Genomic DNA, 57,671 nt, shown 5'->3' on the forward strand with positions numbered 1-57,671 from the left:
TTTTTGAGCAACAGCTTGCCTGAGATTCAAAGGTGGCTACTTCTAGCTGTGCTCATTTTTTAGTCTAAACTACAGTCATACAACTTGGCTCGGTTGGATGGAAAATCCGCTTTGGATTGGAATACTAAGCAAGTCAAATTTAACAAGATAGGCGTTACTGCCAGTTCTCTGATTTGCTGATTTTTTTGCAGTGTCAGCTTCTCTACAAATTGAGATGCTAAAGCTTTCCCTGCCTCCAGATTCTGGGAAAAAGCCACAAACCAATTGAGCGCAAAGGCAGCGATTTGCTTATCATTAAAATCGGCTACCTCAACACAGGTAAAAGCTTCGTCGTGAAATCGGTACTTAGCAGCGGCAATTCTACAGGTAATAATAAACTGATTGTTGTAATACTTTCCGGCAAAATGACGAATCTGTCTGACGACTGCATCGCTATCTGATTCTGGCACTTCATCTAAGCCGTCCAATAAAATCAAACCTCTGCCTTGACTGAGTGCGAATTCAGTTTGCGATCGCCCTTCTACTCCGCAACTGGCAAATTCGTCGCTGATATATTCTAATAAATCAAAATTAGCGATTTCAGCAAAGGTTTTGAGAGGGATAAAAATCGGTATTTTGTTTGCTTCAAATTTTGCCCGATCGCACTGAATGGCAATGTGTTTCAAAAAAGTAGTTTTACCGGAGCCCGGTTTGCCGAGTACCATCAGTTTAGAGTGAGATTTCACCGCATCCAATCCTGGTACTCGTTTCTGGCGTACTTTACCCAATCCCAAGCGATTAAAATTATCCGCATCTGGGTTGAAGTCTCTCAATAAATCGCGAATTTCTCCCGGCTGCCAACTGGTAATTTCCTCCAAAATGTTGACTTCAACGTAGAGGTTGCTGACATCAACGGGCTGTGCAATATCCAACAGTTGCATTTTGCTGTAAAGCTGTTGGATTTTGCTGTGGCATTTTTGCCGTATCTCTTCCACTACCGAATCAATAGGCTGTTGGCAAAAATCTCTAACCCCCCCAACCCCCCCTTGGTAAGGGGAGGCTAAAGGAGGACGATCGACAATTTCTTCCCAATCCAACTGCAAAACCGTGCAGAAAGCCCTAAAAGCATGGGCTTTAATTGGTTCTCTTCCTGCTAAAAAACGCCTCCAAGTTGGCAGCGATAGGCCATCAGCATAGGGCCCGGCCTCTGTCCAAGCGCGATCGGGTTCTAATATTTGACTAGCTTCTACTAGCCATCTGGGGTCTTCTATCGTCGATCCCCTTTCTCTTCTAGCTTGCCTAATTTTTACTAATCCCTCGTCAGAGGCTTTGAGGGTCGTCATTATATAATTTACTTTTGTATTTGTCAATGTCAATTTTAGATCAGTTTAGCGATCGCAAACTGAGTTTGTCAATACCCGAGCAACCAAGAGAAAATGATAAGGACAACAACTGCACGGCATAGGAGACAAGTCAGGCATAAATCATGCAAAATTAATCCTTCAGAATGCAACTCTCTTGTGTCTCTAAAAATCACCTATTAAATGATGAGAAAGGATAGCAACATGAGAAATAATATTAATGAAATTCCGTCCCGTGGAATTGGCATAAAACTTATTAGCAAAATTGCCGACAAGCTAAGCTATACACGCACTTCTGACAATCGCAACTGTCTGTTAATTGTGAAAAACTTTCAGCCCGACATAATACCACCCCAGCAGACGAATCTATCTGGTTATTTGCAGGGGATAGTTAATTTTTTAAACAGCTTGAATTTTGGATTTAAAAAAGGACACAATCGCCACTTTTATCGAAGTTACAATCAGCCAACTAAAACAATTCACCTTCAACTAAACACTGACCTCAATAGTGTTGCACAAGTTTTATGGTGGGTCGAGCAGTTAGAGGATCTACCCATTCCCGAAGCAGTTTTGCAGCAGTGCAAACTTGCTACGATAGAAGGATTTACAAATGCTGTTCGCCACGCACACAAAAATCTGCCATTTCAAACTCCGATAGACCTTGAAATCACCGTATTTAACGAACGCCTAGAAGTCAAAATTTGGGATATGGGAGAGCCTTTTGACCTCCAAGCTAAGTTGCTTGAAGAATTGCCTGTTATTTGGAGCGAGCTGGGATTTATGCTTGACTAAATCTGTAATTTTCAACCTTTAACTAATAAGAAAAATATTTCTTTTGTGATGACTACTAATACTGCTCCCAAAATTCTAGTTGTGGATGATGATCCACCCATTCGCAATCTAGTTCATCGTTTTTTAAATCAGAAATATCAAGTAGATTCGGCAGCAGATGGCGAAATGGCTTTAACATTGTTTGAGAAATTCCAGCCACTGCTAGTAGTTCTCGATTGGAATTTACCGGATACTACAGGCTATCACCTCTGCCAGGAAATGCAGCGCCGTACTAATGTTTTTGTGATAATGCTCAGCAGCCGCACAGACGAAGCTGATAAAATTAAAGTCCTGTCCGCTGGTGCTGATGACTATATCTGCAAACCATTTGGTCTGGCGGAGTTAGCAATTCGTATAGAAGTGGTGTTGAGACGGATGAGGTGTGTTACTCCATCACGTATTGTATTCGATCGATTCGCGATCGATTCAGCGCGTCGAGAAGCAACACTCAACGACAAAATTATCAAGTTAACAACCTTGGAATTTAATATTTTGTATTTTTTGGCAAGTCATCCCGGTAAATCTTGGAGTCGCCAACAGCTAATCGAAAAAATCTGGGGTTGGAACTGCAACAGCACAGAAGAAGAGAAAGTTGTTAGCGTACATATCGGTCAGATTCGCAAAAAAATGATTCAAGTTGATGCTACAGGATCGCAGTTGATTAAAACGGTTCGGGGTTTCGGTTACAGGTTCGAGCCGCCCGTTAGCGAAGCCCTCGAAGAGGATCGCACTAAAATGGCTATTTACTAAGCTCATCGGCATTAACCACTTTATTTGGTAAAAAACCGATTTTCCCAACAGCCGTGGGGCAGCCAGATGCCTCCTAGGGAACGGACGCGATCGGGTACCATGCAGTATACCCAAGCCGTGCCTAGAGGTTTGAGGTGTTGATCGAAGATTTCGATTTCCTGCCGCTGATATTCGTTTTGTGTCGGTTCCCGCAGCGGATGATAGTCTTCCAATCGGTCTAAATCGTCCAAAATAGCCGAGTTTGCGAAACAGAGGAGAAAACCGCAGACTGTGCCATCTCCGGCCACCATGGCAGGATAGCCGATCGGCAGGGCAAAAAGTTGACCGCGGGCGATCGCGGGGCAAGCATCCACAACTTTTCCCTCGCAGTAGCGGAGGTAGTTGCACTCCCCCGGTTTGAGAGTGCCGTAGACAAAGACTTTCATCGGGTAGGGCCTAACCGCTAGTTTTTGCTAACATAGATGGCTAAGCTAATAGTTTAAGTCTCGCGGGCGATCGCGACGGCAATCTTGATAAATTTCGTTGTTTACCCTCTCTTATAATTCATGACTCTAACAGTTAGTTTTATTGCTTTTGGACTTCAGCCCTTGTACGTGAGCTCTTTTTTGCCAGACCTGCCCCTCGACAGCTTGTTTTCGACTCAAGGGATTATGGTGATGCTGCTGGCGGCCTATGCGGGGGCGATGTGGATGTTTCTCACCAGTGCTCCCAAAGTACACACGGTGATGGTATCGGATCTCGGACAAGCCAGAGAGTTTTATGAAGGTATGCTAAACCTCCCCGTCGCAGAAGTGCCGCTGCACTACTACTACAATTACGAGCAAACCTTGGGGACAACGGGTATCGACCCCCTGTATTTGTCGCCGAATGTCGGCAGGGGAACGAGCTCTCAAACGATGGGGAGTCCCGACGGTTTGTGGTATCAGTTGATGAAAAATACTCAACTGCACATTATTAGCGGGGCCAGTGTAGGGGAAAAAAATCGCGAACGTCATGTTTGTTTCGATCGCGATTGTTTGGATCAGCTATTGATGAGGGTACAAACTCGCGGCATTAGTTATAAGATTCGCCGGGAAAAGCCGCTGAATTTTTTGGTCAAGGATTATGACGGGCGCGTGATTGAAATGGCTGAGGTTAGTAATTAAGTAGGTCGTTCTAATTAAAAGTAAAACGATCTCGCGCGCTACCCCCGGCTTCTTTTGTTGGGTAATATCATTCCGGCACACCCGGAATGATATTAGTCGCGAACACGGCTCATCTCCAGAGAGATAGTCGCTCAATCAAAAAATGATAAGAATAGTTGAGATTTGTGAGAGCTCACTATATTTTGATTAAACTACCTTGATTGGTTTCGGGAGCTTTTTTTATATTCCCAGAATAATCAGTAACAGTCTTGTTAACTAAAGCCTGGAGATAAGTAGAAATGACAGAATTTGAAGCCATTGTGGAAAGTTTGTGGGAGCTGGATGATGATGTATTGGAAGCTCAGCTAGGCGCTCGTGCTCAAGCTATAGGAGATGATGTTGCTGGAGGTGTCGCAACAAGAGGGGTAGACCTAACTTCCTGGGAATCTATTGATGTGAACGTTGCGGCTAGAGCATCCATCGATCCAAGATTTTTAGATGCTGGTAGGCAGCTTTTCGATCGGGTCAACCCCTTAGTTTATCAACTTATGTGCAAACCCATCGGAGACGATGCAGAGACTCAGAAGATTTTAGATGAAACCATAAATCAGAACTATACCAAAGCGGCTGGGATGTTGGCTCCTGTTTTAGTCAGTGGAGTTGGGTTAGCTCCTGCTGTTGCTACTCTCCTGGCTACTCTAATTATCAAAAAGATTTCCAAGTACCTGGCTACTGGCATTTGCGAGACTTGGGACAAAAGTTTAGTAAAACCCGCAAGCTGAGCTTTATACAAAGATTAGTAATAAAAACTTTGTGAGGAGGCGATAGTGCTAGTATCGCTAAAGGCTGTTTTCAGCTCATGGATAACCTTACTGTTTTAGCGAGCGATGCCGATGACGACTGCTAGATTGCGATCGAAGTTCGTTATGTTACTATCCCACTGCATTTAGTAAATCATATCGTTTCCGGTAGCATCGGAATTATTAGCCAAAATTAGGACACGGCACTGCCGTGTCCCTACAATATTATTTTCGGTAGGGACACGGCAATGCCGTGTCCTCTATATCATGTATGAGTGCAACCGGAATTGATATCATTGAGCTAATTACCCATTGGCTGAAAATATGAATGCTTACCGATCGGCTGTTCGCGGACATAGTTTCTTATCATCTTTACTTACATTAGAGTTGGTTCTGATGTAATCTCCTGACCAGCTACAAGCTAACTCAAGTAAGTTATTCAAATTGAAATCCCAAAAGACAATGGTATTGTTATCACCAGTCGCAGCCAGTAAATTCCCGTCAGGACTGAAGCGCACCACGTACTGAAATGAATTGCCAATTTTGTCAGCGTGTCCTTTTAATGTTGCAATTTCGCTACCTGTGTCAATATTCCAAAGCTTGACAGTACGATGGCTACTTGCTGAGGCTAGTATTCTAATTTTTGGATCGGGATGAAAACTTAAACTGATAACGTAATTACTATGTCCTCTTAGAGTTTTTAGAGGAGAACCGTCCCTTGACCAAATTTTAATCGTGCCATCACGGCTTGCCGAAGCAAGAATATCTCCGGTCGGGCTAAAGCTAACTTCTTCAACCCAGTCACCATGCCCTATGAGGGTTTTAAGCAATGCGATCTTATTCTTCTCAATTTTTCCGATAACTACTGTACCGTGAGATGAAAGAGATGGATCCCAAGTTCCGATTGCTATCAACTGACTATCGGGACTGAAGTCAAGGTTGGAAACAGCATGACTTTGGGTGTCAAATATTTGAAAAACTTGTTTCCCATCACCGGCCAAAAGTTGGACTTTTCCGTCAAATCTTCCTAGAGCAATAAACTGATTATTCGGAATAAATTTAACACTTTTAAAAAAAAAAGCATTAATTTGATCTTGATTGGTATCTAAAGTTGTTAGTAAAGTTCCATCAACATTCCACAACTTAACTTCTCCAAGTCCATTAGCATATACTAAGATTTTTCCATTAGGACTAAAATTCACCTCGCTGAAATTATTACTTTCTCCTAGGTAGAGGGGAGGCTCAGGCTTAAGTAAATTAACAACTTCAACCGCGCCTAACGGTGTACTGTAAGCAATTAGTTGAGTATTAGTGGCAATGTTAGGGCTGAAGCTTGCTGCCACACCACTTGCATTAAGAAGCCTCTTAAAAGTTTTTTGATTATCACCCCAGAGCTTCACTGCGCCATCGTTTCCTGCTGAGGCAAGTGTTTTGCCATCAGAACTAAAACTCACATCCCACACATAAAAACTATCAGCTTTAAGTGTTTGCAAAAGCGTACCATCAATCTTCCAAATCCTGACAGTATGATCGGTACTCGCCGAGGCAATTTTTCCGTCCGAGCTAAAACTGACATTTCTCACACTATTGAAATGGCTAGTAGAACTATTAGGTGCTGTGAAAGTTTTCAGTAATGTTCCATCACGACTCCAAATTTTAATATTTTGATCTTCTCCTGCTGAAGCAATAACTTTTCCATCTCGACTAAAGCTGACATCCAAGACAATATATAGCAATCCGATCTGAGTCTCACAACACAACGCCCTCTTGTCTTCCTAGACTTCTTGTATAGCAAGACTTTCAGGTTTTACAGATATAGAAAATCACTTAGGATTGCTATAGCCATGTCGGAAGCTTTTGAGCAGCTTTCCTTCTGGGGTCCACAGTTTCACCATGCCATCATTGCCTGCTGAAGCAAGTAATAATCCATCAGGACTGAATTCGACACTTTGCACATAAGGAAGATGCGCTTTTTCAATTGTTTTAATTAAATTCCCCTCTGAAGTCCACAGTTTTATGGTGCCATCAGCACCTCCTGATGCGATAATTTTGCCATTAGGACTGAAGCTAACACTGGGAACAGACCCATTGTGTTTTCCTGTCGATAAGCTCAAATTTGTAATGTCAGCATTAATTCTCCTTTTCTCAGCCGTATTTGCAATCTTTGGAGCAAAAATATTCAATACCAACAGATATATAAGTATACCCGATGTAAGAGAGACATCATTTCTGCGTTTTGTGTATTTTTTATCGAAACTATCTGTAACAAATTTGGCTTCGTTGGAATTCAGCCAGAAATCATTGGATTGCGATTTCCAGAAATTATCTCCACACATCCATTTTAAAAAATTCAACCAAGTATCTTTGTAAGCTGAACCACACAACAATTTCATGGCTAGCGGTAAACGGGGATCATTATTCCACAGTAATCCCTGAAAACTAGCATTTTTACTGCTACTTGCCCACTGGTTAGCTGTTGGAGTCAGTTCTCGTTGAACTAACACATTCGTCAGCTCTTGTTTCTTCCATTCCAGTAGTTTCTGCCATCCTCGCACTAAAGCATCATGGGCTGGTTCTTGATAAGGCTGCCCTTCGCTATCATTGCCAAAAGTCAGGAGTCGTGCATCTTCAAAATGTTTGATGACAGTTTTAATTCGCCCGTTTTCTGGTTCTGGATATTCCAGTTCTGACAGCGGAACTCGCCTCTGCGCTAGTTCACCTCCCACAGCTACCATACGCAGCATTACATTCCGAATGGTTTGAGCGTATGTTGAATCTTGCTCGATCAGTGCCTCATATTCTCGATCGGCTCGTTGAGTGAGCGATCGCGTCACCCCTCCCAAATCCTCATAATCTGTCTGAGTAATAGCGCGATCAATAGTTTCTCTTCGGTTCTTAGCATCATCCTGCCGCTTCAAATATTTCAGATAAAGTTCGCTCAAGGCAAAGGACAATAGAGGCAATGCTCCAGGCATATTTGCCACTTCGTCAATTAACTGCTCTACTAACTCATGGGGGTCAAAATACATCACCCTTGCTGAGGCAGGTTCTTCAATCGCCTGTCGTAGTTCTTCCCGCGTCATCGCAGGGACGATAAATCGAGCAGCTAGCCAATTCTTCTCTAGAACCGTGTTGCGAAACTGCAGCTCAAAACCAGAACGCAGTGTCAGTATGAGATGTAGTTGATTGGGATGAGTGGCGATCGCCCCGGCCAACGCTTCTAAAAACTGTTGCCGTTCTTGGTCATTAAGGCAGAGTGTAATTAATTCCTCAAATTGATCGACAACCAGCAGTAGGTTTGCTTGAGGATGCTCCTTGAACCAATTTGCAAGGCTTCGTGCTGGGGTGAGTAAACCAGAAGATGCTGCTTCATTGGGAGTCGCGCTCGTAGGCAGATTGACAGATGCCAGTAGATTATTTAAAGCTTGGAAGGGATACTCCCCTGGTCGGAAAGGGGGCAGGATAAACCAAGGGTTGCCATCCTTACATTGTCGCAGTTTAGAGATAAGTCCGGCTTTTACCAAACTGGATTTACCGGAGCCAGATGCACCCAACACGACGGTTAGCGAATGAGACGTGACAAACTCGTAGAGCTTTTGCGTTAAGGCATTTCGGCCAAAGAACAGGTCGCTGTGTTTTTCCTCGAACGGTAACAAGCCACGATAGGGATTTTTGGAAGTATCCAACGGGGGAGCGGGAGGTAGATTCAGGGCGTGTCTTGGTGTCAGGAAAATGTACTCGCCTTTGTCGTGTTTCTGGAGGGGATAGATACCAGGTGTTTGGCGGATGGCACGAGCCTCTGTGGCAACTTCAACGCGATCGCGCAAATACACATAGAGATCAGTTGCTGTCATCACCCCATCCCCGGCTGGCTTACCTGGTTCGGCTGGTGGAAAGGCATCGGCTTTACCCTCAAGTGCTTCTATCAAAGCACAGGCAAACGGTGAGTGGCTTCCAAGGTGTCCGCGATCGTCTTTCAGATCAAAGGCATCCCATGCAGATTGATCGTAGGCAGCGGAGGTGACTACTTGCCATGCGGGGTCTTGAATGAAGCGCTCGTAGCCTTCTTTGTGGAGTGTACCCAGTTCAACAGCAATCGCTTTGCGTAGACTCGACCAGCGAAAAGCACCCGCAAAACAACAGTCGAGAATCCCCAAAAAATGACGGCAGGGAAGCTGAAGCAAGGCTTTGTTCACCTCTGACATGGACAGGTAAGTGCTAACATTGCCCAAGCGAGCATCTTGGGGAACCAGATAGCCTTCGGGGCCATCCTCGCCGTTGAGGGCAATCCCATGTCCAGCGAAGTAGAAGAGGAAGCGATCGCCCGCCTGAATTTGTTGTGGCAATTCTATCTCTAATACCTGCCGAAGTTGGCTGAGGTTAGCTTCTTGATTCGGAAGCAGATGAACCGTGTAATCATGCTCGGTTTCGAGAATGCGGGCGATTTCTGTCGCGTCAGGGACAGCAGTTTTTAGTCTAGAAATGCCGTTGTCGTAGTCGTTAATCCCAATGATTAGGGCGTGGCTGTGTTCAAAGTTGGGCATACAAAGCAACCTCCTATGATGATTTAAGAGCTATTCCAGAACTCAACATAGAACTCATGGAAAAAAGCAGTAATCTGTAGTCGGTAAGCGGAGTCGAACCGTTCTAATCTGGTGAATAGCCTTATAGCGTCAATCGATTTTAGATTTTAGATTTTAGATTTTAGATTGAAGCATTGACCCCACGGATGAATCCGGGGGCTTGTATCCTGGATGCTTTCGGTCAGTGGGCGTGTAGGGACTTCACAAAACACCTATCGCGTTAGTGTGATTTGAATCTCCTTAGTTGTCCACTCATCACTCGGATCGAAAATCGCTGTTGCACGATAACTGGGAATTTCTGGTTGAGTATCAACATCAGCACCAACCGCAGCCATAAGTTGTCCCAGCGGATTATCTCCACGAAGAAGTCTTGCTGATTTTGTGTCAATTTCTTGCTCAAGTGAGGGCAATTCCAGCCAACGAAAATCATTCGGTCTGACAGTGGCAAAAACTTTGAACGTTTCTGCTCCTTTGGAAAATTTCCAAGTAGCAGGTAGCTTGATTTGTAGCGGAATTAACATTTCTTGATTAGGATTGAATGGATAAAAAATAGCTTCGGGTATTTGGAGTTGAATGCGGGAAACCGCCCAATTTGGTTCAAGATCCAGCACAGCAACATTCAAAACTTGAGAGGAAGTATTTTTAATTCGTAAGAATGCGTACTCACCAGATTGAACAACTAAATTAGTCCTATCGGGAAATGGCTGTGGTTTTTTAGGAATCCCTGGTAGCCAGTTTTGTTGTGTGAGCAATTCCACCTCTAGTTTGCTCGTCAAATCAGAAAATTGATTGCTCAACTGTTGAATCGCCTGATATTTTACTAGGTGTTCTAATCGCTTCACTACTTTTTGTGGAGTATCAGAGTCATCAATCTTTAGCGCAGGTGTGAGGTTTTCAATCGGTGTACCAGTGCAAATTTCATACTCTCCTTTTAGATTAACCGCAACTTGATAATCTCCTTTCAGTTGTGTATCCGCCAACTTCAACCAGCCATTTCCTGCCAATGCTGCCTCGACTGCCTTCAATGCAGTATCTTCCTGATTCTTAATAGCTTGAGGCAGTTCATTGTCTCTCTCACCAACCTCTTTTTTGAAAAGACGTACTCCCCGTACCAACTCGACAGGGGCTGACAGCATCACTGCTTGAGAACCTTGGTCAATCTTGTCCTGACGCAGAACCTCAATCACATCGGCCCAAGCATCCGAAGCACCGACTCCTGCAATCTCAACGATCGCCACTTGCTTGTTTTTCTGGGTAAAATCTGTTGTGCCAAACGCATATATCGCGAAACGATAACCTGAACTGAGACCGTTTTCCATCCCCGCATCCAGCCGGACTTGCTTGGGGACTTTTTTCGTCGCTACTGAGTCTGCCTCAGTTACCTCTTCCTCAATCACCTCAAGCACATTCACAGAATATTGTAAGGAGCCATGCTCCACTCCAAAGACAAAGCGATCGCTCTCCCCCACCAACATTGGCATCTGAGGGAACTTGCTTTGAATTTTCGCACTGACGCGATCGTGTAATGTTTTGTATGTCAATCCTGAAGGGCTACTGGTTAACGTATCGATCATCCAGTACGTCAGCGCCCCATGCCGCTCCTTACCGCTCACCGCATACTCGTAGGCATACTCGCTAGGACGACAAGCAGCTAGCAACACGTAATCTCTAGATTGAGGAAGCCAGCGCCCTGGAGTATTACTTGCAGCCGTTCCATCAGTCAGAGCCTGCCAGTTTTCGATCAGCTCTTGTCGCGAAGCCACCAAGCTTTCCGAGTCTCGCCGTGCTGTATCGGTTTCTCCAATACCTCGAATTGCAACATCGTCGCCTCGAGTTGCTTCTCCAGAGTGGCAGCTATCCAAGACAAACGTCACAACCAAACCTTTGTCCGTCATCCGCTTCAACAGCGTCGCCAATTCCACATCCCGCAGGTAGCGCCCGGATTCATTGCCAATATCCATTGGCACAATTCCCTCATCGAGTTGGTCATTCCCTTTCACTTCTGGATAGATGGTTGTCGTCCGTCCTCCATGTCCAGAATAGTGAATGTAAACCTGCTCTCCTGCTTGCGCTAGTTCTGTAATGGCTTTAAACTGCGCCACAATGTTTGCATAAGTAGGTTCCGGGTCTTTGGTTGCGATCGTTTGAGTAACTTCAGGATTCGGAGAAGTCAGCCTGAAAATCCGTTCGGATGGAATTTTTAGCGTCTTCAGAAGGTAGTCCGCTACAAGATTGATGTCACGCACAGCTCCTTTAAGATTCTTGTACAACAGATTCGAGTTATAGGCATCAATGCCAATTAATAAGGCATAAATATTCGGTGTTTTCTCAGGTAAGTTGGCCATTATTATTCCTTACTCCGGTGTTTTTTTATAATTTCAATAGTTGCCGAGCGACAGAGTTTTGGAGCCGCAAGTTCAAGCTTTTCACAAAACTCTGCCTATTCAGCAACGTATCCTTCAGTTCAAGGTTGGGTTAATTCGATAGCGAACAGTTCAAGCCATTTGTTCGCGGGTTTTGACAGCGACAATTCCGTCTGGCTTCAAACCCTTCTTCTGCTGAAATTCCTTAACGGCTTTATCTGTTGCTGGCCCAAATTCCCCATCAACCCCAACTACAATCCCAGCCTTTTTCAAGCCTTCCTGAAGCTTGAGTACATCCGAACCTTCCATTCGGGGCACCGCCAAGCGCAACGTTCTGGGTTTGTCATTCCACGGTGCTTTAGGAAACCCTGGAGCAGGAGAGCGATTAAGTGCATTCTCGGTTTGAGGACCAAAACCGCCATCTTCGCTAATCTTTTGATTAGGATGATTCTGATTCCAAAGCTGCTGAAATGCGAGTATTGATTTGCTGCGAAGATCGATCGTGCCGCCGCCTTGGTAGTCAAAGTGAGGTGGATCGCCGGGTAATGGATTCCAGCCATACCGCATTAAATAAACTTCCCAGCCTGTTGCATCTTCAATGTCGAGCGCTAACCCAGTTTGGTGGTTGCTGGCTCCCGGTGGAGCTACAGGATTAGGATTGTTTTTGCGATCGTTGTATAGCAGCATTTGCTGAGCGATCGTGCGGTAGGCAGAGTTCACCTGCATAGTTTGACCTCGATCTTGAATCGCTCTCTGGAGTGCCTGTTTAGCAGGGGCTTGTACATAGGGAAAGGCTGCATCCAGCAAGTCTACATTGAGGTCATCAAAACTGACAAAGGCATTTGGCACAATCAGTTGGAGTTGATATATCAACTGCTGGGATAAGCCATTGACCACCGCCGTCGAAGACATGGGTGCATCTTTGAGCAATCCGGGAAAACTGCCTTTAATTTCCAACATATCCCGTTGGACAAATTCTTCACAGGCTTCGACAATTACAGGTTGATTAAAGAGAAGATCGCTTGAGTCAGTCATGGTTTTCTCCAATCTGTTTTAATTTGGTTACACAATCGATGTTATAGTCGCAATTCTTTTCGTGTTTGGGCACCTACAACACCATCCGCCGTTAGCCCTTTCTGCTGCTGAAACTGCCTCACTGCCTTGTCAGTATCATTACCAAATACTCCATCAGGTTCGAGATTGATTCCTGCTGCTTTCAAAGCTTTTTGCACTTGACGAACATCCTCACCTTGCATCATAGATTCGGTGAGTTTCAAAGTGCGAGGTGCTTCTGAGATTGTTTCACCTGTTACTTCTTGACCTGTTCCTTCATAGGTTAAGAATGACTGCCAGGGTTTTCCCAAAAACAGTGCTCGTTCAGCCAATCGTCGGCGTGTCAGCCCTAGCCAGGGTTCACCATTTACCTTATTCCACACAGGAAACTGATTAGCTGCTCCTTGATAATTTCTCTGGTTCAAAAGCTTCAGAAGAGTTGAATCTCCAAAACCTCCTGGCCCCACGTTGAAGCAGAAACAAACCAGTGCAGAAAACTGATTGTCATTGAGCTGAACTTCAACGGCATCCTCAACAAAGGATTCAAATTTTTCTAAATCTAGGCGCAGCAATTCTTCTGCTTGCGTTTGGCTAATCGTCAGTCCCGGAAAAACATCGCCGCCAGTGTGTCCGTAACCAATTGTCCAAACTCCACCGCCGTCATCATAAGCAGTCAGCTCGCATCCTTCAAACGTAGTGAGAAGCTTAAAGCCTTCTCCATTGATATGCTTTGAACCTCTGCGTTCTGCCACTTCAGGCGGTTGTTCGTCTGGAGGATTAATGTTGTATGTTTTAGCTACGCTGAACTTTAAAGCATCGATTAATGCTTTTACTTGCCCGTTTGTCTCCGTGACTTTAACGGCTAGGTCGTCTTTTATTTCGTACACGCGACCATCGCCGAAGATTTCAAGTGATCTTGGCATTTTAGTTTTTTCTTTTGAAAAGGTAGATGAACTCGAAAGACGCATCCTCAAGATCCCGATCGCCAAACTTTTGCCTGCCTCTCACAACCTGTGAAAAGAGTTTATCAATTGATACTTGTTATCAAAAGTCTTTGTTTGCTCGGTGATTTCACTGATTACGCCTGTCCCAAAGTAAGTTCCGGGATTTTCTGGAACCTTTACAAAAGTTTATTTTTGCCGATCGAGAGCGGTGTGCTGCTTGTTCTATTTAACGATCGCGCTCAACCAATTCCACCACTATCAAATTAGACCTCTTGCAAAAATAACTAGGACGGGCAAGATGCCCATCCCACAAGAGTTATTTTTTCTTGTGGGATGGGCATCTTGCCCGTCCAATAAATTTATGAAAAGGACTTTTGCAAGAGGTCTATTACACTTATGAGTCCTGGACGTATCAACTAAGCAACGAGCATAGTTGACAACTATATTCAGCACCCGCAACTGGCACTTACAGTGCTATTGCGGATAGAAGTGACTCAGGAGAGACCGTAGTTAGTAAAAATACTTAATAATTTATATCAGTAAGCATAACCATGTTGACAATGGGGCCCGAAACAGCTCTCGATTCCACTTCCCCCCAACAGTTTTTGCCCAATGAGTCAGAAGAGTGGATTTGCGGCTGTGGGAGTGGGGGCGTGAGCTTACTCGTGACGATATGACAAAGGCTTTAGTTTTGTGGAATTTAGCAGCAGGGCGGACAGTCACAGCCGCCGCCCCTGCGGAAACCCGGTTTTAGTTGGTCAATTAATCTTTGCTTCCGCGCTAGATTTTTCAGATGCCGCAGCTTCCTCGATCTCTGAAATCGCTTTCCGGCTGAAAATTTGGAAGTAGAGAGAAACAAAAAACTCTTTGACTGGAAAAACGATAAAAGTCAAAGGATTAATTGTCACGATGATATTGCGAACATCAGCTTTAGCTTGCTTGACAACTTGCTGCGCTACCCAGTCGGGAGACATGATGCCGATCGGGTTTAAGTTGCTTTTAAACGGCCCTAAAATCAGTTTGCGAACGATGCAGGGCGCGTCCAGCCGCCGCAGGGTGACTAAATCTCCCAGGGCGCGCTTGCTGAGTTCGTACAGGGGACTGACAGCGGGAATTACTTCTGCTTCTGAAGTGTTGATCCAGACTTCTTTGCAAGCGATGTTTTCGTTAGTGCGGACTGTTAAGAAAAAAAGTTCCATCAGCCGCCACGCGGAAAAAGTGTTAATTTCGTATGAGTTGGCGATCGCCTCTCCGGTTCTTTCTCCCTGTACGTTAATCCCGTGATTGATCACGAGAATATCGATTTTTTCTAACAATTGAGCTAAATCTGCCTCTGCGCCAGCGTGCCAAGTTACGGTTTTTACAGGCAAAATATCGCCGCCTATATTCAAAGTAATTTCCTCATTTCCAGAGGATAGGGCGATAACTTTTGCACCAGCTTTGTGCAGGTGTTTGAGAAGCAAACGCCCTAAAGTTCCCGATGCGCCGGTGACGGCTACAGTTTTGCCTTTAAGAGAAAGTGCTGTTCCCATAAGTTTATCTATTAAGGTGAAAGTACCGCAATAGTAAGCATTTTGATTGTCGAAGTGATGCCGCCAATGATAAGGTTTATTAACGAACCAGTTGCCGGGTAGAGTCTGGAATTCTCCCGGTTGGTGGGTGATGTCGGTTAATTCGTCTGCACCTTTGATGCCACACGCGCGGGCGATCGCACTCAACAAAAAGCCTAAAGTATAAATACAACCTGCTGCTGCGCCCCAGTGATATGCCGGCAGCCAAAAATAAGCTAAAACCCACAGCAACAAGCCCAAAACCATCATCGCCGCAGCTTCGGGCACATCGTGACGCCAGTGTGCTTGCTTGTAAATTGTCTCGCTGACAGCAGTCAAATTCGGGCGGAAAACGCGGTGATGCCAATTGTGCAGCTTTTGCAAAGGCGGCACATAATGAGACGCGACGTGATAAAAGTCTCGGATGATTTCTGCCCAAAACACAGAAGCTATTGCTACAGCGCCGACTATCCAGTAATTTACCATACTCGCAGAAGTTATAAATTTAAGATATTATATCATGTCTGGCCATAAAAAAGGTTCTGTCGCGGTCGTTATCGGCGGACATGATATTAGATATTGTCTGTTTTAAAACCAAGCTTAAAATTGCTTTTATTGCTAGTCGGGCAGTTGACTTAGGCGTTTTAAAAATCTGCAAAACGCGGTACAATTCATTGCCGGGATTGCGGATTACAAATTCTGGAGATAAGGCATACTGGGCTATTTCGCTTCTGACTAACTTGACAAAAGAGAAGTTAGCACCTGTGGAAATCATGCCAAAAGTAGGAGTTTCGGGATCGGGATCTGCCAGCATATATGTCAGGAGTTGTGCGAGTGCTTCGTCCGTTGAAAACGAAAGTTGTTTGGATTCAATTACTGTCACCCACAAGTTTGCTTTCATGATTAGGATATCTATTCTGCCTTCGATGATTCTGCCTTCGTCTTCCTCTTGAATGGATATCGATTTTTCGGCTTTGACTTGAAAAGGAGACTCAAACAGACCGGCAATAAACAAAATAGGGCTGACTATCGTGAGTTTGACTGCATTTTCCAACACGGGCGGGGTGTCTACCAAGTTGAAATATATGTCTTGAACGCGATCGAGTAATTGTTTTTCTGAGTCTGTTACTTCCGGCAAGTTTTCTTGCCATTCTGGGAAAAAATCAGCTTTGCGAACTCGCTGCAAGCCGAAGTTATCGATTAGATAGCGGAGGTTAATATCTCTTGCTTGAAGTTTTTGCATTATAATTTATCGAGTTTGAATTATTGGTAATAATTTTAGCATAAGTGTCATTGCAACCGCAGATCAAGGCAGATAAACGCAGGTGAACGCAGATGGGTAGAGTTGATTTTGTTGAGGTTTTTGTTTATTTGGGCTTGAGATCGCCATTTGGCTGTTTTTGGGCTGCTTGCATTTGCAGCAATTGCGGTATGGTGACAAAACGGTATCCCTGCTGTTTGAGTTTGGGAATAATTGCCGACACGGCCTCGACTGTTTGCTGGCGATCGCCCCCGCCGTCGTGCAACAATACGATCGCCCCCGATGTCGCTTGAGACAGCACAGTGCGGGTTATAGCAGCAGCCGGAGGTTGCAAAAAGTCTTTAGTGTCGATCGACCACATGACTACTACATGGTTTTTCTTTTTGGCGTAATCTGCAAAACCGTTATTTAAACGACCCCCTGGAGGGCGAAATAATAAACTTTTGGCACCAGTCGATCGATAAATGTGAATGCCTGTATAATCGATTTCATTTGAGGCTGTTTTCTCAGTGACATTATGATAAAAGTGATGCCATGTATGATTGCCGATCGCATTTCCGGCTTGCACAACTTTTTTAGCAATTTCTGGATATTCTCGCAGATTTCTACCCAAAAAAAAGAATGTAGCCACAGCGTTGTGTTTCTGCAAAACTTCTAATATTTTCAAAGTTTCAGGCGAAGGGCCGTCGTCAAATGTCAGGGCGATAACTTTGGAGTTGCTGATACTTGCTTTATAAACAATCTGGCTGCGAAATTGCGCCGGCGGTGCGAATATTAAAGGTTGTTCCGGGGGTTTGGGAGAGGGAGTTGCGGAGGGAGAAGGAGGTGTTATGAGTTTTGGAGGTTTCAGCAGATTTGGCGGGGAATTGTCAAAAGGTGGGATTTGGGCGAATGAATTTGAGCTAGCAGTTTGTGGGTTTTTAGGGAACAGGGAAAAAAGGGCGATCGCTCCAATCAGTATAATACTTTTAATCGCTAATTTTTTAGTAAATTTGGGATTCATTAACTGTACTATTTGCTGTTAACGATATAACGATAGCTTACAATTTTGTCTAAAATTAGATAAAATTCAAGATAGCAACGCATCATCACAGGAGAAAAGCCATGATTGCTCCGGCAAATCTCAGCCGCATCACGATTCCCCCTCTGGAAAATGGCGATTTGCTCAGCCGCGCAGAATTCGAGCGGCGCTATACAGCCATGCCCGCACTCAAAAAAGCAGAATTGATTGAAGGAATTGTTTATATGGCTTCACCCTTACGCTTTGAACCCCACGCCGAACCCCATGCTCGCCTAATTACTTGTCTTGGCTTCTATGTTGCTTTTACCGCGCATACTCGGAGCGGTGATAATCCCACCGTGCGTCTCGACGTGGATAACGAACCTCAACCCGATGCTGTACTGCTAATTGATGCTCAACAGGGCGGGCAAACTTGCCTTAGCGATGATGGCTATATTGAAGGTGCACCCGAATTTGTTGCCGAAATTTCTGCAAGTACCGCTACGATCGATCTGCGGGACAAAAAACGAGTTTACCGCCGCAATGGAGTCAAAGAATATCTCGTTTGGCAAGTCATGAATCGCCGGATAGATTGGTTTTCCTTGCAGGAAGAAGAATATATTTCTCTACTCCCCGATGCTGAAGGAATTATCCGCAGCCGAGTTTTTTCGGGGCTGTGGCTGGCTGTTTCAGCACTTATAGATGGGGATATGCCAAGTGCGATCGCCACTCTTCAAGCCGGATTAAACAGTGAGGCACATCAAGAGTTTGTCCAACAGTTAACTGCTTTCCCAAATCCCGTTTTGTAGAGACGCTACAAATAATCGCATCTCTACAACAACTAATCCCCCTACAATCGGCAAGTTTGCCGTGCCCTTTCATCCTCCGGTTCTTGCCACCCAAAAGCAAAATGACTCACCGCATTAATTTGCGGAGTCGCCGAGCGAATTGCTCGCATTTGAATCTCCAATGACGGCCGATTTTTCAGAGGTTTTCCCCAATCTCCAGCAATGGCAGGAATAATTTTTGCTCCTGCAGGCGCTAAACTTACTGTCCGCTGCACCTGTGGGACAATGCAGCTTACATCCCCGCAATTTCCGTAAGACATGGCGTGGAATTCCACAGCAGCCGGAAATGTGTCCCAAGGCTGCAATCTCGAATCATATCCCCCTTGATTTATCGCTTGATTTGCAGTGGGAAAAAACACTGCTCCTACAGGAATTCCTATCCTTTGAGCTGGTTGAATTGCTATTCCTAAAAAATCTAAAATCCCTTGGACTGCGTGAGCAACGCTTAGTTTCCACAGGTCTTTTTGCAGAATGCCAGTATCGGGAACCCGCAGTGTCGGTTTTGGTGTGGGAGTTGCAGGGTTTGGCTTGTTAGTGGCGGGAGTTGTTGAGGCTGTTCTTGATGCGGCATTCTCCCTTCTAGAAGGTGGAGTTGCTACTGACATCGCCTGCGGAATTCGGCCCTGCCAAAGAGGTTCTCGCTCAGTTGGATACTGTTTGACTACTGCTTGAACATCGTTAGTATTGATAAATCCTTTAGTCAAATATCGCTGAATTAAATCTCGCCCTTGCTGATTGCTAGCCCGCTGCAAAAGAACTTGCTGCGATGCTGGGCCGTAAATCCACAAGTCTTGAACTTTGGTAGCAACTGAAGCGGGTCCGACGCCCCGTAGATAGCGAATGTAGTCGAATAACATTCCTTGTGGCTTGCGCTTGACTATTTGATTTACTAACAAAGTATAGTCTTGCCGTGCTTGTGGGTTGTACGGATCGATAAAGGCTTGATTGCCGGGAACTTCTCCGAAGTCCTCGTTAATTGCTGCGCCTTCATTTACTGTTAAAGTTGTCTGATTTTTACCGTTGATAGCGAGGGTTTGTTGTCTGTCGGAACGCTGAGCATAGGTATAGCCAAAGTTCATGGTAAATAACCAGGCGTATACTTTTAAACCTCGTTGTTTGCCTTTGGCGATCGCCTTTTCCAACAAATCATATTTCTCGTAGCCACGATTTCTGACAACAGAAGGCCAAGCAGTCGGATTGTCTGCTGCTGGGAGTAGCACTTGACCATCGTAAAACACTTCGACGTAGACTTGATTGTAGCCTTTATTCACAACTTTGTCTAATACCCGATCGAGTTCTCCGGGCCTGACATCGCAGGGATACAAACGCAGCCAAACAGCTTGGGTTTCGGGCCAAGTTTTTTGGCGGCATTCTGCTATTTCCCGCGCGTGTTTGTTCAAAACAGCAAAATATGCTTGCTGAGATTCCCGTTTTCCTGACAACGCGGCGCGGCGCAAGTCTTCTTTTTGATTGACCTGTTCTTGGGATAATTGGCAATAGGCTGATGTTTCGGCAAAAGCTGGTTGAGTTTCGATAAACGGCCAAACAAGCTGGCTGATGAAGCTACTGGTTAAAACAGCAGTTACCGCACTTAAAAAGCGTCGCTGGTGTTGAAAATTCGCGATGCGAGTTGGTGCAATTTTCATGGGAGAATTGAATGGGGTTTTCTGGTTTAAATTGGGTGGCAATCGCATTTTTGCGATCGCGCTCAACAAGCAGCTACAAATTTTCTACTTTTTTCGGTTGACTTAGTTATGGCACAAGTCGATCGCACAATGCAAATTATATCTGGCGGCTATTTAAATTCAATAAGGGCGATCGGGTAAGATAAGACTGGGCGATAAAACCGCTGCTATGTTATACAAACTTTCCTCTGCCTAAGTGTTTGCGAGCAGGCACGCACCTTCGCGGACTCAAAAATAAAGGGGGTAAAAATCCCGGATTTGATATCATATCCAATTCAATTTTTCAGTATTTTTTCCCTAAATGCTGCATAAAAAAGCGCCTGGGTACAGTTGGCGCTAAAAGCAGTTGATATTTCTACTAAAAATTGTTAACACTCAAAGCTATCAAGGATGAAAGATGAATTCTTAAAATTTATCCTTGATCCTAAATTTTGAGATTAAGCTCCTCTGTTAAGAGCAGCTTCAATCTGCTGAAATTCTGACTCAAGACGCTTTTTCAATTTTTCAGGAACGGGACGGTTTGGATAGGAACTGTAATGTCCTGCCAAAGAGTTTAATGCCGTCCGCATTGTCGTGAAAGAGGCCAGCTTGGTAAGAGCAGGATCGCGGCGGTAGGCAGCAAAAAAATCGTTGATACTTGTGCGAGCAGCGGCTTGGGCGGCTGCTTTTTCCGGCGCGCCCTCTGGCAAAGTGAGCGCTGTTCTCAAGCTCTTCACTAATGCTAATGTGTCTTGGCCATAATCTCCACTCAGAGTGGCCGGAACATTGGTACAGCCCGCTACGCCGATGACAACAACTAATACCAGGGCTAACAGACGGGAAATGTAATGCTTCATAAGGTTTAGAAAAATGGAAGCGAAAGCGGCAATCAAAATTAACCTTTATCCTATCTCGAATTGAGCTAATAATGCCAATTTATCATTTTTTTGTAGCCTTACCATGAAACAGAAGATTTGTCAATCTAAAATCTAAAATCTAAAATCGATTGATTTGTCCAGCAACGACGGAGAGAATTTGGGTTTGTCGCAGCCACTGAGCATCAAAAGCGCCTAGGTGAGTTGTAGTAATCAGAGTTTGAAATCGTTCTTGAATTGTTTCTAAAAGTTGATTTTGACGGCTCAGATCGAGTTCTGCAAGTACGTCGTCGAGCAACAATAAAGGCGCTTCACCGACGATTTCTTCAATAAGCTGCAATTCGGCTAATTTTAATGCTAATACCAGAGTTCGCTGCTGGCCTTGGGATGCGTATTGACGAGCTGGGGTATTGTTAATTGTAAATGTAATGTCGTCGCGGTGGGGGCCGACTAAAGTGGTTCCTTGAAACTGTTCTGCGATCGCCCTTTTTTGAATTTTCTCTAAAAATGCTTGTCGCACTCCTTCAAGATTATCTTTAGCGATTAATTCCGGGCCTACTTCAATATTAGCATCGTATTTCACATCTAAAACTTCTGCTGAACCGCTAATTGAACGGTGCCAATTTCGAGCTAAAGGCATCAAACGCTCCAAAACTCGATCGCGCCTGCGGATGACGCGAGCCCCCGCTGTCGCCAACTGCGCGTCCCACAAAGCTAATTCTGAACTGGGAATGGGGGATTGGGCATTGGGCATCTTGCCCTGAGCGAAGTCGAAGGGTGGGCATTGGGCATTGGACATTGGGAATTCTGCGATATTTTGGTCTTCGGGAGTTTCAGATCCGATAAATCGCATTTTGTCAAAACTGTCGGAAAATTCGGCTTTCCTGGTTGCTTTAGAACGTTTCAATAGAGCGTTTCGCTGGCGCAAAATTTGGTTGTACTGCTGCAAAATGTGAGCGTAAATCGGTTCTAATTGGATGACTAAGCGATCGATCCAATTGCGCCTTCCTTCGGGCCCGCCGCGCACTAAGTCCAAATCCAAACAAGAAAATTGCACTACATTTAAGACGCTCAAAAAGTCTAAATGGCGGCGCAGCGGTTCACCGTTGAGCTTTAGTGTTCGACGCGCCTGGGATCGCAAAGTTAAAGATAGGTCGATCGCTCCGGTTTGACGTTCGAGTGTAGCATCTATTTGGGCGATCGGCTTTGAGTCGAGTATTAAATCACGATCGCGCGATACTCTGTGGCTTTTTAATGTGGAAAGCAACTCTACCGCTTCTAACAAGTTAGATTTTCCTTGAGCATTATTTCCTACTAAAATAGTTTTGGGAGCGTCAAACGCCACCTTTTGATCGAAGTAGTTCCGAAACTGCCGTAAGTACAGCGTTTTCAAATACATAATATAATGACTGTTGACTGTTGACTGTTGACTGTTGACTGTTGACTGTTGACGTGGGTTATTGATAATCACCCTGCCAGAAAAATCTTTATTTTTCTTTTTATTTTTAAAACATAGTTTTTTCAGTCCTCATAGCGAGGACTTTTGCTTTTAGGTAGGGGTTAAAAACCCCTGCGGGATATCTTGCGGATGTTTAGAAGAGGGCGGAATTAGAGCCATTTAATGAATAATGAAACAACGCTCATTATCCGTCAGCCGTTAACACTATTTTCGAGATTTGTAAAAGCGCACAAACAGTTTTTCCATCTCGATCCACACAAACATCAGAGCGCTGAAACCGAAGCAAACCAGCAATTCAAAAGCCGACAAATAGTGAGTACCGAAAAAAGCTCTCAGCGGCGGAACGTAAATCAGCATCAATTGTAAAGCAGTAGTAACAATCACAGCTCCCCAAACAAAAAGATTAGTGAAGGGGCTTAACTCGATAGTTAGCTGAGTGTTAGACCGAATTGCGATCGCGTGACCCATTTGTGCCAAACAAAGAGTTGTAAACACCATTGTTTTCCAAGCCTCGGGATCTCCAACATGGTTAGGGTTGGTGGTATATCCGTAAGCCCAGGACATCATTGCGATCGTCAAAATTGCAAAAATAATCCCGATGCGAATGATGTAAGAACCCAAACCCCGCGCAAAAATACTTTCTCGCGGACTGAAAGGAGGCTTTTTCATCACGTTCGGTTCCCCTGGTTCCACAGCCAAGGCCAAAGCGGGAACGCCGTCTGTTACTAAGTTCATCCACAAAATTTGGAGCGGCGTCAGTGGCACTCCTCCCAAACCCATTAAAGGTGCGGCCGCAATTGTCAAAACTTCGCCGATGTTACTGCCCAAAATGTATTTAATAAAGCGGCGAATATTGCTATAAACCACTCGCCCTTCTTCAGCGGCGGCGACAATAGTTGCGAAGTTGTCGTCGAGGAGCACCATATCGCTAGCTTCTTTGCTGACATCGGTGCCGGTAATTCCCATTGCGATGCCGATATCGGCTTGTTTCAAGGCGGGGGCGTCGTTAACTCCGTCGCCGGTCATTGCGACAAATTTGCCCCAACTTTGCAAAGCTTGGACAATCCGCAATTTGTGTTCGGGGGAAACGCGGGCGTAAACGCTAACTTGTTCGACTTGCTGTTTGAGTTCTTCTTGGCTGAGCTTTTCTAATTCTTGACCGGTGAGAACTCGATCGCCTTCTTTAGCAATACCTAAATCGTAGGCGATCGCTTTTGCTGTCAACTGGTGGTCTCCTGTAATCATCACCACCCGAATGCCCGCATCGCGGCACTTCACCACTGCTTCCCGCACTTCCGGGCGTGGGGCGTCGAGCATACTGACGAGTCCCAGCCAAATCATGTCTTGTTCGCTGGTTTCCTCAGAACCTTCGGATGGCAGGTTTTCCCAGATTTTGTACCCAAATCCGAGGACTCGCAAACCGGCGCTTGCCATGTTGTTGTTTTCGACGAGGATGCGATCGCGCATTTCCTGGGTTAAAGGTTGTACTCGATCGCCGACTATAATGCCTTGGCAGCGCTCCAAAGTCAACTCTGGAGAACCTTTGGTAAACATCAAATAATTCGACTGCTGTCCGTTTTCGCAGGGAAATCCCGAATGTGGAGATCGGCCGGGGACTTCGCAAATCACGCTCATCCGCTTGCGTTCGGAAGAAAAAGGAAATTCCGCCGTGCGTTGCAGCAATTGACACTGTTTTTCCTTATAAATGCCTGCTTTTCCCGCTAAAGACAGCAGAGCTCCTTCTGTGGGGTCGCCCAAAATCTTCCATTCTTGCTGTTCGTGCTGCAATACTGCGTCGTTGCAAACGGCACAGGCAATTAATAAAGATTCGAGTTCTGGATATTCCTCTAAATTATTAATTTTGGCCGATGTCAGGCGATCGGTAAAATCTCCGATCGGGGCATAACCGTCGCCTGCGACGGCGACTGTGCAGTCGCCCGTAGAGACTAGCTGAACTACCATTTTATTTTGAGTCAGAGTACCTGTTTTGTCAGAACAAATGGTAGTAACTGATCCCAAAGTTTCTACGGCCGGCAGTTTGCGAATCAGGGCGTTTCGCTTCACCATCCGCCTAGTTCCGAGTGCCAGAGTAACTGTCACGACTGCTGCGAGTCCTTCGGGAACCACAGCCACAGCCATGCTGAGAGAAACTTCTAACAACTCTTCAAACCTGCTGGTATCGAACCCGATGCCGCCGTTTTGGAAGGTAATCATGCCGCCGATGACGACAATTGCGACTAAGGCTAGGGCTCCGGAGACTAGAACATTTCCCAACTGGCTCATCCGCTGTTGCAGGGGAGTCGGTTCGGTTTCTACTGACTGAAGCATGGTGGCAATTTTGCCCAGTTCAGTTTTCATTCCGGTGTTGGTGACGATCGCCTTTGCTCGTCCCTGAACAACTTCTGTTCCCTGAAAAATCAGGTTGAGTCGATCGCCCAAGGAAGCATCTTCGGTCAGTTCTAGATCAGCTTGCTTTGTAGCTGCGATCGCTTCTCCCGTCAAAGCAGATTCTCTGACTTGCAGATTTGATGTTTCGATCAAGCGTGCGTCTGCTGCTATTTTTACCCCAGCCTCCAACAGCATTACATCTCCGGGTACGAGTTCCTTGGCTGCTATTTCCGAAGTTTTGCCGTCCCGCAGGACTCTGACTAGGGGGGAAGCGAGGTTTTTGAGGGCTGCGAGGGCTTTTTCAGCACTTTGCTCTTGGAAATAGCCGAGAATGCCGTTGAGTATGACGATCGCAAAAATGGCGATCGCATCTTTGGGAAAAGTATTCGACCGAATGTCCAAAAAACCCGAAATCACGGCCACACCCATCAGCATCAACAACATGATGTTGGTGAACTGATCGACAAAAATCGACCACGGACTGCGGCCTCCTGTTTCTTCGAGTTCGTTGGGGCCGTATTGCTGCAAGCGTTCTGACACCTGTTGGCTGCTCAAGCCAGCGTCTTTGTTGCTGCTTAGCTGCTTGAGAGTTTGGTCAATTGCTACGGTGTGCCAAGAAGAGGGAGAAGTTGAAGACATAAATTACGATCGAGCATGGGGCATAAAGGTGGTTGCGGCCGGACAGCTACAGCCGATCCATCTGGCTGATTACAGTGAGAGAGTTTTAAGTTTTGAGTTCTGAATAAAAAACTGTTTAACTTGGGACTGGTTTTGGGCGGTTCGATGCCGGGGAAGCAAAAAGCTTTTAACTTCAATGCGTCTGGTGGCTCGATCGCGCCGTTTGTAGACCTACCGCTGATAGCACTTATCCACCTTACTACTAAAAATTAGCAATTATTTCGGCTATTACACAGAAAAGAAGCTGAAAGCAAAAGTGACTTTAGTGCCCGGATGCAAGCGTGCGCGGCAGGTTAAAAGCTACCTTAAAAAAAAACATAATAAAACGCTCGTATCCGAACCCATCTATTCCCCATTTTTTAAAAAATGGCGCTGCGTTGACAGGTCTGGGCCTATGTTGGTTTTCTCACCCTCCACAATGCTCAGCTTCCCACACGCTTGCGTGGGACTAGCCTGTGGGAAGCAAAACATATATATATTAAGAAAGTTTTTTTGCAACCGCTGCAGGGGACAGAGTAGATGCTTGGTCTTGAGTCAAGTCCAAGGACTCCCCATGATACAAGAGAATTCCCGCGTTATGAAAGACCGGGCCCGGTCTTTCAACTTCCAAAGGCTGAGTTTTGTCGCTAAATGCTGATATTTCCGGCAAAAGCTGAGGCTGTGGCGAGGGGGTTCACAATCTTTTGGATTTTGCCCACACCCAATTCTGCCGCCATCCTGACATTGGGCAGAATTTTTGCTTTTTTCCCTATTCCCCCAGCCTTCTTTTACCAAAACTTTAATTTGCTTAACTATTCTTAACAATTCGCTTTTCCGTGGGAAAGCCAACACAGGCGATCGGGCCACGGGAATGTTCGGCTCGGTTCTACCGCCCCTGCAGGGGCTATTGAAGCAAAGTTTTATTTTTTGGGCAACCCCGCATCTACCGCAGGAAGGAGATTTGCCCGCACTTCTCCTCCCCGTTATTTACCTTCTTAGAGAAATAACTGTCTGTAATAATTTGTAATAAACAAAGACGGGCGAGCGTTGTATAAAGATTATCAGAGGGTTGAAACGACAGGCCAAAGTTAACAAAAACACTGATTGACAAGGTTTGTCGCATCTCATAAAAGATGTAAAAAATTCTAAGGTTTCTTAAATGTCCGTTACGATGTAACAATAGTGCAGGTAGCGGAAAGGGAAAACTCGATCGGACCAGCAGATTAGCTGGCATCAAATTTCAACCCTTGCAGGCACTCGTAGCCTGAACAAATTTAACTTAACGGTTTTATACCGCAACCAAACTCAATTAACTCAAGTAGGAGAGTTCTTTCATGTTTGACGCATTTACAAAAGTGGTTTCCCAATCTGACGCTCGGGGCGAATTTCTAGCTCAGGGTCAACTCGATGCTCTCAGCAGCATGGTTTCCGACGCCAACAAGCGGATTGACGCAGTAAACCGCATCACCGGCAACGCATCCAGCATCGTAGCCAATGCAGCTCGCACCCTGTTTGCCGAACAGCCACAACTGATCGCTCCTGGTGGCAACGCATACACCAACCGCCGCATGGCAGCTTGCTTGCGCGATATGGAAATCATCTTGCGCTATGTCACCTATGCAACATTTGCAGGCGACGCCAGCGTTTTGGACGATCGCTGCTTGAACGGTTTGCGCGAAACATACCAAGCTCTGGGAGTTCCCGGTGGCTCAGTTGCAGCCGGCGTGCAAAAAATGAAGGAAGCAGCAATCGCGATCGCTAACGACCCCAACGGCGTTACCCGTGGTGATTGCAACTCGCTAATGTCTGAAATCGGCAGCTACTTCGACCGCGCAGCTAGTGCAGTCGGCTAAAAATAGCCAAGCGAACCTTTCTTGTAAAGAAGCGAGCATCGCATTTTTGCAAACAATCATTTTTGTACAAAAACAACACAACATTAGGGAGAAACCAGAACAATGAAAACCCCTTTGACTGAAGCAGTAACAGCAGCCGATTCTCAAGGTCGTTTCCTGAGCAGCACTGAACTACAAGTTGCCTTCGGCCGTTTCCGCCAAGCAGCAGCAGGTTTGGAAGCAGCCAAGGCTTTGACCGCCAACTCTCAGCGCTTGATCGACGGTGCAGCTCAAGCTGTGTACAACAAATTCCCGTACACCCAACAAATGCAAGGCCCGAACTACGCTTCTACCCCAACAGGTAAAGCCAAGTGCTCTCGCGACATCGGCTACTACCTGCGGATGGTAACCTACTGCTTAGTTGCAGGCGGCACCGGTCCGATGGACGAGTACCTGATTGCAGGTGTTGACGAAATCAACCGGACATTTGAATTGTCTCCTAGCTGGTACGTTGAAGCTCTCAAGTACATCAAAGCCAACCACGGTCTGAGTGGCGACGCTGCAACTGAAGCGACTTCCTACATCGACTACGCAATCAACGCTCTGAGCTAGATTTGCGTGATGCCCGGGATTGTAAGCTGCTGTTAGCTTAAGTGTTAGCGGTTGTTTACAATTCCGGGCATCTGCGATCGAAGCCTAGTTTTGCAAATACTTTTTTAAGCAGTTTTCAATTTTTAAAGCAAAAAAGGGAGAAGCGAAAATGGCGGGATTAGGTGCAGCAGAACGCTTGGGAATAAAAGCATTTGAAGAAGCGGGACGGGTAGAACTGCGTCCACACTGGACGCAAGACGATGCGAAAGCAGTAATTCGCGCTGCTTACAGCCAAGTTTTCGGCAACGAGTATTTAATGTCGAGCGAACGACTTACCAGTGCTGAATCTCTGCTGCTGCAAGGGCAGATTTCAGTGAAAGATTTTGTGCGGTCAATTGCACATTCCGAAACTTATCGGAAAAAGTTTTTTTATCCGAACTCGCAAACGCGGTTAATTGAGCTTAATTACAAGCATTTGTTGGGCCGCGCTCCTTACGACGAGTCGGAAATTGCTTTCCACGTTGATTTGTACAATGCAGAAGGCTACGAAGCTGAAATCAATTCTTACATTGACTCAGTTGAGTATCAAGAAAATTTTGGCGAAAGTATAGTGCCTTACTATCGCGGTTTCGCGACTCAAAGAGGTCAAAAAACCGTCGGTTTTAACCGGATGTTTCAACTGTACCGGGGTTTTGCTTCTAGCGATCGATCGCAAAACCAAACCCAAGCCCGTCTGACTTGGGAAGTAGCGAGAAATATGGCTTCGCCGATATACACGGCCTCCATCGGAAAAGCCCTAGGCGGCACATCCGGCGGTTCTCGTGGTCAACTCTACCGAGTCACCGCAATGCAAGGGTCGGCTAATTTTTCGCCCCAAGTGCGGCGGACTACTACCGAATATCTTGTGCCTTACGAGCAACTTTCGAGCCGCTTGCAGCAAATCAACAAACGTGGCGGCAAAGTGGTAAGTATTACCACAGCTTAAAGTTTGTAAAGACGTTTTTTTGAAACGTCTTTAGCAAATTAGGACTAAGGCTAAAAAATTTTCAATTTTATGTGTATAGGTAAGGTGTGCAGTGCACACCCTACTTTGAGGCATATTATCCTTAGTCCTAAAAATTTCAAGTGCAACCAAGCATTAAACTTTTGTCATTAATAATTTAGGAGAAAATCTGGTGGCGATTACAACAGCAGCGTCCAGACTAGGAACATCCGCATTGAGCGATGCGCCGAAGGTAGAATTGCGCCCGAACTACACCAAAGACGACGTTGAAACGGTGATTCGTGCCGTTTACCGTCAGGTGCTGGGCAACGACTATTTAATGAAATCCGAGCGACTTACAAGTTCCGAGTCTTTGCTGCGGGACGGCAGTTTGAGTGTACGAGAATTTGTACGCGCTGTAGCTAAGTCAGAACTGTACAAAACCAAGTTTTTTTACAACAGTTTCCAAACTAGGACGATCGAACTAAACTACAAACACTTGCTCGGTCGCGCTCCCTACGACGAATCTGAAGTAGTTGAGCACTTAGATTTGTACCAAACACAAGGCTACGACGCTGATATTGATTCTTACATCGATTCAGTAGAGTATCAAGAAAACTTTGGCGATAGTACCGTCCCTTACTACCGCGGCTTTAACACCCAGCGTGGTCAAAAAACCGTTGGTTTTACCCGGATGTTCCGGTTGTATCGTGGCTATGCAAACAGCGATACATCTCAACTAGAAGGCAATAACTCTCGCTTAGCTGTCGAACTCGGCACTAACACCGCTACGGCTGTAGTTGGGCCTTCTGGCGGTAACGAAGGTTGGGCTTATCGGCCTTCTGCCAGAAACGTAACTCCCAGCAGCACTTTCGGCGGCGCTGCAGCTTACGGCAAAGAAGGACGGCTGGTGCGCGTGGAAGTTTCGGGCATTCGCACGGGCGGCTATCCCAGCGTGCGCCGCAGCAGCAAGGCTTTCATCGTACCTGTTGAGGAGTTGTCCTCGCAAATGCAGAAATTTCAACGCATGGGCGCGAAAATCGCCAGCATTACTCCAATTTAGTAAGTTGGCAGTTGGCAGTTGGCAGTTGGCAGTTGGCAGTTACTAGCTTTTAGTCAACAGTCAACAGTCAACAGTCAACAGTCAACAGTCAGAATTACCAATTACCAAGAAGCTTATGTTGGGTCAAATTGTAGCTGGAAAAAGTGGCAATACAGCTTCCGCAGGTCGCTGTTTTCGGTACGAAGTTGTTGGCTTGCGCCAAAGCGATGATACAGAAAATATTGATTATTCGATTCGATCGAGCGCGAGTACATTTATCACCGTGCCGTACAATCGGATGAATCAAGAAATGCAGCGGATTACTCGCATGGGCGGGAAAATTGTGAGCATTCAGCCTTTAAGTGCGATCGCAGAATCATCGCATGAATCATCGGGTGAACACGAATAGTTTGGTTGCAGGGGCGATGAAAATCGCTCCTACACAAACAAAGTTCGTTAAAACTCACATCTTGCACGATGCTCAATAAGCCTTTTATGAACAGGCAAGATGCCTGTTCCACAAGAAATTAATTCTTTGTGGAACAGGCATCTTGCCTGTTGCTGACAATGGTGCAAGATGTGAGTTAGAACGGGCGATTTCAATCGCCGAGTTTCCCCAACCCGCCTAAGAGCGGGTTTCGTCTGTGTAGTAGCGATTGAAATCGCCGAGTTTCCTAATAACTAATAACTAATGACTATGGATTATTACGAATCAGACTCACCGCCGGCGGGTGTAGCTGAGGGCGAGTCTTTAACAGTAGAACAGGCGATCGCAAATTTGCACTCCCAAGATTACAGTCTCCGCTATTATGCTGCTTGGTGGATTGGCAGATTTCGAGTTAAGGAACCGGCAGCTATTGCAGCTTTGATTGCCGCCTTGCAAGAAGAATCAGAACAAACAAAAATTGGCGATTATTCCCTATTACGAAATGCGGCGCGGGCTCTGGGTAAATTGGGCGACAAACAAGCCTTACCAGCGCTGACTCACTGTTTGGAATGCGCCGATTATTACGTGCGGGAAGCGGCGGCTCAAGCTCTCGAAATGCTGGGCGATCGCGATTCTATTGATCCGCTAATGAAAGTCTTAGATGGGGGCGTAGCTGCGGCGGTGCGAGTGCCTGGAAAAGCGCATCTAGTGCAGCCTTACGACTCGGTAATTGAAGCTTTGGGAACGCTGGAAGCGACAGAAGCAATACCGCTAATTTCACCTTTTTTAGAACATTCTGTGGAGCGGGTGCAGTACGCTGCGGCGCGGGCGATGTATCAGTTAACTGGTGAGCGGGTTTACGGAGAGCGGTTGGTAAGTGCTTTGAATGGGGATAATTTGCAGTTGAGGCGATCGGCTTTGATGGACTTGGGGGCGATCGGCTATTTGCCGTCAGCACCAGCTATTGCTGAAACTTTAGCAGAAAATAGCATGAAATTGATTGCCCTCAAAGGAGTTTTGGAGCATCACCTAAATCAACAAACATCTCTATCTTTGTCCGATGAAGCTATCCAAGTGATGAACTTAATGGATAGTTTACTTTAACAAAAATTAGTTCGCAACTGCAATAGGATTGCTTTAGCGATTCTCAATTGTCTGCCATATATTCAGGACACAGCAGATTCAGGAAACAGCACTGCTGTGTCCTTACCGCCTATCTGTATTTCAGGGAGTTGAGAACTGCTATTTTCTCGCTTTTCTCCGGGTGAACTGGTGGCTGATGATTTGATAAAATGAGGGATGAGGCTTTAAGTATTAATTTTCATGAGTTTTGAGTAAAAATATTGAGGGTAGTACCTGTTATGAAGCATCAAGATTTTTGTGAAGAATTTGCATTTCTCCTGGTTAAGTATAAAGCAACTCATAAAGCGAAGCAATATGGGGGAGTCCCTCTTTCTAGTATATGTTGTACGTTGAGAGGACTTCTGAATATGCGTACTGAAGGAGTGAACCTGACTTCAGAGGAACATCTTTTTCTAAAAGAATGGGGATGGACAATGGATCTTTCTCCCTCCAATCCTCTTTATCAAATCATTAAGAAATTTGACTCTGGTGAGAAACTGAGTGTAAAAGAAAGGATAGTTTTGGAACAAGAGCAACAACAAGTAAAGATTATTTGGGAACGAGAGCATCAACGAGAGGAACGAGAGCATCAACGAGAGGAACGAGAGCATCAACGAAAGCAACAAGAACAAATAAAACAAGAGAGGCATTTGTCTGAACTAGCGAGAAAATACCGAGTTAGTAGCTCGGATTTAACGATAAATTCTCTTTATGACCTTATTTGCAAAATTGACAGTGGAAATCCACTGAGTGATTCAGAGATGGAATGGATGAAATCGAGGCGGTTTTATGAACCGATAAAGATTTATCGGCAAATACAGCACTTTGCTTTACTAAAGGCTAAGTACCAAGCAACTGAATATCCAGATTGTTCGCTTGATAGCCCTTTGTATCAAATCCTCAAGCAACTCGATGCAGGAGAAATATTCAGTGATGTAGAGGCTAACTGGCTTGTCAACAACCAACTGATTGATACTTTAGAAATTTTTGGGCAACAAAAAGCTGGACGAGAAGCTGAATTTGCCCAACTCAAGGATAAGTATAAAGCTAGTGAATACGCAGAAACATCTGTCTCTAGTCCACTCTATAAAATCCTGAAAAACCTGGATGCAGATATACAGTTGAGTGAGTCAGAACTTAACTGGCTGGAAGAGCATCAACTTAGCGAAACGCTTAGCATTGTTTTGGAAATTGAACAGCAACGGCACTTTACTGAACTGAAAGTTAAGTATAAAGCTACTACTTATGAGGATTCATCCCTCTCTAGCCATCTGTATAAAGTTCTCAAAAAAATTGATTTAGAAAGTCAGCTAGGTGAGCAGGATATTAACTTTCTGAAAAAGCGTAAACTAACTGAGACAATTACTCTGGCGCTTGACAAATATGTTGCTACTCTGAAGTCTAAGATTCAATCGGGAGAGCAGTTGAGTGAGGCTGATATTGATTGGGTGAAACAGAATGGACGTGAGGATGTAATTACTTTTGCCCAAGAAAAGGAATTTGCTGCTCTGAAGGTCAAGTATCGGATTATAGATCGTGATTTTCCCTTCGATCCGTTTTACGCAATCATGGTCAAATTGGAGAAAGAAGAGCGTCTAGATCCTGTGTTAGTTGTTCAGTTAATACAACAGGGACTTTTAGCTAGTCATGGAAAGATTGCTATGGCTTACCACAGGCTTGAAGCGCTTTTCTACGATCGGGAATATGAGCGCACTGGAGATAAATGGAACTTGCCCAACGCCAGCAGTCATTGGCGCAAGGCAGATGAACCGGAAAGTGCATTGCAGGTGACAGAAAATCTGGACTTCGACCAAATCAAAGAAAATAAGCTCAAGTCAGCTTTGCTAACAACGAGGGGCGGTGCTTTCCGAGATATTGATAAATTAGGTGATGCTGAAAAGTGTGCGCTCAAAGCTATTGAGTATCAGCCTCAGAGTCATCACCCTTACACTTTGATGGGAGCTATTTGTTTTGAGCGGGGTCAATTTTCAGAGGGTGAACGTTGGTTTAACGAGGCAATTAAACGCGGTGCTGAATCAGAAGATATAGATTCCGAACTCAAGCGGGTTGTCAAAAATGCTAAAGATGAGAAGCGTCGGGAAGTTGTGGAATATCTGCTGCAAAAAAATCCGCAGCGCTATGCTTGGGCTAAGGCTTATAGGAAACGCCAAGAGGGTGAGGATGCACAGCGCAAGAATTCCTAGGGCGGGTATGGAGTAGAGTTTTTGGCGGATTCGACTCTTTAACCAAGACAGTCCTATTTTGAGTAGGGTAAGCTTTTTAAGTTAATCTCCGCGCCTCAGCCACACTGCAAAAAGTTCGATCGCGCGATCGACCCAACCTACAATTACAATGATCACGGTAGAGCTTACAAATCAATGGCATTAGAACTAATTCGCGCAGTCGAACAAGCAGATTCTTCCGAAGGCTTGTTAAACGCAGTCAAAGCACTGGCGGCGGCTGAGTCAAAAGAAGCAATTCCTACCTTAATTACAGTCCTCGGCTACAACAACCCAGGCGCCGCTGTGGCCGCCGTTGACGGGCTGATTCAACTCGGAGAACCCGCCGTGCTGCCGCTTCTCGAACAGCTTGACGGCTACAATTACGGAGCGAGAGCTTGGGCTGTTCGGGCTTTGGCGGGAATTGGCGACCCCAGGGGTTTAGAGATTTTGCTGGATGCGGCGGCGAATGACTTTGCTTTGAGCGTGCGGCGGGCGGCTGCTAGGGGTTTGGGGACGATTTGCTGGGAACTTATGCCGGCAGAACAAATTGCAGATGCTCAAATTCGCGCTGTGAAAACGCTGCTGCAAGCCTCCCGAGATCCTGAATGGGTGGTTCGCTACGCAGCAGCGGGGGGTTTGCAAGCTTTGGCGGGTGCTGCGACTGTGAAACCAGATTGGTTAGCGGAAGTTTCGGCCAGACTTGAGGAAATTGCCCAAAGCGATGAAACTTTAGCAGTTAGAGCTCGCGCAGTGCTTGCTAAGGAAAAATTGTCACCTGGCTAGGGTTTGGGCGATCATCTCTTCCAAGTCCCCTTGACTGAGAGTGGTTAATATAAAGACTTCTTGTACGGTTTTGCCCTGTCTGGCAATGATTTTAAATCCCCCGCGGATGGGTACTGACACTCTTAATGTCATGCGGGGGATGTGTCCTTTAACTTTGTTGATGACACCTGGGGTAACGGTGTGAATGCCCATTTTTAGGGTGAGGCGCTCTAAAATTGGTATCAAACCGGGAAGGTGGGTAGAGTGATTCCAAACTAGGCGGCCTTTGGGTTGTGGGTTCATTACTTTTTAACCAAATTCAACATACCCAGTCTAAGCCACCCTCTGGCCGAACCAATTTGAAATTCCCTCAATTTATGTATCAATAACCTTACTGTACGTGTCATTGCAAGCAAAGCGACGCAATCTCAAACCGAGATTTTTGATTCCAGGCGCGCAAGCTGAGATTTGATGGCGCAGAATTGTCCTGTACTTTTTGATGTTTTGGGTTGGTAACTGTCGGTTTTTCTAGTTGAGTTGCGATCGCCCCGAGCATTTCTCTGACGCTGCAAGGTTTCTTGAGATAGCCGTCTGCTTTGAGTTCCAGGGCTTTTTCCATTTCTGAACCTGTCATAAAAATAAACGGAATGCTGGCGGTGGCAGGGTATGATCGCAAAATCGCGAAAACTTCCAAACCGTTGAGTTCCGGCATCATCACATCAGACAAGATTAAATCGGGAATTTGGGCGATCGCGGTTTCGATACCGACTTGTCCGTTTTCCGCGCCTACAGCTTCAAAACCTCGTGATTCTAGAAGTTCTAATACAGTTTCTCGGATTAAGTTATTGTCTTCAATTACTAATATCTTTGGCATTTGTTTTAGTTGACTCTTGACTGTGTTTGTATTTCTATGTGATAATTTTGGCAGGTAACTTTTAATAAATTCAATAGGGTTATTGCAAAAAACCGCTTTTTACGCGTCAGCGTGCGATCGCCACTACGTGCAGTATCTCAGAAATCCGCCGCAAAGCTTGAGCGCGCAACTCCAAAAGTTACTATTCACAAATTTTGGGCGATCGGGTAAAATGCAGCTCAGTGTATCGCTATTAAGTTAGGAGAGACCTATGTCGGAATTTTTAGACTTTCTCAGACATCAGTTTGCTTACATTGCCATTGGCGAATTTAAACCAGGAAAATTCAAAGAAGCAGAAGAACTTTTTGCCAAAGCCGTGGCAACTTATGCTACAGGTTTTAAGGGAGCATACCTGCTGCAATTGCCCAATACAGACAAAGGTATTGCGATCATTTTTTGGGAAAGCGTGGAAGAAATGGCCGCCAATCAAAGCGAAGCTTATCAGGAAATATTGAAGCAGATGACGCCTTTATTTGCTAAAATTCCCGACACTGATGTTTATGAAATCGTCAGTGAAATTAAGCCGAAAAGTGAATGATTAAAAATTATGCAACCGGCGCGTCATTCCCATTCCCATCGGCGTTTTTCGCCCAACTCCGCTGTAAAGGGCAAAATCTGCTAAAGCATTAATTTGCTTGATAGTAACGGGATCAACATCTCCCATAATTCGGTAAGTAATATCGCCGACGCAGCCAATAAATTTACTGCGAGAATCCGTACTAACTTCTGTGCAGATATCGAAGAAACTAGGGAAAATAGATTCTATGAAATTAGGTTCGATCGCCCTATTGCTGTACTTGTTCCAGCGATTCGCCAAACTGCCAAAAATACTCTCTCTAGTTGGCATAGCACTGTCGTAAACACCTTGCCGAAAATTAGTAGGAGTGCAAAAACTAAAAGCAATTTGGCGCTGTGTTTCCGAAGCGCGATCGAACAATTCGGCGTAACTGCAAAAATTGACCCAAGGCTGGTTTGATTGCGGTTCGCTCAAAATATTGGTAATGTACAAGTCTGTAGGGCCCAGATGCCAATGGCGGTCAAAATTTAGTTGCTGCCAAAGTTCAGTTAGCCGATCGAACAAACCGTCATCCAGCAGAGAAATTCGCCACCAAATCGCTGTATTTTCGCGAATTGCTTGCTTTTGTTCCCACTGTAGCGCCGGGAAAGTTGGGAGCGCAACCGCAGGCAAAACTCTCTTTTGTGTCGGCGCAGTGCTGCTTTTGGCAACCTCTTTTCTGCTTACTTGGAAGGGGCTTAATGTGAAAGCTTTTTCATTCGATTGGTCGTGCAGGTACGCGCTCAAATCGCTGTCTACAGCACTCACAAGGTTGAGAAATAATGCGTGAAGATGCCGTCCCGTTAAAAATTGGGATGGAATGGGCGCAACGGGCAGCAAGTTTAAAACGAGGCTGTGGGGCATTTTAAAATTAGATATTTTGTCTGTATATCTGTTGGGTTACTATTAATATTACAGTTAAGTTGTAATTTATAATATTTCTAATGATTATTCCTACAATACATTTTTGGGCTTGTTGACAAGAGTTCTTGATCCGTGCTGGTGCGTCGCTATCAAATTGTCCATTTTTTGGCAAAAATTTATTGTAGGCGACACACCCTACGGCTGATATTAATGAATTAGGCGATCGTAATTTCGGACGACAAATAAACGTCTTGAATGGCGTGGAACAATTTTACACCTTCTTCAAAGGGACGCTGAAAAGTTTTGCGGCCGGAAATTAAGCCGCAGCCACCAGCGCGTTTGTTGATTACTGCGGTGCGAATGGCTTCGGCAAAATCGTTTTTTCCTGAAGCACCGCCAGAGTTGATTAAACCCATTCTTCCCGCATAACAGTTGAGCACTTGATAGCGTGTTAGATCGATCGCATGATCCGTTGTCAATTCCGAATACACACGGCTGTTGGTTTTGCCGTAACTCTCGCCGGCGGCTTTAGCAACTGCTCCGTAACCGTTGTTACATTCGGGCAATTTCTGCTTGATAATGTCAGCTTGAATTGTCACCCCCAAGTGATTTGCTTGACCTGTTAAATCCGCTGCTAAGTGATAATCTTTGTCTTGCTTGAAGATATCGTTGCGGAGATAGCACCACAGAATTGTTGCCATTCCGTATTCGTGAGCGTGGGCAAAAGCTTGACTAACTTCTTGGATTTGCCGCGTCGATTCCGGCGAACCAAAATAAATTGTGGCTCCGACTGCAACGGCTCCTAAATTCCAAGCTTGTTCGACTGATGCAAACATTATTTGGTCGTATTGATTGGGATAAGTCAGCAATTCGTTGTGATTGAGCTTGAGAATGAAAGGGATTTTGTGCGCGTATTTGCGAGAGACGCTTCCCAAAACTCCCAGGGTTGTCGCAACGGCGTTGCATCCTGCGGAGAGTGCTAGTCTGATGATGTTTTCGCTGTCAAAATAGATGGGATTTGGTGCAAAAGAAGCGCCCGCCGAGTGTTCGATTCCTTGGTCTACTGGTAGGATCGATAAATAGCCAGTATTTGCCAAGCGTCCGCTAGAATAAAGTTGCTGGAGCGATCGCAAGACTTGAGAAGAGCGATCGGTTTGAGCAAAAATGCGATCGACCCAATCCGGGCCTGGCAGGTGCAACAAATCTTTAGAAACTTTCGCTTGATGGGTGAGCAAGTCTTCGGCTTCGTCGCCCAGCAAAGATGCGATCGAACTGGGAACTGATAGTGTAGCTGTCATGCAGATTTCCCTCTCAATTTCAATTGCAGGCTGATGATTGCAGATATTAGCCTTGCTGATATTGTAGCAAATAATTCATATTTTCGATCCAGGCAATTATCAGCCAACTTTTTAATAAGATTAGAGACAACAGCAGCGGGACGCGCTACTCTAGAATAAGCTGGCAGTTCCGCAGCAGCGAAAACACCAGCGATCGCCTATCGACACACAACTCTGCCATCACAATGTCACACACTTACTTTGATTCTGAAAACGCTCACAAATCCTTCGAGATGCCCGGTGCCAGACCCCACTACAACCCCGATCGCCCCGGACAAGTAGAGCATATTTTCCTCGATTTAGTGCTGGATATTCCCAAACAAAGTTTTCGCGGCACTTGCAGCATCCGCATAAATCCAGTCCGCAGCGGTATTGACAAATTAACCTTAGATGCGGTAAATCTCAATATTAAATCGGTAAAAATTGGCGAAACCGAGCAAAATTTCGACAGCGACGGCGAAGTGCTGGAAATTCAACTGCACGAACCAACAGTAGCTTACGAACCAATTACAATTGCGATCGCATACTCGGTCGAAAAACCCCAGCGCGGCCTCTATTTCGTCGGCCCAGACAAACACTATCCCGACAAACCAACCCAAGTTTGGACTCAAGGCGAAGACGAAGATTCCCGCTTCTGGTTTCCCTGTTTCGACTATCCCGGACAACTTGCAACTTCCGAAATTAGAGTGCAAGTTCCGAAACAACTTTTTGCAATATCTAACGGCGAATTAATTAGCACAAAAAATGAGGGCGACGATAAGATTTATCACTGGTCGCAAACCCAGATCCACCCAACTTATTTAATGACCTTAGCCGTCGGAGATTTTGCCGAAATCAAAGACGAATGGAACGGCAAACCAGTTAATTATTACGTCGAAAAAGGCCGCGAAGCCGACGGTAAGCGCAGCATGGGCAAAACGCCCAAAATGATTGAATTTTTCTCTAAAGCATTTGGCTATCCTTACCCTTTTCCTAAATATGCTCAAGTCTGCGTCGATGATTTCATCTTCGGCGGCATGGAAAATACTTCGACAACTTTGCTAACAGATAGGTGCTTGATAGATGAACGCGCTAGCCTCGACAATCGCGCTACAGAAAGCTTAGTTGCTCACGAATTAGCTCACCAGTGGTTCGGTGATTTAGTAGTAATTAAACATTGGTCTCATGCTTGGCTGAAAGAAGGTATGGCTTCTTATTGCGAGGTGCTATGGACTAACGAAGAATACGGCAAAGAAGACGCGGCTTATTATATGTTAGGTGAAGCCCGCAATTATTTAGCTGAAGACAGTTCTCGCTACCGCCGCCCGATTGTTACTCACGTTTACCGCGAAGCCATTGAATTGTACGATCGCCATTTGTACGAAAAAGGCGCTTGCGTGTATCACATGATTCATGCCGAGTTAGGCGACGAGCTATTTTACAAAGCAATTCACACTTTTGTGCGGGATAACGCTCACAAAACTGTAGAAACGATCGATTTGCTAAGGGCGATCGAAAAGGCGACCGGCCGCAATTTAATGTTTTTGTTCGATCAGTACGTTTATCGCGGCGGTCATCCAGATTATAAGGTTGCTTATTCCTGGGACGGCGATAGCAAATTAGCCAAAGTGACTGTCACACAAACTCAGATCAAAGATAGCAAAAAGGACAACGGTAATAGCAAAGATGTCTTCGACCTAAAAATTCCGATCGGCTTCGGTTATAAGCCGGAAAAAGATGCAGACGAGGGAAGTGCTGCTAATATAAAAACTTTCACTGTTCGAGTGCACGAACGCGAGCAAAGTTTCTATTTTCCATTAGAAGAGAAGCCCGCTTTTATTAGTTTTGATGTCGGAAATAAATACTTAAAAACCGTTGTTTTAGAGTATGGAGTTGCCGAATTAAAAGCTCAGTTGCAGTTTGACCCTGACCCGGTTTCCCGGATTTATGCAGCCAAAGCTTTGGCGAAAAAGGGAGGACTGGAAGCTGTGAAAGCGCTGTCAGAAGTTCTCAAAAAAGATCGGTTTTGGGGGGTGCGGGCTGAAGTAGCTACTCAGTTAGTTGAAATTAAACTCGACCAAGCTTTTGAAGGTTTAGCAAGTGGTTTGAAAGATAAAGATGCTAGGGTTCGCCGCGCTGTGGTGAATGCGCTGGGCCAAATCAAGACTCACGAAACTTATAAGGCGCTGAGGTCGATCGTCGAAAAAGGCGACGACAGCTATTATGTAGAAGCGGCCGCAGCTAGTGCTATGGGCTCGATCGCAGGGGCGAATCCCGACGAAAAACCGACGGACGAACAGGTACTCAAAGAGTTAAAATTGGTTTTGAAAGAGCGTCAGGGCTGGAATGAGGTTGTGCGATCGGGGGCTATTTCCGGTTTGGCGCAAATGAAAACTTCGGAAGATGCGCTGAACCTGATTTTGAAATACACAGCCGTTGGTACTCCGCAAGCTTTGCGATTAGCTGCAATTCGTTCTTTGGGGACAATTTCTACAGGTCAAACTAAGCTTAATTTAGAACGAATTTTGCACCGATTGGCAGAATTATCTAAAGAGACGTTTTTCTTGACTCAAGTATCTGTGGTAGTGGCTTTAGGACAGATGGAAACTCGCAAAGCCATTCGGATTTTGCGTTCTTTAGCTGACCAAACTCCCGACGGCCGCGTCCGTATGATGGCTGATGAAGCTGTGCAAAGAGTGCAGAAAAATGTCGGTTCCGATGCAGCGGTGAAGCAGTTGCGGGAGGAGTTAGACCAGGTGAAGAAGGAGAATCAAGATTTGAGGAGTCGGATGGAAAATTTGGAGGCTAAGGCGAAGAAAGATTAGAGTAAAAACCGCATACCGGCGCAGATAGAGGCAGATTTGGGCGATCGGCTTTTATCTGCGCGCGAGTATTACAATATTATTTTCCAGCTGCAGTGCATCTACATTTGCTACTTTCAACAGAGGGAAAGCGAAATATGTCTGTTCTCTACTATGTTGTTGTCTCAAATGGTGAATTATCTAGAATCAGGCGTGCAGTTTTTATTGTTTAGTTGGCAACTATTGATCGGACTTATGCACGGGTGGCGAGAAACCGGGTTTTTTTACGAAAATCCTGCGCTGTAGCCCGGAGATTCGGCAAAAAACCCGGTTTCTTTAGTTAATCGGAGTTACGCACGGGTGGCGAGAAACCGGGTTTTTTTACGAAAATCCTGCGCTGTAGCCCGGAGATTCGGTAAATAATCCGGTTTCTTTAGTCCTATGCGTCAGTCCTATATTAATCTAGTTGCAGGAGCTTTTGCACCCAGAAATATTGCCAAAATTATGAGTATAACCGCTGTATTGATAGAACAATCGGGAGTAATTCCCTACCGCATTCAAGACGGAAAAATTGAAGTAATGGTGATTACTTCTTCAACCGGTAAGCGCTGGGTGATTCCCAAAGGGTTAATTGAACCTGACATGACTCCCCAAGATTCCGCCGCCAAGGAAGCTTGGGAAGAAGCAGGTTTGTTGGGTCAAGTGTTCCCGGATTTGCTGGGAACTTACGAATATCAAAAGTCTGGCTATACTTGTCAGGTAGAAGTATTTTTAATGCAAGTGCAAGCAGTTCTAGAAAATTGGCCGGAAGCTAGCAAGAGAAAGCGGCAGTGGGTAAGTATTCCTAAAGCAATTAAGCGGGTTAATGAACCGGAACTCAAACTCATTTTGGGTGATTTGCCGCATCGGTTCTGGTGAAGAGTCATGGGTAAGGGCGGGTTGACCAATACTTTGGTTTTCAACCATAAATTCGGGTGAACTCGCTAAAAGAACAACATGACTGAAGACTATATTCTGTAAGATTCTGGAGATGCGATGGCCATGCCATCTCCTAAGATGACCAACCTTAACCCGATTAAAATTCTTTCCCTCAATGACTTGCGCGACAACAAGCCCGAACGTCTAGGCTGGTCACTCACCTTCGGAGCCATCTGTGCAGATGCAGCCGCCGTTTGTCTCGACGATGGAGGACACTCTCATTGCTGATGAACTGCGTGACCTGCTTATAGAAGAAATTTACTCGCAGCGCCAAGCGATTGGAGCTTAATTTATTTAGGCGTTAGCGGAGAGGAAAGGAATGCTTTCGGCTAAGTTATCCTTAACTTCAATTCCCTGTTTTTTCGCCCAAAACTGACTCAAAAAGTGAATTTGCCGCAAACCGACAATTAAATTTAAACCTGGTACAAACATCCACCAAACAGTTAGCGGTTCTTTGATTCCCTCTTGGCGATACAATTCGTTAACTGTGTTGTAAAGTTTGAACTGCACGATGTAAATCCAAGCAATACCCACGAAGGAAAACCAACCAAACCATCCGGGAACGTCGGGATCGAATATCCGCAAAGCTTGGGGAATGGCTACTCCTAAAACAAAGGGCAATAAGCAAAGTGTCCCCGACCAACTCTTGCCGTTATAACTCCGCAATTCTTCTTGAATAATCCATTTGTACCAGCCGTAATATAGTAGCAAGCTGACTCCCGACCGCAAAATTACTTGCCACAAAGACCGGGGTTTTCCTAAAGGTTTGTCGGACATTTTTAGATGTAAGATATGAATGACTTTATTGATTATATTAATATTTGTTAATTATTGCAAAAGTGCTTCTCGGATCGATCGCGCGGTTGCAGGGGCCAGCAGCACACCGTTGCGATAGTGGCCGCTAGCGATCAGAACGTGGCTGTTACCGGGAAGCGCCTCGATAATTGGGGCGGGCCGCCCTTCCGGGCGCGGGCGCAATCCCGACCATTGCTTGATAATTTCAGCTTCTGCTAAGGCCGGACAAAGTGCGATCGCCCTTGCCATCACTTCATCCAACATATCAGCATTCGCCTGAACTTCCCCGCCATTTTCCGAAAACTCCACCGTCGCCCCCACCCAATATTCTTGATTTGCCAAAGGCACAATGTGAACGTCATCACAAGTAATTACTGGCGCAAAATCAGGGTTTCCTAGAGGATTTTTTGACCGCAAATGCAGCGCTTGTCCCAACACCGGGCGAATGTCAACCAACTGATTTAACGATGCAGTGACAGCAGCAGAACCCAAACCAGCCGACACAATTAGGCGATCGAACTCGCCACTAGCAGCAATCGCGGCCCCTTCAACTTCCACCCCAAACTCAAAAATCACTCCATTGCGTTCCGCAGCATCCACCAAAGCCAGAGTTAGCGCGATCGGATCGACTTGCCGGTCTTGAGGTGAATAAATTGCTGCAATAATCTGATCATTTAAATAAAGATGAGGGCAAAACTCGCGCACTCGTTCCACATCCCAAAGTTCCAATTTCCAACCTTGAGACTCGCGAATTGCGATCAACTTTTCCCACTTACTTAAATCCTCTCCCTCCGAACACAGCATTAAAATTCCCTGTTTGTTAAACGGAATTTTCCGCCCCGTAACTGCTTCCAATTCAGGAATCAAAGTTTCGTAGCGCTGAAGGCTGGTTTCCCTCAATTTCCAACTTCTGCCCTTAGTTTTGTGACTGATCACTCCCATCAAAACGCCGAGGGCTGCACCAGTAGAACCTTGTGCCGGCTGCTGTTTGTCGAATACAGTGACTTTTAGTTCGGGGGATTTACTTAGTTCAAAGGCGATGGAAGCCCCAATAATACCGCAACCAATAATTGCAACGCGAATCATTCAATTTTAGATTTTAGATTTTAGATTTTATAAAAGAAGAAGACCGGGCGGTTGAAACCACGTCTATACAAACAAAACCCGCCGACGCGGGTTGAAGAACGGGCAGTAAAAATTAAGTTTTACTTTATTTTCTTCAGTCCGCGAAGGCAGACTTCGTTTTTGTAGGTGCGGTTTCAACCGCCGTCTTATCTAAAGTGATTAAGCTTTAGGAATTAGCTGCAAGAAGGTATCGAAATCATTGACAGCTTTTTGATAGCTGGCCGTGACTTTTGCATAGTCAAGCCCTTTAGCAGCAAGATCAATGTTAACCAACTCGGTAAACAAACTCTTAGTTAAATCAACAGCTTGTTGTTGAGAACTAGGCAACAAACTCGCAGAGACGGTTTTCATGGTGTTCCGCAAGTCGCCTAGAGGCCCGTGAATGTAAGTTCTGGTATCAATCCAATTCCGTTTTTGAATTAGGGTTCCCAGTTTATCCATGCGCGATCGGAACTCTGTCAGGCTAGGAACATAGCGCTGAATTTGCTGGGTCTGGGCTGCTGTGTAAGTCGTTGGAACTTTTGCTTCGACACTGCTGCAACTAACCAGAAATGCCATCAAAAACGCCATCATCAAGGCAAAAAATGAACGGGGACGAGTCATATCGATTTTAGATTTTAGATTTTAGATTTCTCGTTCTCAGGAAGAGGCTGGGAATGCAGCTCGGCGAGGAGCTGGTTCACTGACCTAGCACCGAGGGTTATGTACAAAATATTATTTTACCTCCTGGCGGCGCAGAAAAGTGATCACAGCATTGCCAACTTTTTCTGACCAATGTTCTTGAGGATAATGCCCCGCTTGTTCCAGTGTGACTAACTCTGCATTTTGCAGGGAACCGACTAGCTTTTGAACTGGTTCAACACTCAGCCAAGGATCTGTCAAACCCCAGACAAATAAAGTTGGTCGAGTCCATCCTTTCAAGCCGGATTCAATTTCTGCCATTGACTGCGGCAATTGAATATTGCGGACTGTATTCATCAGCGATCGACCTGCATCCGAACTCTTCAAAAACGGGCGACGGTAAACATCTAAATCCTTGTCTGATATTGTCTGGCGGCTGCCACCTTCGAGAGTTCTGTCAACCAAAAGCGGGTCTTGCGTCATCATGTCGCCAATAAAAGGCAGCCCCAACTGCTGCATTTTCCAAGGCAACTTGATATCTGGTGAAACTGGTGTATTTATGATGGCTAGACGCTCAATTTTATCGGGATTGCGTAAAGCGTATTGAATGCCGGCTGAAGCTAAAAATCCTTGGACAACGAGGTAAAATCGGTCTAATTCTATAGCTTGAATAAAGCCAGCGAGGGCATCAACAAAAGCATCGGGAGTGTAGGCAAAGTCGCGCTTGTCTGGTTTTGTCGATCGCCCGTAGCCCACCCAATCCGGCGCGATCGATCTAAATCCCTGTGCCGCCAAATCCGGCATCATTACAGTCCAGGTAAAACTCTGGGACGGCAAACCGTGCAGCAGCAGTACGGGCGGTTTCTCAGTTTCGTTAACCGGATTTGTTTCCCGATAAAACCATTGCAGCGGGCCTACTTCAACTATTTTCTCATCAATTGACATTATTTTACTTATTATTTATTAAAGAATAAGGCGGGTATTCCCCGCCCTACTTACCTAATAGTTGGGTGTGCACAGAGCACACATTAGTATCAACTTAAGCCTCCAAACTTTTGTATCTCAGCTTTGTATCGAAGTCTCGATCCCCCTAAATCCCCCTTAAAAAGGGGGACTTTGATAAGACTCTTGTTCCCCCCTTCTTAAGGGGGGTTAGGGGGATCGAGGCCTAATCGTCAGACCGTAGTCTGGCACTACATAAGAGGTTAAGTTGATACTAATGACAGAGCACCTTACCCAACTAATCAAAGTCCCGCTTAGAAATTCATTTCAGCAGCTTGAACTTTTTCGACCTGTTTCTTCTTGAGAACCAGCATGATTTGAGCCAGCATGGTTATAGCCACGAAAGCCATCAATCCTTTAACTCTACCTGCACTTTGCAGCACAATTTCCACATCTTTTTGACCAAAGCCACCCACATTAGGATTGCTCGTCAAAAGTTCGCCGGCTGCAACGGTTTGTCCTTCGGTAACAATCAGTTCTGGGCCTGCTGGAATCGTATCAACAACCGCTGCACCTTCTGCCGGTTGAATTGTCACTTCATAACCGCCAGCTTCCGGTTGAGCAATCTTAGAAATGCTGCCAGCTACCGAAGCATTGTAAACAGTATTATTGCTCTTTTCGCCAGTAGGATAAACCTGACCGCGGCCGCGGTTGCCACCAACATAAATTTGGTATTTGCCGTAGTGAACCGACTTGTCAGTTTCCGGATTCGGCGACAAAACTGGGAATACCAATTCTTTGTACTGTTCTCCCGGTACTGGGCCCACTAAAACAATATTTTCTTGGGTTTCGCTGTAAGGTTGGAAGTAAAGATCGCCGACTTTTTCCTTCATTTCTTCAGGAATTCTGTCAGCGGGAGCAATCTTGAAACCTTCGGGCAACATCACAACTGCGCCGACATTCAAGCCGCCTTTGCTGCCGTCGCCGACAACTTGCTGCACGTTAGTATCGTAGGGAATCTTGACAATAGCTTCAAACACCGTATCTGGCAAAATAGATTGCGGTACTTCAACTTCAGTCACTTTTGCACCGAGGTGACAGTTAGCACAAACAATGCGACCTGTTGCTTCGCGGGGAGTAGCGGGTGCTGTTTGCTGGGCCCAGAAAGGGTAAGCAAATGCTGCTTGGGGAAGTGCGATGTCGCTGGTGAGGAAAAATCCTGCGGCTGCGATCGCAATTAAGGCTGTTTTCGCGATCGTCCTGGCACTGCGGCGAAATATCGCAGATAAATTAGTTTGTGGCATTAGAGTATTCAATCTCAAAGGTCAGACAATTTAGTCATTGGTCATTAGTCATTGGTCATTAGTTATTGGTCATTAGTCATTGGTCATTGGTCATTGATCATTAGTTATTGGTTATTGGTTATTTGTTATTGGTTATTGGTTATTTGTTATTGGAACTAACTACTAACTACTAACCACTAACGAGTAACGAGTAACGAGTAACGACTGGCTACTAACTACTGACTGCTGACTGCTGACTGCTGACTAATGACGAACAACTAAGACCACCAAGGTGCTTCGCCGGTGCGGAAATCTGTTTCTTTCCAAGTTGTAAAAGCGATCTTGTCATCTGCGACAGTGGCGTGGGCCAGGGCCAGAGACAAAGGCGCGGGGCCGCGTACCACTTTGCCCTCATTGTTGTATTGAGAACCGTGGCAAGGACAGATAAACTTGTTTTCGCTAACATTCCAAGGCACGACGCAACCCAAGTGAGTGCAAACTGCATTGATGCCGTAGTCGGCGAGAGATAAGTCTTCTTTCACCACAAGATAGGTGGGGTCGCCTTTGAGGCCTTGGGCTAAGGTACGATCGCCCGCAGGGTGCGAAGTCAAATATTCGCTAACGATGATGTCGTTACCCAAAGCATCTTTAGCTGTCACTCCGCCGCCAACTGCCCCACTCGACGGAGGAACAAAATATTGGACAACGGGATAGAGTGCGCCCAGTGCCACACCTGTGACTGTACCGAACGTCAGCAAATTCATAAATTGGCGACGCCCCATATCGGGAACATCGGGATTTCCAGCAGAAGATTGAGCCATGACCTGCCTTTACGGTTTTAAGTTACGTTTGTTTGTTAGCTGTTAGCGAACCTGTACGTGCAGACAACTGGGATAATTGCCGTTAATCTGCTAGCACAAATTTCAGGCCGCGAAAATTCCTTTTAAGAATGCGCCTTCCAGCCTTTATTAGAGTATTATTACATTTTTTGAACTTTGTCTTTTATTGTTTAATGGATTAACTCAGGAGCAACCATGACGGGCAAGGATTTACACCAGCTACTGCTAGAAAAATGGGGAAAGTCTTACGATATCAGATTGCGGCGAACGCGGGGCAAGATTTTTGTGCAAGTTATGTGGAAATATCTAGAACAGGTGTCTTTTCCGATGACGGAGGCTGATTATTTCGAGCATTTGGATGCGGTGGCCAATTACCTTAACGGCTGGGGCAGCACGGCACAGGTGAGAGAATTTATCGTAACTACTCGCGATCGCCCGCGCTTGGGTAAAGCTGTCAGCGTTCCCCTAGATTTGGGTGAAAGAGCCTCGGAGTGGTTGCTAGACGAGTTTTGAGTCCGTTGTCCGTTGTCAGTTGTCCGTTGATAGTTGTCCGTTGTCCGTTGCTCATCTCGTGGCGTGTAAAGTTTTATGTCTAACCGGGACTCAATTTTTCGGGTTCAAAGTCCCAAGCATCGTGATGCGAAGCTGTTAACAGAGATACAGGCGGTAAAAAATCAAGCTATCGCCCAACTAATTTCCGCAGTTTTTTTGATTCAAACTCTTGTATTGCAGGCTTTCCGGCGTACCATACCGTAGGATGGAAGTGCGACAACAACCTTTGGGGCTGCTTAATTTAGGGCGATCGGACTTCTAGCTTACCAAAATCATCGGAACCAATTTCTGTCAACAATTTCACATACAATGAGGTTCAGATATCTTGTGAAATTTAGGAGAATGTTGTAATGGGTGTTGCACTGGGAATGGTTGAAGTCTTAGGATTTCCCGCTGCAGTAGAAGTTGCGGACTCAATGGTGAAAGCAGCCAGTGTTACTTTAGTTCGCTATGAGAAAATAACCCGCGCCTACTGGACAATTATAGTGCGAGGAGATGTTTCTGAAGTGCAAGCAGCAGTGGCTGCTGGAATTGAATCAGTTAAAAAGGTCGATGGCGGAAAGTTGCTATCGTATCACATAATTGCTCGTCCCCACGAGAATCTCGATTACATTTTGCCGATCGGCTACACTCCTGAAGTCGAACAGTTCCGAATGTAGTCAAAGTTTTGACAAAACTTGGGTGTTGAATTTTAACTTTTAGTAATTATAGAGGCGCGGGCGATCGTGTCTCTATATTTTTGGGGCTAATTCATATTAAATCCGGTAGCATCGGATCGGCCCAGATCCCCCCTAGCCCCCCTTAAGAAGGGGGGGACAAGAGTCACATCAAAGTCAACCCCTACTCCCCTTCTTAAGGGGGATTTAGGGGGATCTGGACTCGAATAAAAGCGATATTCCTCATGGGTTTTAGGCGATTGTTGTCACCTATCGATCGATGCAGATAATCCAATCAACCAGTAATCAAATCACGGGCAGGAATGATAGAAGCACTCGAAACTCCCTTCAGAATCCCTATAGCGGTAGGGCTTCCAACCTGACGAATCTCCGTATCTAAACCATTATTAATCGACCCAAAAGTGATGTCTGCAAACGGAGCGCGAGAACGTACCAACAGTTTATCTTCACCTGGTTTGAAGTCAGCAATAGTATCTATTCCCACCACGGTTCTCCAAAGCCTAAACTTGTCAGCCCCCCTGCCACCAACGAGATAGTCATCGCCGCTGAAGCCAAACAATAAGTCGTCGCCCGCCCCCCCAATCAGCGTTTCGCTGCCCTCTCCACCAAGGAGAGTATCGTTATACCTAGAACCTATCGCTACTTCGATGCCGGAGAGGGAGTCTATGCCGCCCTGCCCGTCGGAAGCCCGACCTAACCCAGACCCGTCACCGACAGCCCCCAACTGGAGATAGACGCCAGTTCCTACAATACTGTAAGATACTGTGTCGATGCCATCGCCGCCATAGAGCAAGTCATTGCCATCCCCGCCATAGAGAAAGTCATTGCCAACCTGGGCATTGAGATTGTCATTGCCATCCCCACCATAGAGAAAGTCATTGCCAACTTGGCCATTGAGATTGTCATTGCCATCCCCGCCATAGAGATTGTCATTGCCAACCTCGCCATTGAGATTGTCATTGCCAACCCCCCCATCGAGAAAGTCATTGCCAACCCCGCCATAGAGATTGTCATTGCCAACCCCGCCATCGAGAAAGTCATTGCCAACCCCGCCATCGAGAACATTGTCATCGCCAACCCCGCCATAGAGAAAGTCATTGCCAACCTCGCCATAGAGAAAGTCATTGCCAACTCCGCCATAGAGAAAGTCATTGCCATCCCCGCTATAGAGGATGTCATCGCCAACTCCGCCATCGAGATTGTCATTGCCACCCCCGCTATAGATGAGGTCATCGCCAACTCCGCCATCCAGCCAGTCATTGCCATCCTCGCCATAAAGAGTATCATTGCCAACCCCGCCATAGAGACTGCCATTGCCAAATCCGCCATCCAGCCAGTCATTGCCATCCCCGCCATAAAGAGTATCATTGCCAACCCGGCCAAAGAGAAAGTCATTGCCAAGTCCGCCATCCAGCGAGTCATCCCCCTCCAAGCCATCCAGCCAGTCATCCCCCTCCAGACCAGAGATGGTGTCATTGATATCAGGGAAAGGGCCAGGGCCGTATAAGTAGTCAGGGCCCGAAGTGCCAGTTATTGTTGCCATATATTTAATTTCCGATTGAGATTAAGAAACTGAAACCGTCAAAAAGGTAAAAATCTACAGTGTGAATTTTTCAAATGAACTTACTAAAAAATCCACCCAAAAAACCAACAAGTCTCCTATCTTAGGCAGCCAGAAAACTCAAAAGATATAGCTAGACTTCAGTGAGCCAGGTTGACTCTCTTGCTGAATTTTTACGTTCTTGTTCAGTAATTTCACTGTGTGAGTATGTTATCTCTAAGTCGAATACTCAGGATCGGCTCGTGTCAAATCTTCATGTAAACCTTAAAAACTAAATCATTAATATAACTTATGATTGCCAGCCCAACGCCTAAAAAATAGTGTGAATTAAGGCTCAAAACCTTGACTCCAGACACCTAACACTAAACTTTGCTAATGTGAATTTTATATTCTATATTAAATACTTATCAAACAGACACTAAATCAGCAAAGATTATCAGATAAAACAATCAACTTACTCAAATAGCTGAGAAGCTTAGCTTTACACAATGTTTATAAGCTTACTTAAGTAAATAGGGAATTCGCCCTCAAAATAGCTGAAGCGATGTTTTTAAGATAAGTTGACAACAATCCCAATCTCGGCTAAAAATAGCAGACAATGTTAGCAACTTCAGATGTTCGGTAACTTTTACATTGTCTGCTATTCTTAATTCTCATCGCCCTAAAAGCTTCACCAAACCAACCCCGCCAAAATACAAGCTCAGCACCGCACCTCCTAAAAGACTTTGCGTTAAAGGGTCAGTAGAAGGCGTTAAAACCGCTCCCAAAACCGCCGCTCCCAAGACTACATAACGCCAGCCCGATAGCATTTGCTTAGAAGAAACTATGCCCAAAACACCGAGCAATACTTGAACGATCGGGATTTGAAAAGCTAAGCCTGTGCTGAACATTAACAACAGCACAAATTTAAAGTATTTGTCGATCGACCATAATTGCTCTACAACATCCGCCCCGTAGGTAACAAAGAAGTTCAACGCCGCCGGAATCAGAGCGATATAAGCAAATACTAACCCGCCCAAAAAGAGGAAACTAGAACCCAAAAACACGGGCCCGAGCAACCCACGTTCTTTGCGAGTCAAACCTGGTAGCACAAATAGCGCTATTTGGTAAAAAATAAACGGACTTGCAATTAGCAAACCGCAGTATCCGGCGACTTCGATCGAAACAAAGAAATACTCGCCCGGAGCTAGTTGCAAAAACTTGACTGGCCCGGCGGGTACTTCTAGCAATTGTACGATCGGCTTAACTGTCAAAAAGCAACCAACTACACCGATTGCTACGGCAATTAGCGAGTAGAAAAGTCGCTGCCGCAATTCTTCTAAATGGTCGAATAAAGACATTTCAACTTCGTCGGGAAGTTCGTCTAGAAATTCGTTTTCGAGGTTGCGGGAACCCATGAAACTGTCTGCGATTGATGCAATGCTATTTTCCGGGATAACTTTTTCGTCTTCTAAGTTATCGTCGGCGATTGGTGCAATGCTATTTTCCCGGATAACTTTTTCGTCTTCTAAGTTTTCGTCTTCTAAGTTGCTGACATCCGTGAAATCATCGGCGATTGGTGCAATGCTATTTTCCGGGCTAACTTCTTCACCTTCTAAGTTGCTGACATCCGTGAAATCATCGGCGATTGGTGCAATGCTATTTTCCGGGATAACTTCTTCATCTTCTAAGTTGCTGACATCTACAGAATCATCGGCGATTGGTGTAATGCTATTTTCCGGGATAACTTCTTCGAGGTTGTTGTCGGAATCTTGTTCGGATGTCTCCAAGTCTGAGGGCACAGTCATAGGTATTTTGGATTTTATTTAAGTTTTACGTTTATTGGTCTGGGATGCAGGTAGAATCAAAAACCTGTTTCCGGGTTAAGGTCGATCGCCCTTTTTACTGTAACTCCAACCGCGCAATTTTGGGCTAACCCTTGCCACGTAAGATATATAATGTCTGAGTCGTGTTGGTCAAACATAGTTTTTTTAACCGTCAATGACGATCGCAATTTTGCCAACAGCGCGGCCAGTTTCGCTGTAAGTGTGGGCTGCGGCTACTTCTTGCAAGCTGTAAGTGCGATCGACAATCGGCTCAACTTTATCGGATTCTATTAACTCCCGCAAAGCCTCTAAATCGCTCGTGTTGGCATTGGCTAGAATAAATTTAGCTTTTTTACCAGACATAAACCAGCTCGTCAACATCGGTGCGAGGTTGTCTAAACTCGGCAAAGTCGAGATATAAACTCCCTCTGGTTGCAGCACTTTTTCGCATTCAGCAAATGTTCTTGTCCCGACAGCATCTAAAATTATATCATATTTATCGGTTTGTTGAGTAAAGTCAATTTCTGCGTAATCCAGGACACAATCGGCTCCCAAACTCTTGATAAATTCTATGTTTTTAGCGCTGCAAACTCCCGTTACTTCCGCATTCATTGCTTTCGCAACTTGCACGGCAAAAGTGCCAACTCCGCCGGAAGCACCGTTAATCAATACTTTATTTCCGGCTTGAATTTCACCCAAATCTCTCAGCGCTTGCAAAGCAGTTAAACCTGCGATCGGTACTGCTGCTGCTTCTGCATGAGTGATGTTTTTCGGTTTAATTGCTGCATCCGATTCTGGCACTGCCGCGTATTCGGCACAAGCACCGCCATTCAGGGGATTTAAAAATGTATAAACTTCATCTCCTGGTTGAAATTTGGTGACTTCCCGGCCGACTTCCACGACTACTCCCGATATGTCAGAACCGACAATTCGAGGAAAGTTAAATCCTGTCAATAGTTGCAGGTGTCCTTGCCGGATTTTCCAGTCTACGGGATTGACGCTGCTAGCGCGAACTTTGATTAACAATTCGTTTGATTTGGCGATCGGCTTTTCTAATTCTCGGTACTGCAATTCCTCGGCGGAACCGTAGCGATCGAACGCAACTGCTTTCATGGCAAATTTTCCGGTCTATTTTTAATAAAAGACTCAATCCTTTACAATTACAGCACATTCCATCTAAATGTGACATAGTAAATTGAGGAAGCCTTGTAGCAGCGGGCGATCGACTCTTGCAGGCCTCCAGACAATGGGCAGGCGTGAGGCAATGGGTTCGCTGGCGAGCGTGCGATCGGCTAGCGATTAAAATTAATAGGGACGGGGCGGGCGATCCCATAACCCTGAGCATAATCTACTCCAATCTCCCGCAATTTTTCTAAGATAGTCTCGTCTTCGACAAACTCAGCTATAGTTTCAAGATTCATCGCATGGGCAATACCATTAAAGCCTTCAACGATCGCTTGAGAAATCAAATTATGACTAATATTCTTGACAAAAGCACCATCAATTTTTAGATAATCAACTGGTAAATTAATCAGATATGCAAAGGAACTCAACCCACTGCCAAAATCATCTAAAGCAAAGCAACACCCAATCTTTTTGAGTTCGCTCATGAAATATCTGGCTTGCTCAAAGTTTGCGATCGCTGCGGTTTCCGTGATTTCAAAACCAATGGTTTGTGGGGGGACTTTGTAGCGAGAAAATTGTTCGATCAAAAACCTCAGAAACTGATTGTTACTAATGCTAGCCCCCGAAAGGTTGATCGTATACAATCCTTGATTAACAACATCTTTCTTCGGTAACTTGTGATAATTAGAGAAAAAAGTTTCGATTACCCAATAATCGATTTCTGTTATCAAACCGTAACGCTCGGCGGCGGGAATAAACTCATTTGGAGATACTATTTCTCCATTTTCGTCTAGCATTCTGAGTAAAAGCTCATAATGCTCTACCAATGGTTTAGAGGTAATAGAGACAATCTTTTGGTAATAGAGACAAAAACGATTGGTTTCCAGCGCTCGACTGATTTTGGAAACCAACTGCCTCTCACCACGTTGTTTAATTAGTTCGCTATCATCTAGACTATAAATATGAACACAGTTGCGGCCTCTGGCTTTGGCCGCATAACAAGCTGCATCAGCCGCTCCCAGAAGATCCCTCAAATCTTGGCTGTTTTGGTCAATAGCAACAACTCCAATGCTGACTCCGATGATAAAGGTTTTGCCATTCCAAATAAACCGAAACTGATGCACTAGGTCTTTGAGATTTTCCGCAATCTGAGCTGCTTGAGATAGTGGACATTGAGTGAGCAAAATACCAAATTCATCACCTCCCAAGCGAGCCAGTGTGTCACTAGCACGGACTCCCTGTTGAATAAGTGCGGTGATTTGGCGCAGTAGCTCATCGCCAGCAATATGACCTACGGTATCGTTAACGACTTTGAACTGATCTAAATCTAAATAACAAAGAGCGTGCTGGTGATTGCTATCTTGAACAGAGGCGATCGCCTCAACTAGCTGCTGCTCAAATCTTCGACGGTTGATTAACCCTGTCAGGGCATCGTGATTCGCTTCCCAAGAGAGTTGACGGGTGAGATAGCGCGATTCAGTAACATCATGAAAGACGATTACTGCCCCGATAATTTGACCTTGACGGTCTCGAATCGGTGCTGCCGAGTCAGCAATCGGATACTCGGCTCCATCATGGCAAATCAGAATAGTATTGTTAGCTAAACCCACAATTTGCTCCTCTAATAGAGCCTTCTTTATGGGATCCTCTACTGGCTCTCGCGTTACTTGATCGACAATTAGGAAGACTGTAGAAAAAGGAACTCCTTGAACCTCATGACTCTTCCAGCCTGTCAGTCGCTCAGCTATAGGATTCAAATATCTTACATTACCTTGGGCATCTGTAGTAATAACTCCATCACCAATTGATTGCAGTGTCACTTGAGCCAATTCCTTTTCGGCAAAGAGAGACTCTTCGAGACGTTGCCGTTCTTCGATTTCTTTCAACAGACGTAAATTCTGCTTTTGGAGTCTTTGTTGCAGCCTTCCGATAGTTAGGTGGGTTTCGACACGAGCTAATACTTCTTCGACTTGAAATGGCTTAGCAATATAATCTACCCCACCAACAGCCAGCCCTTGCACCTTATTAAAAGTTTCATTAAGCGCACTCAAAAAAATTATCGGAATGCCTGCGGTTTTCTCGTCAGATTTTAATTGTTTACAAACTTCATAGCCATCCTGATCGGGCAACTTAATATCTAGTAAGATTAACTCCGTCGATGGCGATTGGGCGGCTCTGAGCGCCATTGCACCTGTCGTGGCACTGCGAACTTTATAACCCTCTGCCCTCAAAGTATCCCTGAGAAGACGCAGGTTATCAGGCAGATCGTCAACAATTAAAATATTGCCTCGGTAGTTTGTAGCTCGATCGCTAACCCGATCGCTAGTTCTATCGATAATCATACTGATTTCCATAGTTTCTTGCTAGACGACTATAAACATATGCACAAATAGTATAATTGAATTATTAGGTTATAAAGCTCCCTTTACGCAGAAAGAAGTCCTGCGATCCCCGAGATATTGGGGTGGCAAGCGGGCGCAGCCCTGCAAAATCTGAATAGTTCGGTTAGGGGCAGTCCCCCGTGGTTGCCCTTCTTCGCTTCGCCTAACATCAGAAGAAGAGTATTTCAACCCAAGCAGCCGATTTATGAACAAGCGCATTTCTGAAATGGCAAGCTTACTCGTGATTGCGATCGGGTGTCTCGTGCTGCTGGGTTGGCAATTTGACATCTCCCTACTCAAAAGTGGTTTTCCCGGTATGAGTTCGAGCATGAAAGCAAACACGGCACTTTGCTTTTTGCTGGCTGGAGTATCTTTGAGATTGTTGCAGTACCAAAGAACCAGACTCGACGATCGCATCGCTCAAGGCATGGCAGGATTCATAATCATCATCGGTATGCTGACGCTGAGCGAGTATATTTTTGGTTGGAAGCTGGGTATTGATGAGTGGCTTTTCCGAGATTTCGTATCTTCAGCGACTCCTGAACCGGGAAGAATGGGAGTCCATACCGCCCTAAATTTTGTGCTGATGGGAGTAGGGTTGTTACTGTTAGGACAAAATTCCCAACGAGATACTTGGTTGGCTCAGATTTTTAGTAGTGTTGCAGCTTTAATTTCTCTACTAGCTTTATTTACACACTTATTCAATGTCGATATTCTTGAACGGTTGGTCACAATTACGACGACTCAACCCCTAAATACGATCGCCACTTTTTTCATCCTCTATGGAGGAATTTTATTGCTTCGCCCCAAGGAAGGATTAATGCAAGTAGTAACCAGCCCCCTGGTCGGCGGAGTAATGGTTCGGTTGTTGCTGCCTTGGGCGATCACCTTTCCAGTCACACTGAACTGGTTGACTCTTCAGGGACAAAATTTAGGCTGGTATAACGCTAATTTTGGCCATACATTGCGTTCAACTGTTATGGTTTTCTCCTTCTCAACTCTCATCTTGGGGACGGCTCGCTTTTTAAACCAGATAGATTACAAGCGCCAACAAGCCGAAGCAGAAATTAAAAAACTTAACGAAACCTTAGAAATTCTTGTGGCTGAACGAACAGATGCTTTACAAAAATCGCAGGCTCGTTTTGCGGGAATTCTAGAAATCGCTAATGATGCAATCATTTCAGTCGATCGCACTCAACGCATTACCCTGTTTAATCAAGGGGCAGAAAAGATTTTCGGCTATAAAATGCAGGATATTTTAGGGGAGCCACTGAATTTACTGCTGCCAGAACAGTTTAGAGATGCACATCCGCAGCATATCAAACAATTTGCACACTCTTCTACCAGAGCGCGAAAGATGGGAGAACGAGGCGAGATTTTGGGTCGTCGTCGAGATGGAACGCAGTTTTCGGCTGAAGCCTCTATTTCTAGGCTGGAAATGGGAGACGAAACGGTGTTTACCGTTATTCTGCGCGATATTAGCGATCGCAAGCAAGTAGAAGCATCACTGGCTCACATGGCAGCGATTGTGGAATACTCTGGTGAGGCAGTTATTAGCAAGTCATTAGACGGCATCATTTTAAGCTGGAACAATGCAGCAGAAAAAATCTTTGGCTACAAGGCTGAAGAAATCATAGGACAATCGATTGTCATTCTAATTCCATCCAATCTTACCTACGAAGAACAAAAAATCCTAGAAACGATTCGACAAGGAAAAACGATTGAAAACTATGAAACCGTGCGTGTCCGCAAAGATGGACAGCTTATCCACATATCTTGTACCATATCACCTCTGAAGGACACAAGAGGCCAAATTATTGGGTGTTCTGTAATTAAACGCGACATCACAGAGCGCAAACGAGCTGAAATAAATCGCAAACAAATTGAGATGGCTTTACGAAACAGTGAAGAGCAGTTTCGCCATGCGTTTGAAGATGCCTCGATCGGGATGGCGATCGTTTCACTTGATGGGAACTGGATTAAAGTCAATCCTGCCTTATGTCAGATTCTTGGCTACTCCTCAGAAGAGTTGTTAGCGTTAACTTTCCAAGACATCACCCATCCTGA

At 45.3% G+C, this 57,671-nt stretch carries 48 protein-coding genes (1 of these 48 running past the window's edge); 20 read left to right on the forward strand and 28 right to left on the reverse strand.

Translation table 11 applies throughout. The features are described 5' to 3' along the window. Window positions 1-59: 59 nt before the first annotated feature. Window positions 60-1,322: an NACHT domain-containing protein gene (locus QUA44_RS14930; RefSeq protein ID WP_333252134.1), complete on the reverse strand. Its 1,263-nt coding sequence runs from the start codon at window positions 1,320-1,322 to the stop codon at window positions 60-62. Window positions 1,323-1,544: 222 nt separating this feature from the next. On the opposite strand from QUA44_RS14930, the gene QUA44_RS14935 reads away from it, so the two are divergent. Both QUA44_RS14935 and QUA44_RS14940 read left to right on the forward strand, forming a co-directional pair. After that, a complete protein-coding gene (locus QUA44_RS14935; protein WP_333252135.1) occupies window positions 1,545-2,132 on the forward strand; it encodes an ATP-binding protein in 588 nt (195 codons plus the stop codon). Between the two features lie 48 nt (window positions 2,133-2,180). Further along, window positions 2,181-2,921 (forward strand): response regulator transcription factor, encoded by a 741-nt coding sequence (locus tag QUA44_RS14940; protein ID WP_333252136.1) that lies wholly within the window; start codon window positions 2,181-2,183, stop codon window positions 2,919-2,921. Between the two features lie 20 nt (window positions 2,922-2,941). On the opposite strand, the gene QUA44_RS14945 is transcribed toward QUA44_RS14940, so the two are convergent. Beyond that, window positions 2,942-3,346 (reverse strand): gamma-glutamylcyclotransferase, encoded by a 405-nt coding sequence (locus QUA44_RS14945; RefSeq protein ID WP_333252137.1) that lies wholly within the window; start codon window positions 3,344-3,346, stop codon window positions 2,942-2,944. A gap of 120 nt (window positions 3,347-3,466) precedes the next feature. Here QUA44_RS14945 and QUA44_RS14950 point away from each other — a divergent pair, with 120 nt between their 5' ends. Both QUA44_RS14950 and QUA44_RS14955 read left to right on the forward strand, forming a co-directional pair. Continuing rightward, window positions 3,467-4,066 carry a glyoxalase-like domain protein gene (locus QUA44_RS14950; RefSeq protein ID WP_333252138.1) on the forward strand — a complete coding sequence of 200 codons (600 nt, stop codon included), beginning with the start codon at window positions 3,467-3,469 and terminating at the stop codon, window positions 4,064-4,066. A 278-nt stretch (window positions 4,067-4,344) separates the two neighbouring features. After that, window positions 4,345-4,827: a hypothetical protein gene (locus tag QUA44_RS14955; RefSeq protein ID WP_333252139.1), complete on the forward strand. Its 483-nt coding sequence runs from the start codon at window positions 4,345-4,347 to the stop codon at window positions 4,825-4,827. Window positions 4,828-5,177: 350 nt separating this feature from the next. Here QUA44_RS14955 and QUA44_RS14960 read toward each other — a convergent pair whose 3' ends face one another. The 8 genes from QUA44_RS14960 to QUA44_RS14995 form a co-directional block, all read right to left on the reverse strand. Next, window positions 5,178-6,581 carry a WD40 repeat domain-containing protein gene (locus tag QUA44_RS14960; RefSeq protein WP_333309759.1) on the reverse strand — a complete coding sequence of 468 codons (1,404 nt, stop codon included), beginning with the start codon at window positions 6,579-6,581 and terminating at the stop codon, window positions 5,178-5,180. An 87-nt stretch (window positions 6,582-6,668) separates the two neighbouring features. Then, window positions 6,669-9,389, reverse strand: a complete 2,721-nt coding sequence (locus QUA44_RS14965; protein WP_333252141.1) for an nSTAND1 domain-containing NTPase — start codon at window positions 9,387-9,389, stop codon at window positions 6,669-6,671. 251 nt (window positions 9,390-9,640) lie between these two features. After that, on the reverse strand, window positions 9,641-11,773 hold the full coding sequence (locus tag QUA44_RS14970) for a caspase family protein (protein ID WP_333252142.1): 2,133 nt from the start codon (window positions 11,771-11,773) through the stop codon (window positions 9,641-9,643). 150 nt (window positions 11,774-11,923) lie between these two features. Next, window positions 11,924-12,826: a peptidoglycan-binding protein gene (locus QUA44_RS14975; RefSeq protein WP_333252143.1), complete on the reverse strand. Its 903-nt coding sequence runs from the start codon at window positions 12,824-12,826 to the stop codon at window positions 11,924-11,926. Window positions 12,827-12,867: 41 nt separating this feature from the next. Then, window positions 12,868-13,767: a glycoside hydrolase family protein gene (locus QUA44_RS14980; RefSeq protein WP_333252144.1), complete on the reverse strand. Its 900-nt coding sequence runs from the start codon at window positions 13,765-13,767 to the stop codon at window positions 12,868-12,870. A 779-nt stretch (window positions 13,768-14,546) separates the two neighbouring features. Continuing rightward, on the reverse strand, window positions 14,547-15,824 hold the full coding sequence (locus tag QUA44_RS14985) for a bifunctional sterol desaturase/short chain dehydrogenase (protein ID WP_333252145.1): 1,278 nt from the start codon (window positions 15,822-15,824) through the stop codon (window positions 14,547-14,549). 19 nt (window positions 15,825-15,843) lie between these two features. Further along, window positions 15,844-16,581, reverse strand: a complete 738-nt coding sequence (locus tag QUA44_RS14990) for a restriction endonuclease subunit R (protein WP_333252146.1) — start codon at window positions 16,579-16,581, stop codon at window positions 15,844-15,846. Between the two features lie 124 nt (window positions 16,582-16,705). After that, window positions 16,706-17,602: a polysaccharide deacetylase family protein gene (locus tag QUA44_RS14995; protein ID WP_333252147.1), complete on the reverse strand. Its 897-nt coding sequence runs from the start codon at window positions 17,600-17,602 to the stop codon at window positions 16,706-16,708. A gap of 101 nt (window positions 17,603-17,703) precedes the next feature. Here QUA44_RS14995 and QUA44_RS15000 point away from each other — a divergent pair, with 101 nt between their 5' ends. Then, entirely contained in the window at window positions 17,704-18,408 is a 705-nt protein-coding gene (locus QUA44_RS15000) for a Uma2 family endonuclease (protein ID WP_333252148.1), read from the forward strand. A 41-nt stretch (window positions 18,409-18,449) separates the two neighbouring features. Here the strand turns inward: QUA44_RS15000 and QUA44_RS15005 are convergent, their stop codons facing one another. From QUA44_RS15005 to QUA44_RS15020, 4 genes are all read right to left on the reverse strand, one after another. Continuing rightward, window positions 18,450-20,093 carry a family 10 glycosylhydrolase gene (locus QUA44_RS15005; protein ID WP_333252149.1) on the reverse strand — a complete coding sequence of 548 codons (1,644 nt, stop codon included), beginning with the start codon at window positions 20,091-20,093 and terminating at the stop codon, window positions 18,450-18,452. A 476-nt stretch (window positions 20,094-20,569) separates the two neighbouring features. After that, window positions 20,570-20,968, reverse strand: coding sequence for a photosystem II protein Psb27 (gene psb27 / locus QUA44_RS15010; RefSeq protein ID WP_006631261.1), 399 nt, complete (start codon window positions 20,966-20,968; stop codon window positions 20,570-20,572). Between the two features lie 139 nt (window positions 20,969-21,107). Next, the gene (locus QUA44_RS15015; RefSeq protein ID WP_333252196.1) at window positions 21,108-22,385 is read right to left on the reverse strand and encodes a DNA replication/repair protein RecF; all 1,278 of its coding nucleotides are present in this window, start codon (window positions 22,383-22,385) and stop codon (window positions 21,108-21,110) included. Window positions 22,386-22,649: 264 nt separating this feature from the next. Then, window positions 22,650-25,472, reverse strand: a complete 2,823-nt coding sequence (locus QUA44_RS15020; RefSeq protein WP_333252150.1) for a cation-translocating P-type ATPase — start codon at window positions 25,470-25,472, stop codon at window positions 22,650-22,652. Between the two features lie 1,352 nt (window positions 25,473-26,824). Here QUA44_RS15020 and QUA44_RS15025 point away from each other — a divergent pair. The 8 genes from QUA44_RS15025 to QUA44_RS15060 all read left to right on the forward strand — a co-directional run bounded on the left by QUA44_RS15025 (window position 26,825) and on the right by QUA44_RS15060 (window position 34,491). Next, window positions 26,825-27,343: a phycocyanin subunit beta gene (locus tag QUA44_RS15025; RefSeq protein ID WP_333252152.1), complete on the forward strand. Its 519-nt coding sequence runs from the start codon at window positions 26,825-26,827 to the stop codon at window positions 27,341-27,343. Between the two features lie 102 nt (window positions 27,344-27,445). Then, window positions 27,446-27,934: a phycocyanin subunit alpha gene (gene cpcA / locus QUA44_RS15030; RefSeq protein WP_333252153.1), complete on the forward strand. Its 489-nt coding sequence runs from the start codon at window positions 27,446-27,448 to the stop codon at window positions 27,932-27,934. Between the two features lie 148 nt (window positions 27,935-28,082). Further along, window positions 28,083-28,898 carry a phycobilisome linker polypeptide gene (locus tag QUA44_RS15035; protein ID WP_333252154.1) on the forward strand — a complete coding sequence of 272 codons (816 nt, stop codon included), beginning with the start codon at window positions 28,083-28,085 and terminating at the stop codon, window positions 28,896-28,898. Window positions 28,899-29,088: 190 nt separating this feature from the next. Further along, window positions 29,089-29,958, forward strand: coding sequence for a phycobilisome linker polypeptide (locus QUA44_RS15040; protein WP_333252155.1), 870 nt, complete (start codon window positions 29,089-29,091; stop codon window positions 29,956-29,958). A gap of 115 nt (window positions 29,959-30,073) precedes the next feature. Next, window positions 30,074-30,346, forward strand: coding sequence for a phycobilisome linker polypeptide (locus tag QUA44_RS15045; protein ID WP_333252156.1), 273 nt, complete (start codon window positions 30,074-30,076; stop codon window positions 30,344-30,346). A gap of 282 nt (window positions 30,347-30,628) precedes the next feature. Further along, a complete protein-coding gene (locus tag QUA44_RS15050) occupies window positions 30,629-31,468 on the forward strand; it encodes a HEAT repeat domain-containing protein (protein WP_333252157.1) in 840 nt (279 codons plus the stop codon). Between the two features lie 257 nt (window positions 31,469-31,725). After that, window positions 31,726-33,690 (forward strand): hypothetical protein, encoded by a 1,965-nt coding sequence (locus QUA44_RS15055; protein ID WP_333252158.1) that lies wholly within the window; start codon window positions 31,726-31,728, stop codon window positions 33,688-33,690. Between the two features lie 174 nt (window positions 33,691-33,864). After that, window positions 33,865-34,491, forward strand: a complete 627-nt coding sequence (locus QUA44_RS15060; protein ID WP_333252159.1) for a HEAT repeat domain-containing protein — start codon at window positions 33,865-33,867, stop codon at window positions 34,489-34,491. On the opposite strand, the gene QUA44_RS15065 is transcribed toward QUA44_RS15060, so the two are convergent. Then, the gene (locus tag QUA44_RS15065; RefSeq protein ID WP_333252160.1) at window positions 34,480-34,773 is read right to left on the reverse strand and encodes a DUF2103 domain-containing protein; all 294 of its coding nucleotides are present in this window, start codon (window positions 34,771-34,773) and stop codon (window positions 34,480-34,482) included. The two genes, QUA44_RS15060 and QUA44_RS15065, sit on opposite strands and share 12 nt — an antisense overlap. A gap of 100 nt (window positions 34,774-34,873) precedes the next feature. Next, window positions 34,874-35,344 carry a response regulator gene (locus QUA44_RS15070; RefSeq protein ID WP_333252161.1) on the reverse strand — a complete coding sequence of 157 codons (471 nt, stop codon included), beginning with the start codon at window positions 35,342-35,344 and terminating at the stop codon, window positions 34,874-34,876. Between the two features lie 250 nt (window positions 35,345-35,594). Between QUA44_RS15070 and QUA44_RS15075 the strand changes: the two genes are divergently transcribed. After that, window positions 35,595-35,921: an antibiotic biosynthesis monooxygenase gene (locus QUA44_RS15075; RefSeq protein ID WP_106333591.1), complete on the forward strand. Its 327-nt coding sequence runs from the start codon at window positions 35,595-35,597 to the stop codon at window positions 35,919-35,921. On the opposite strand, the gene cas6 is transcribed toward QUA44_RS15075, so the two are convergent. Together cas6 and QUA44_RS15085 are read right to left on the reverse strand one after the other, a co-directional pair. Then, window positions 35,922-36,803 carry a CRISPR-associated endoribonuclease Cas6 gene (cas6, locus tag QUA44_RS15080; RefSeq protein WP_333252162.1) on the reverse strand — a complete coding sequence of 294 codons (882 nt, stop codon included), beginning with the start codon at window positions 36,801-36,803 and terminating at the stop codon, window positions 35,922-35,924. A 215-nt stretch (window positions 36,804-37,018) separates the two neighbouring features. Then, a complete protein-coding gene (locus QUA44_RS15085) occupies window positions 37,019-38,101 on the reverse strand; it encodes a class I fructose-bisphosphate aldolase (protein WP_333252163.1) in 1,083 nt (360 codons plus the stop codon). 224 nt (window positions 38,102-38,325) lie between these two features. Between QUA44_RS15085 and QUA44_RS15090 the strand changes: the two genes are divergently transcribed. From QUA44_RS15090 to QUA44_RS15100, 3 genes are all read left to right on the forward strand, one after another. Beyond that, window positions 38,326-40,944 (forward strand): M1 family metallopeptidase, encoded by a 2,619-nt coding sequence (locus tag QUA44_RS15090; protein ID WP_333252164.1) that lies wholly within the window; start codon window positions 38,326-38,328, stop codon window positions 40,942-40,944. Between the two features lie 417 nt (window positions 40,945-41,361). Then, window positions 41,362-41,838, forward strand: a complete 477-nt coding sequence (locus QUA44_RS15095; RefSeq protein ID WP_333252165.1) for an NUDIX hydrolase — start codon at window positions 41,362-41,364, stop codon at window positions 41,836-41,838. A gap of 123 nt (window positions 41,839-41,961) precedes the next feature. Next, window positions 41,962-42,126 (forward strand): hypothetical protein, encoded by a 165-nt coding sequence (locus QUA44_RS15100; RefSeq protein ID WP_333252166.1) that lies wholly within the window; start codon window positions 41,962-41,964, stop codon window positions 42,124-42,126. A gap of 66 nt (window positions 42,127-42,192) precedes the next feature. Here the strand turns inward: QUA44_RS15100 and QUA44_RS15105 are convergent, their stop codons facing one another. From QUA44_RS15105 to petC, 6 genes are all read right to left on the reverse strand, one after another. Next, the gene (locus tag QUA44_RS15105) at window positions 42,193-42,675 is read right to left on the reverse strand and encodes a hypothetical protein (RefSeq protein WP_333252167.1); all 483 of its coding nucleotides are present in this window, start codon (window positions 42,673-42,675) and stop codon (window positions 42,193-42,195) included. 51 nt (window positions 42,676-42,726) lie between these two features. Further along, window positions 42,727-43,779: an FAD-dependent oxidoreductase gene (locus tag QUA44_RS15110; RefSeq protein WP_333252168.1), complete on the reverse strand. Its 1,053-nt coding sequence runs from the start codon at window positions 43,777-43,779 to the stop codon at window positions 42,727-42,729. A gap of 198 nt (window positions 43,780-43,977) precedes the next feature. Continuing rightward, complete coding sequence (gene psbQ, locus QUA44_RS15115) at window positions 43,978-44,421, reverse strand: photosystem II protein PsbQ (protein WP_333252169.1); 444 nt, start codon at window positions 44,419-44,421, stop codon at window positions 43,978-43,980. A gap of 111 nt (window positions 44,422-44,532) precedes the next feature. Beyond that, window positions 44,533-45,384, reverse strand: coding sequence for an alpha/beta fold hydrolase (locus tag QUA44_RS15120; protein ID WP_333252170.1), 852 nt, complete (start codon window positions 45,382-45,384; stop codon window positions 44,533-44,535). A gap of 311 nt (window positions 45,385-45,695) precedes the next feature. Next, window positions 45,696-46,685, reverse strand: coding sequence for a cytochrome f (gene petA / locus QUA44_RS15125; protein ID WP_333252171.1), 990 nt, complete (start codon window positions 46,683-46,685; stop codon window positions 45,696-45,698). Window positions 46,686-46,942: 257 nt separating this feature from the next. Then, window positions 46,943-47,485, reverse strand: coding sequence for a cytochrome b6-f complex iron-sulfur subunit (gene petC / locus QUA44_RS15130; RefSeq protein WP_333252172.1), 543 nt, complete (start codon window positions 47,483-47,485; stop codon window positions 46,943-46,945). 213 nt (window positions 47,486-47,698) lie between these two features. Here petC and QUA44_RS15135 point away from each other — a divergent pair, with 213 nt between their 5' ends. Next, window positions 47,699-48,016 (forward strand): DUF3067 family protein, encoded by a 318-nt coding sequence (locus QUA44_RS15135; RefSeq protein ID WP_333252173.1) that lies wholly within the window; start codon window positions 47,699-47,701, stop codon window positions 48,014-48,016. Between the two features lie 389 nt (window positions 48,017-48,405). Then, window positions 48,406-48,714 (forward strand): carbon dioxide-concentrating mechanism protein CcmK, encoded by a 309-nt coding sequence (locus QUA44_RS15140; protein ID WP_333252174.1) that lies wholly within the window; start codon window positions 48,406-48,408, stop codon window positions 48,712-48,714. A gap of 292 nt (window positions 48,715-49,006) precedes the next feature. On the opposite strand, the gene QUA44_RS15145 is transcribed toward QUA44_RS15140, so the two are convergent. The 4 genes from QUA44_RS15145 to QUA44_RS15160 all read right to left on the reverse strand — a co-directional run bounded on the left by QUA44_RS15145 (window position 49,007) and on the right by QUA44_RS15160 (window position 55,565). Beyond that, window positions 49,007-50,275: a calcium-binding protein gene (locus tag QUA44_RS15145; RefSeq protein WP_333252175.1), complete on the reverse strand. Its 1,269-nt coding sequence runs from the start codon at window positions 50,273-50,275 to the stop codon at window positions 49,007-49,009. Window positions 50,276-50,946: 671 nt separating this feature from the next. After that, window positions 50,947-51,690 carry a twin-arginine translocase subunit TatC gene (gene tatC, locus QUA44_RS15150; RefSeq protein ID WP_333252197.1) on the reverse strand — a complete coding sequence of 248 codons (744 nt, stop codon included), beginning with the start codon at window positions 51,688-51,690 and terminating at the stop codon, window positions 50,947-50,949. A gap of 573 nt (window positions 51,691-52,263) precedes the next feature. After that, entirely contained in the window at window positions 52,264-53,211 is a 948-nt protein-coding gene (locus QUA44_RS15155; RefSeq protein WP_333252176.1) for an NAD(P)-dependent alcohol dehydrogenase, read from the reverse strand. 179 nt (window positions 53,212-53,390) lie between these two features. Beyond that, window positions 53,391-55,565, reverse strand: a complete 2,175-nt coding sequence (locus QUA44_RS15160; RefSeq protein ID WP_333309762.1) for an EAL domain-containing protein — start codon at window positions 55,563-55,565, stop codon at window positions 53,391-53,393. A 244-nt stretch (window positions 55,566-55,809) separates the two neighbouring features. Here QUA44_RS15160 and QUA44_RS15165 point away from each other — a divergent pair, with 244 nt between their 5' ends. Next, window positions 55,810-57,671 carry the 5' end (the start) of a PAS domain S-box protein gene (locus tag QUA44_RS15165; protein ID WP_333252178.1) on the forward strand. The gene runs 2,386 nt beyond the window's last position, so only the first 1,862 of its 4,248 coding nucleotides appear in the window; the start codon lies at window positions 55,810-55,812; its stop codon lies beyond the right edge, outside the window.

The sequence above is a fragment of the Microcoleus sp. N9_A2 genome (genome assembly GCF_036701775.1).
Lineage (GTDB): Bacteria > Cyanobacteriota > Cyanobacteriia > Cyanobacteriales > Microcoleaceae > Microcoleus.

Bases quoted from the DNA above. Each gene is read 5' to 3' on its own strand.
- QUA44_RS14935 (WP_333252135.1), top strand. From the start codon at position 1,545: ATGAGAAATAATATTAATGAAATTCCGTCCCGTGGAATTGGCATAAAA.
- QUA44_RS15135 (WP_333252173.1), top strand. From the start codon at position 47,699: ATGACGGGCAAGGATTTACACCAGCTACTGCTAGAAAAATGGGGAAAG.
- cas6 (WP_333252162.1), bottom strand. From the start codon at position 36,803: ATGCCCCACAGCCTCGTTTTAAACTTGCTGCCCGTTGCGCCCATTCCA.
- QUA44_RS14965 (WP_333252141.1), bottom strand. From the start codon at position 9,389: ATGCCCAACTTTGAACACAGCCACGCCCTAATCATTGGGATTAACGAC.
- tatC (WP_333252197.1), bottom strand. From the start codon at position 51,690: ATGGGTTCCCGCAACCTCGAAAACGAATTTCTAGACGAACTTCCCGAC.
- QUA44_RS15005 (WP_333252149.1), bottom strand. From the start codon at position 20,093: ATGAAAATTGCACCAACTCGCATCGCGAATTTTCAACACCAGCGACGC.
- QUA44_RS15000 (WP_333252148.1), top strand. From the start codon at position 17,704: ATGATTGCTCCGGCAAATCTCAGCCGCATCACGATTCCCCCTCTGGAA.
- QUA44_RS14950 (WP_333252138.1), top strand. From the start codon at position 3,467: ATGACTCTAACAGTTAGTTTTATTGCTTTTGGACTTCAGCCCTTGTAC.
- cpcA (WP_333252153.1), top strand. From the start codon at position 27,446: ATGAAAACCCCTTTGACTGAAGCAGTAACAGCAGCCGATTCTCAAGGT.
- psbQ (WP_333252169.1), bottom strand. From the start codon at position 44,421: ATGACTCGTCCCCGTTCATTTTTTGCCTTGATGATGGCGTTTTTGATG.
- QUA44_RS14980 (WP_333252144.1), bottom strand. From the start codon at position 13,767: ATGCCAAGATCACTTGAAATCTTCGGCGATGGTCGCGTGTACGAAATA.
- QUA44_RS15060 (WP_333252159.1), top strand. From the start codon at position 33,865: ATGGCATTAGAACTAATTCGCGCAGTCGAACAAGCAGATTCTTCCGAA.
- QUA44_RS14975 (WP_333252143.1), bottom strand. From the start codon at position 12,826: ATGACTGACTCAAGCGATCTTCTCTTTAATCAACCTGTAATTGTCGAA.
- QUA44_RS15055 (WP_333252158.1), top strand. From the start codon at position 31,726: ATGAAGCATCAAGATTTTTGTGAAGAATTTGCATTTCTCCTGGTTAAG.
- QUA44_RS15110 (WP_333252168.1), bottom strand. From the start codon at position 43,779: ATGATTCGCGTTGCAATTATTGGTTGCGGTATTATTGGGGCTTCCATC.
- QUA44_RS15095 (WP_333252165.1), top strand. From the start codon at position 41,362: ATGCGTCAGTCCTATATTAATCTAGTTGCAGGAGCTTTTGCACCCAGA.
- QUA44_RS15100 (WP_333252166.1), top strand. From the start codon at position 41,962: ATGCCATCTCCTAAGATGACCAACCTTAACCCGATTAAAATTCTTTCC.
- QUA44_RS15105 (WP_333252167.1), bottom strand. From the start codon at position 42,675: ATGTCCGACAAACCTTTAGGAAAACCCCGGTCTTTGTGGCAAGTAATT.
- petA (WP_333252171.1), bottom strand. From the start codon at position 46,685: ATGCCACAAACTAATTTATCTGCGATATTTCGCCGCAGTGCCAGGACG.
- QUA44_RS14995 (WP_333252147.1), bottom strand. From the start codon at position 17,602: ATGAATCCCAAATTTACTAAAAAATTAGCGATTAAAAGTATTATACTG.
- QUA44_RS15145 (WP_333252175.1), bottom strand. From the start codon at position 50,275: ATGGCAACAATAACTGGCACTTCGGGCCCTGACTACTTATACGGCCCT.
- QUA44_RS15035 (WP_333252154.1), top strand. From the start codon at position 28,083: ATGGCGGGATTAGGTGCAGCAGAACGCTTGGGAATAAAAGCATTTGAA.
- QUA44_RS15070 (WP_333252161.1), bottom strand. From the start codon at position 35,344: ATGCCAAAGATATTAGTAATTGAAGACAATAACTTAATCCGAGAAACT.
- QUA44_RS15050 (WP_333252157.1), top strand. From the start codon at position 30,629: ATGACTATGGATTATTACGAATCAGACTCACCGCCGGCGGGTGTAGCT.
- QUA44_RS15015 (WP_333252196.1), bottom strand. From the start codon at position 22,385: ATGTATTTGAAAACGCTGTACTTACGGCAGTTTCGGAACTACTTCGAT.
- psb27 (WP_006631261.1), bottom strand. From the start codon at position 20,968: ATGAAGCATTACATTTCCCGTCTGTTAGCCCTGGTATTAGTTGTTGTC.
- QUA44_RS15075 (WP_106333591.1), top strand. From the start codon at position 35,595: ATGTCGGAATTTTTAGACTTTCTCAGACATCAGTTTGCTTACATTGCC.
- QUA44_RS15065 (WP_333252160.1), bottom strand. From the start codon at position 34,773: ATGAACCCACAACCCAAAGGCCGCCTAGTTTGGAATCACTCTACCCAC.
- petC (WP_333252172.1), bottom strand. From the start codon at position 47,485: ATGGCTCAATCTTCTGCTGGAAATCCCGATGTTCCCGATATGGGGCGT.
- QUA44_RS15025 (WP_333252152.1), top strand. From the start codon at position 26,825: ATGTTTGACGCATTTACAAAAGTGGTTTCCCAATCTGACGCTCGGGGC.
- QUA44_RS14930 (WP_333252134.1), bottom strand. From the start codon at position 1,322: ATGACGACCCTCAAAGCCTCTGACGAGGGATTAGTAAAAATTAGGCAA.
- QUA44_RS15085 (WP_333252163.1), bottom strand. From the start codon at position 38,101: ATGACAGCTACACTATCAGTTCCCAGTTCGATCGCATCTTTGCTGGGC.
- QUA44_RS15160 (WP_333309762.1), bottom strand. From the start codon at position 55,565: ATGATTATCGATAGAACTAGCGATCGGGTTAGCGATCGAGCTACAAAC.
- QUA44_RS15120 (WP_333252170.1), bottom strand. From the start codon at position 45,384: ATGTCAATTGATGAGAAAATAGTTGAAGTAGGCCCGCTGCAATGGTTT.
- QUA44_RS15045 (WP_333252156.1), top strand. From the start codon at position 30,074: ATGTTGGGTCAAATTGTAGCTGGAAAAAGTGGCAATACAGCTTCCGCA.
- QUA44_RS14955 (WP_333252139.1), top strand. From the start codon at position 4,345: ATGACAGAATTTGAAGCCATTGTGGAAAGTTTGTGGGAGCTGGATGAT.
- QUA44_RS15020 (WP_333252150.1), bottom strand. From the start codon at position 25,472: ATGTCTTCAACTTCTCCCTCTTCTTGGCACACCGTAGCAATTGACCAA.
- QUA44_RS14940 (WP_333252136.1), top strand. From the start codon at position 2,181: ATGACTACTAATACTGCTCCCAAAATTCTAGTTGTGGATGATGATCCA.
- QUA44_RS14985 (WP_333252145.1), bottom strand. From the start codon at position 15,824: ATGGTAAATTACTGGATAGTCGGCGCTGTAGCAATAGCTTCTGTGTTT.
- QUA44_RS14990 (WP_333252146.1), bottom strand. From the start codon at position 16,581: ATGCAAAAACTTCAAGCAAGAGATATTAACCTCCGCTATCTAATCGAT.
- QUA44_RS15090 (WP_333252164.1), top strand. From the start codon at position 38,326: ATGTCACACACTTACTTTGATTCTGAAAACGCTCACAAATCCTTCGAG.
- QUA44_RS14945 (WP_333252137.1), bottom strand. From the start codon at position 3,346: ATGAAAGTCTTTGTCTACGGCACTCTCAAACCGGGGGAGTGCAACTAC.
- QUA44_RS14970 (WP_333252142.1), bottom strand. From the start codon at position 11,773: ATGGCCAACTTACCTGAGAAAACACCGAATATTTATGCCTTATTAATT.
- QUA44_RS15140 (WP_333252174.1), top strand. From the start codon at position 48,406: ATGGGTGTTGCACTGGGAATGGTTGAAGTCTTAGGATTTCCCGCTGCA.
- QUA44_RS15155 (WP_333252176.1), bottom strand. From the start codon at position 53,211: ATGAAAGCAGTTGCGTTCGATCGCTACGGTTCCGCCGAGGAATTGCAG.